This window comes from Streptomyces sp. NPDC014734 (assembly GCF_043083325.1).
Taxonomy (GTDB): domain Bacteria; phylum Actinomycetota; class Actinomycetes; order Streptomycetales; family Streptomycetaceae; genus Streptomyces.
The window spans coordinates 1-55,728 of the sequence record NZ_JBIBYN010000001.1 but is presented as its reverse complement, the minus strand read 5'-3'; the positions used below and the strand labels follow the sequence as shown (position 1 = coordinate 55,728).

Below are 55,728 nucleotides of genomic sequence, written 5' to 3'. Positions count from 1 at the left end.
GGGTTTGTGTGGGAGTTGCGTCAGCCGGTGATGTGGTACTCCATGACATACGCTCCGGCGTCCAGCAGCATCCGGTTCACTTCGACCGGCCTGTCCTGGGCCGTGAGCGCTGTCCGGTAGATCTCGACTACGGGAGTTCCGTCAGCCAGTCGCAACCGCTCGGACTCTTCCTGGCTGGGCATGCGCGACCGCAGCTCCTCGACGAACCGAACCGGTTTGGCTCCGAGCTCGGCCAAACGTGCGTATGTTCCGCCCGGTCCGGTGTCCTCCTGGGCGATGGGTGACTCACGAACGAGGTCGGCTGGCAGGTATGAGACGGCCGCCTGCACCGGCTCGCCCTCAACCCTGAACAAGCGGTCTCGCACGATAACGGGAGTTCCCTCGGCCAAGCCCAGAACGCGAGCGACGTCGACCGGGGCCGGGGCTTCGTACACGCGAAGGTCCGTGACCTGCATGGAGCGCTTGCCGAGGTCGGAACTCCAGATCGACTGTCCCGAACCCCAGCCTTCCTGTGCAAGCCTTCGGTTCGCGACCCGGCGGATCGGCTGAAACTCCCGGACGTACGTGCCGCTTCCCTTGCGGCGCACTGCGAGCCCTTCGCTGACCAGCAGCATCAGGGCCCGACGTGCTGTCTCCTTGGCTACTCCGTACGACTTCACTAGGGCGGGTTCGCCGGGCAGTCGTACGCCGGGAGCCAGATCGCCGGAGCGAATGCGTTTGCGCAGTACGTCGGCGATGTCCCTGGCGCTTTCCGCCATTACTCCTCACTTCCCTAGGGTGGTCATTACAGCTTGGCACACCAACCCCCGCCTGCCTGTCGGAGGGGCGGCGCGGGTGATCCCGAGCGTGCTTCCGTGCCCCGCGGATACGCCTCCTCCGGCGCAGCACTCAGTGGAAGCCTGCCCCTGGTCCAGAACTCGTAGATTCATGGAGGGCAGGCAATGGCATCACAGTCCAAGTGCGGCGCTCGAACCAATGCCGGTACGGCGTGCCGAAATCTTGCAGTAGTAGGCACCTCTCGTTGCGCGAAGCATCAGGGGCCCTGGTCCGCCTATGGGGTCGCGCAGCGCAAGGAGAAAGAAGCCAAGGCGAAGAGGCGCAGCATCCGCAAGAAGCGGTAAGCGCTGTGGAGGAGTGCGTCGATGGCGGCACCCCTACGGGCGCGCGCGGACCCCGCCTGGAAACTCTGACCTGCGGGCAGAGCCATGACGCCGGGCCGTCTGTGGGCCGTCGAAGGGCCGCCAGTGACAACCGGTGACGACCAATGACGACCGGCTCCGCGTAGCCGTCGCCTGGCCTGAGCTGGGCGACGGCCCGGAGGACCACGGCGTGTCTGCGACACTGGATGAACCATGCCTAAGCCCGGAGAACTCACTTTCGTCGCGCCCCGCGGAGCCAAGAAGCCGCCGCGGCACCTCGCCGACCTCACGCCCGCCGAGCGCAAGGAGGCCGTCGCCGCGATCGGCGAGAAGCCGTTCCGTGCGCAGCAGCTCTCGCAGCACTACTTCGCGCGGTACGCGCACGACCCGGCAGAGTGGACCAACATCCCGGCCGCCTCGCGGGACAAGCTCGCCGAGGCGATGTTCCCGGAGCTGATGTCGGTGGTGCGGCACATCAGCTGCGACGACGACACCACCCGCAAGACGCTGTGGAGGCTGCATGACGGGACGCTCGTCGAGTCGGTCCTGATGCGCTACCCGGAGCGGGTGACGATGTGCATCTCGTCCCAGGCGGGATGCGGGATGAACTGCCCGTTCTGCGCCACCGGGCAGGCCGGTCTCGACCGCAATCTGTCGACCGCGGAGATCGTCCACCAGATCGTGGACGGCATGCGGGCGCTGCGCGACGGAGAGGTTCCCGGCGGCCCGGCGCGGCTCTCCAACATCGTGTTCATGGGCATGGGCGAGCCGCTGGCCAACTACAACCGGGTGGTCGGCGCGATCCGTCGGCTGACCGATCCGGAGCCGGACGGGCTGGGGCTCTCGCAGCGCGGCATCACCGTCTCCACCGTGGGTCTGGTGCCCGCGATGCTCCGCTTCGCGGACGAGGGCTTCAAGTGCCGCCTCGCCGTGTCGCTGCACGCGCCGGACGACGAGCTGCGCGACACGCTCGTCCCGGTCAACACGCGCTGGAAGGTGCGCGAGGTGCTCGACGCCGCGTGGGAGTACGCGGAGAAGTCCGGTCGTCGCGTGTCCATCGAGTACGCGCTGATCCGGGACATCAACGACCAGGCATGGCGTGGTGACCTGCTCGGCCGCCTGCTCAAGGGCAAGCGGGTGCACGTCAACCTGATCCCGCTGAACCCGACGCCGGGGTCCAAGTGGACCGCGTCCCGGCCCGAGGACGAGAAGGCGTTCGTCGAGGCGATCGCCGCGCACGGGGTGCCGGTGACCGTACGGGACACCCGGGGCCAGGAGATCGACGGGGCCTGCGGGCAGCTGGCGGCCTCCGAGCGCTGAGACCGGAACGGGGCCGGACGCGGGCCGGACGCGGGCGGGGGAGACCCCGGCCCGACCGGGCGGCCGGCCCTGGCGGACCCCCGTGTAACCTGGGCCGGAAATCAACTTCATATTCCGACAGGGGAGCGCCACAGCGCTGAGAGTGCGGTACCGGGGACAGGCCGGCCGCAGACCCTCTGAACCTCGCCCGGGTCATTCCGGGTAGGAAGTTCGGTCATCAACTCATGCTGTTGCGCCCTGCCCGCCTCCCGCGGGTGGGGCCGCGTCTCTTCCTGGCCAAAATCCAGGAGGAATTCACAATGAACACCACGCGAAGGACCACGCAGCTCGCGGTCACGGCCGTCGCCGCCGCGCTCGGCGTCACGGCACTCGCCGGATGCGGAGGCTCCGACACGTCGTCCTCCGGTTCCGGTGGCACGAAGGGATCGGGAACGAAGAGCTCGGGCTCCAAGACGGTCACGCTCGTCAGCCACGACTCCTTCAACGCCTCCGACGCGGTGCTGAAGGAATTCACCGCGCGGACCGGATACACCGTCAAGGTGCTCAAGAGCGGCGACGCGGGCGTCGCGCTCAACCAGGAGATCCTGACCAAGGGATCGCCGCGCGGCGACGTGTTCTTCGGCGTCGACAACACCCTGCTCTCCCGGGCCCTCGACAGCGGGCTCTTCACGCCGTACGAGGCGAAGGGCCTCGACGCCGTCGCGGCCGACACCCGCCTGGACGCCGAGCACCGCGTCACCCCGGTCGACACCGGCGACATCTGCGTCAACTACGACAAGAAGTACTTCGCCGACAAGAAGCTCGCCCCGCCGCAGACCTTCGACGACCTGGCGAAGCCCGCGTACAGGAACCTTCTGGTCACCGAGAACGCGGCGACCTCCTCGCCCGGTCTCGGCTTCCTCCTGGGCACCGTCGCCGCCTACGGCGAGAAGGGCTACCAGGACTACTGGAAGAAGCTGAAGGACAACGGCGTCAAGGTCGTGGACGGCTGGGAGCAGGCGTACAACGAGGAGTTCTCCGGCTCGGCCGGTGGCAGGAAGGCCAAGGCCGACCGGCCGCTCGTCGTCTCGTACGCCTCCAGCCCGCCCGTCGAGGTGCTGTACGCGAAGCCGCAGCCGACCGAGGCACCGACCGGGGTCGTCACCGGGACCTGCTTCCGGCAGATCGAGTTCGCGGGCCTGCTGGACGGGGCGAGGAACGAGGAGGGCGGCAAGGCCCTGCTGGACTTCCTGATCAGCAAGGAGTTCCAGGAGGACATGCCGCTGAACATGTTCGTGAACCCGGTCGTCAAGGACGTGAAGCTGCCCGAACTCTTCACGAAGTTCGGCGCGACGGTCGAGGGGCCGAAGACGGTCGCCCCCGACCTGATCTCCAAGAACCGTGAGCAGTGGGTCCAGTCGTGGTCCTCGCTCGCGGTGAAGTAGCGAAGTCCCCCGCGCGGGGAACGGACATCCGGGGAACGGGACCCGGGGGCGCGCGGGCCGACGGGGGCGGTGCCGCCGGGCGGGGCCCGGACGGTGCCGGGTCCCGCGCGCGGGCCGGGCGCGCGGGCCGGATGCGCGGCGGGGCCCGGCGGGGGAGCGCGGTGAGGCTCGCCCTGATGACCGTGCCCGTCGCGTTCTTCTCGCTGTTCTTCGCCTATCCCGTCGTCGCGATCGTCGGGCGGGGGCTGAAGACGGACGGTGTCTGGCAGTTCGGCCGGATCGGTGAGGTGCTGGGCCGTCCGGAGATCCGGGACGTCCTGTGGTTCACCACCTGGCAGGCGCTCGCCTCCACCGCGCTGACCCTGCTGATCGCGCTGCCCGGCGCGTACGTCTTCGCGCGCTTCGACTTCCCCGGCAAACAGTTGCTGCGCGCGGTCGTCACCGTGCCGTTCGTCCTGCCGACCGTGGTCGTCGGGACGGCGTTCCTGGCGCTGTTGGGGCGTGGCGGCTTCCTCGACGAACTGTGGGGCGTGCGCCTCGACACCACCGTCTGGGCGATCCTGCTCGCCCATGTCTTCTTCAACTACGCGGTGGTGGTGCGGACCGTCGGCGGACTGTGGTCGCAGCTCGACCCCCGGCAGGAGGAGGCCGCACGGGTGCTGGGCGCCGGACGGTTCGCCGCCTGGCGGCGGGTCACGCTGCCGGCCCTGGCTCCCGCCGTGGCCGCCGCCGCGCTGATGGTCTTCCTCTTCACCTTCACCTCCTTCGGCGTCGTCCAGATCCTCGGCGGTCCGGGTTTCGCCACACTGGAGGTGGAGATCTACCGGCAGACCGCCCAACTGCTCGCCCTTCCGACGGCCGCCGTGCTGACCCTGGTGCAGTTCGCCGCGGTCGGCGCGATCCTCGCGGTGCACGCCCGGACGGTGCGGCGCAGGGAGACCGCGCTGAAGCTGGTCGACCCGGCGCAGACCGCGCGCAGGCCGCGCGGCGCGGGGCAGTGGTCGCTGCTCTGCGCGGTGCTGCTGACCGTGCTGGTACTGATCCTGCTGCCGCTCGGGGTGCTGGTCGAACGCTCGCTGGACACCGCGGGCGGTCATGGCCTCGACTTCTACCGCGCGCTGGGGTCCGTCGACGCGGGGGGCGGCACCTTCCTGGTCGCACCGCTCGAAGCGATCGGGAACTCCGTGCGGTACGCGCTGGTCGCGACCGCGATCGCGCTGGTCGTCGGCGGGCTGGCCGCCGCGGCGCTGGCCCGGCGCGCGGGGCGGTTCGTCCGCGGCTTCGACGCCCTGCTGATGCTGCCGCTCGGAGTGTCCGCGGTCACCGTCGGCTTCGGCTTCCTGATCACTCTGGACAAGCCGCCGCTGGATCTGCGGACCTCCTGGATTCTGGTGCCGCTGGCCCAGGCGCTCGTCGGTGTGCCGTTCGTCGTGCGGACCATGCTGCCGGTGCTGCGCGCCGTGGACGGCCGGCTCAGGGAGGCGGCGGCGGTGCTGGGCGCGTCACCGTTGCGCGTCTGGCGGGAGGTCGATCTGCCACTGGTACGGCGGGCCCTGCTGGTCGCCGCCGGTTTCGCGTTCGCGGTGTCGCTGGGCGAGTTCGGCGCGACGGTGTTCATCGCGCGGCCGGACCGGCCGACGCTGCCGGTCGCCGTCGCCCGGCTGCTGGGCCGGGCCGGGGAGCTCAACTACGGCCAGGCGATGGCCCTCAGCACCATTCTGATGGTGGTCTGCGCCGTCTCGCTGCTGCTGCTCGAACGGATCCGCACGGACCGGTCCGGGGAGTTCTAGAGATGTCCGGGGAGTTCTGGAGATGCTGACACTGGAATCGGCGACGGTCCGCTTCGGCGGGCGCGGCGCGCTCGACGCGGTGGACCTGGAGGTCGCCGAGCACGAGATCGTGTGCGTGCTGGGGCCGAGCGGCAGCGGCAAGTCGACCCTGCTGCGGGTCGTCGCCGGGTTGCAGGTGCCGGACGGCGGCCGGGTGCTGCTGGACGGAGCGGACCAGGCCGGAGTGCCGGTGCACCGGCGCGGTCTGGGCCTGATGTTCCAGGACCACCAGCTGTTCCCGACCCGGGACGTCGGCGCCAATGTCGCCTTCGGGCTGCGGATGCGCGGGATGCCGCGCCGCGACCGGGACCGCAGGGTCGGCGAACTCCTGGACCTGGTGGGTCTGCCCGGTGCCGAACGGCGGGCCGTCGCCGCGCTGTCCGGCGGGGAGCAGCAGCGGGTCGCGCTCGCGCGCGCCCTCGCCCCGAGCCCCAAGCTGCTGATGCTCGACGAACCGCTGGGGCAGCTCGACCGCGGTCTGCGTGAGCGTCTGGTGGTCGAACTGCGCACGCTGTTCGGCCGGTTGGGTACGACGGTGCTGGCCGTCACGCACGACCAGGGCGAGGCGTTCGCGCTGGCCGACCGGGTGGTGGTGATGTGCGACGGGCGGATCGCCCAGATCGGCACGCCGCTGGAGGTCTGGCGGCGGCCGGCCTCCGCCTTCGTCGCCCGTTTCCTGGGCTTCGACAACGTGGTGGAGGCGACGGTGAACGGCGCGACCGCCGACACGGCGTGGGGGAGCGTGCCGGTGCCGGAGGGCTCGCCGCAGGGGGCGTGCGACCTGCTGGTGCGGCCGTCCGGGGTGCGGATCGGTGATCCGGGCCAGGGGCTGCGCTGCGCGGTCGGGGCACGCACCTTCCGGGGCAACCACGTCTCCCTACGGCTGCTGCCGGAGCACGGCCCGTCACTGGAGGCGGAGTGCGCCCTGCGGGACGCCCCCGAGGAGGGAGCGACGGTCGGGGTCGGTTTCGACGCGGCGGAGAGCGTGGTGCTGCCCACCGCCCGGTGACCGGTTCGTGCGGGGCGGTTTCCCGCGCGGGCCGCTCCTGCCCCGTGGCGCGGTGATCCGCTGCGGGAGCGGCCCGCGTTCACCGGACCGGACCAATCGCTTCCGGCGGCCCTCCGCCGCTCTTTCCGCTGCTCGGAACCACTTCGTCCGTGTGGATCCGTCATGGGCGACGGGTCCGGGCGGCACCGTCCCCGCAAGCTGGGGAGGACGGAACGGCGGGCTGGGGGCCGGACGGCGCCGGACGGTGCCGGACGCGCTCCGGGCGACGAGAGGGACGGGAACCATGACGCGGTCGGCACGCGACGGCATCGACATCATCCGCGTCCTCGACGCCCCGCGCGAGCGGGTCTTCGAGGCGTGGACGACCCCCGAGCACTTCGCGGCCTGGTACGGCGGGGACGCCGAGGTGCCGCTCGACCGGGTGTCGATGGATGTCAGACCGGGCGGCACCTGGAGCCTGGTCATGGTCGTGCCGGGCGTCGAGATGCCGTTCCACGGGGTCTATCGCGAGGTGGCCGCCCCCGAGCGGCTGGTGTTCACGATGAAGGACGCCACCGCGCCCGCCGACATCGAGGGCGAGACGATCGCCGTCACCTTCGGCGAGCGCGGCCGGGGAACCACGGAGATGGTGTTCCGGCAGCGTGGGGGCAACCTCACGGCCGAACAGTACGCGGCGGCCGAGGACGGTTGGGAGGCGTTCTTCGACGCACTCGCCGCCCGGCTCGCCACCCTCTGATTCCCGGTCCCGTCCGTCCCCGGATTCCGGGGACGTGCCTGATCGTTCCGGGATCTGCCAGTCCGTTCCGGGATCTGCCCGTCCGTTCCGGGATCTGCCGGTCCGTTCCGGGATGTGCCCGTCCGTTCCCGGGCCTGCCTGCACGTCCCCGGATCCGCCCGCCCGTCCGTCCGGTCCCGGACCTGCCCGTACGTCCGTTCCCGGACCTGTCGCGGTCCGGGAACGGACGTCGGCCGCCGTCAGACGGTGAGCGGCAGTGCCGCCAGCTCGGCGATCAGCCAGGTCAGCGGGGCGAACACCAGCAGCAGCACGGCGGCGCGCAGCACCGTCGCGGAGCGCAGCGCGGACACCGGGGCGCCGAGCCGCAGCAGCGTACGCGCCGTACCGGCCCGGTCCTGCTTCGCCTCCAGTGCCGACGTCAGCAGCGTGGCCGTCGTGCAGCCGAGGACGAGCACCGCGCCGAGCGTGGTGAGCGGGCCGAACGGGCGCGGGCCCGTCCCGTGCAGCGCGTACGCGGCCACCACCGCGGAGAGCACCGCGCACACCATGCCGAGCGGTCCCCCGATCCGGCGCGCCTCGTCCATCAGCACCCGTCCGGCCAGCAGCCGTACGGCCCCGGGGCGTGCCGCCTGCAACAGCCGGCCGCAGTGGTACGCCAGGCCGGGTCCGGCCATGGCCAGGCCGATCGCCGTGAGCGCCCATCCCGCGAGCACCCCGGCGGGAGTGGCGTCGAGCCTGCCGGGGAGCGGGAGCAGGCTGTGGCCGTCGCCGCGGCTCAGATACGCCTCCACGGCGAGACCGAGCGAGGTCAGGGCCACGCCCCACGGCAGGCCGCCCGGAGGACCCGCCGGAACGGGCTGCTCCTGCGGCGGGGTGTCCGCGGCGGAGTCCTCCGGAGCCGGGGCGGTGGGGATCGGGCGGGAACGCAGCGCCAGCGCGCTCGCCGTCGCCGCGGACACCGGGACCAGGGCCAGCAGCACCAGCGCCGCGGCGACCGGCAGCGGGGCGCCCCCGTCGAGCAGCCCGGCCGCCGCGCCGTCGAACGGCAGCCCGGACAGGTCTCCGCGCAGATGCAGGAAGAGCAGCAGCGCGACCGCCGATCCGAGCGTGCAGGAGAGAGCGGTGGAGACGGCGGCGAGGACGGTGAGCCGCACCGGTCCGAGGCCCACGGCGGACAGCCCCGGGCGGGGACGGGTACCGGGGTCCGTGCGGGCCACCGCGACAGCGAACTGCACGGCGGCGGCCAGCGGTACGAAGCACCACAGCAGCCGCAGCACGGCACCGGTGGAACGCGTCGGGTGTCCCGAGGCGTAGGCGAGGGCGCACAGCAGCAGGAAACCGACCCCGGCGGAGGCGGCGGCCACCAGCAGTCTGCGCACCAGGACCAGCGGGCGTGAACCCCGGGCTAGACGGAGAGCGAGCACGCCGCGCGGCCCTCCGCATCGGATACGGCGGGCAGGGCGGCGGTGGCGACGCGGCGCCCGTCCAGCAGCGGAACGGTGCGGTCGGCGAGGGCGGCGACCTCCGCGTCGTGGGTGGCGAGCACCATCGTGATGCGGTGCGACCGGGCCGCGGCGGCGAGGGTGCGCAGCACGTGCGCCCGGTCCGTGCGGTGCAGGGTCGCGGTCGGCTCGTCGGCGAAGATCACCGTCGGTGAGGCGGCGAGCGCGCGGGCCACGGCGATCCGCTGGCGCTCTCCCTGGAGCAGGGTGTGCGGCCGCTGCTTGGCGCAGGTGCCGATGTCGAGGCGTTCCAGCCACTCCAGGCCGGTCCGCCGCGCCTCCCGGTGCGAGGCGCCACGCAGGAGCAGCGGAAGCGCCACGTTCTCCCAGGCGTTCAGCTCCGGGACGAGCTGCGGATCGGGGGCGATCCAGCCGAACCTGTCACGGCGCAGTCGCTCGCGCATCCGGGGACCCATGGTGTGGACGGGGACGCTGTTGAACCACACCTCGCCCTCCTGGGGCACCAGTTGACCGGACAGGCAGTGCAGCAGCGTGGTCTTGCCGCTGCCCCGTGGGCCGGTCACGGCGAGGATCTCGCCGTCGCGGACCCCCATGGAGACTCCGCCGAGCGCGGGTGAGCCGTTGTGGGAGTGCTGTAGGGAACGCGCCCAGATCACGTCGTTGTCCGGCGGGGCCACCATGGCGTACACCTCGGTTCAGATCGTCATTCCCTTCCCCCGTACGGGGGAACGAAGAGCGGGCCGATCGGTCACTCGGCACGGTAGGGATCCGAACCGCGGTGTGGGCACAGCACACGGCCCGGGTGCGCTCCATCCCACTCGAATGGGCGCACCCGGGCCGTGTGCGGACCGTACGGGACGACCGCCTCCCGGACGCCGGTCGAGCGGCGTCCGGGCGGCGGCCGGACGGAAGGGCCGACGATCGGGGGCGGTCCGTGGCCGGTCCCGATCGGGCCGTGGATCAGAGCGCGGTCAGAGCTTGGTCCACGCCTGCGTCAGGACGTTGCGCAGGATGCCCTCGATCTCGTCGAACGTCGACTGGTCGGAGATCAGCGGCGGCGCGAGCTGGACGACCGGGTCGCCGCGGTCGTCGGCCCGGCAGTACAGGCCGTTGTCGTACAGCGCCTTGGAGAGGAAGCCGTACAGGACGCGCTCGGTCTCCTCGTCGGTGAAGGTCTCCTTGGTGGCCTTGTCCTTCACCAGCTCGATGCCGTAGAAGTAGCCGTTGCCGCGGACGTCGCCGACGATCGGCAGGTCGAGGAGCTTCTGCAGCGTGGTGAAGAAGGCGTTCTCGTTGTCCAGGACGTGCTGGTTGAGGCCCTCGCGCTCGAAGATGTCGAGGTTGGCGAGGCCGACCGCCGCGGACACCGGGTGACCGCCGAAGGTGTAGCCGTGCAGGAAGGTGTTGTCACCCTCGTAGAACGGCGCGGCGATCCGGTCCGAGACGATGCATGCCCCTATCGGGGAGTAGCCCGAGGTCATGCCCTTGGCGCAGGTGATCATGTCCGGTACGTAACCGAACTTGTCGCAGGCGAACATCGTGCCGAGGCGGCCGAAGGCGCAGATGACCTCGTCGGAGACGAGCAGCACGTCGTACTTGTCGCAGATCTCGCGCACGCGCTGGAAGTATCCGGGCGGCGGCGGGAAGCAGCCGCCGGCGTTCTGCACCGGCTCCAGGAAGACCGCGGCGACGGTGTCCGGGCCCTCGAAGAGGATCTGCTGCTCGATCTGGTCGGCGGCCCAGCGGCCGAAGGCCACCGGGTCGTCGCCGTGGATCGGGGCGCGGTAGATGTTGGTGTTCGGGACCTTGTGCGCACCGGGGACGAGCGGCTCGAAGGGGGCCTTCAGGGCCGGCAGGCCGGTGATCGACAGGGCCCCCTGCGGGGTGCCGTGGTAGGCGACCGCACGGGAGATGACCTTGTACTTGGTCGGCTTGCCCTGGAGCTTGAAGTACTGCTTGGCGAGCTTCCAGGCGGTCTCCACCGCCTCGCCGCCACCGGTGGTGAAGAAGACCTTGTTGAGGTCGCCCGGCGCGTAGTCCGCGAGGCGGTCGGCGAGTTCGACGGCCTTGGGGTGGGCGTAGGACCAGACCGGGAAGAAGCCCAGCTCCTGGCCCTGCTTGTAGGCCGCCTCGGCGAGCTCGTGACGGCCGTGACCGGCGTTGACCACGAACAGGCCGGACAGGCCGTCGAGGTAGCGCTTGCCCTGGTCGTCGAAGATGTAGGTGCCCTCGCCACGCACGATGGTGGGAACGGGCGCGTTCTCGTAGTCCGACATGCGGGTGAAGTGCATCCACAGGTGGTCGTACGCGGTTCGGCTGAGGTCCTTGCTCACGGCTATCGGGTTCCCCACATATAGGTCTGCTTCTTGAGCTTCAGGTAGACAAAGCTCTCGGTGGAGCGCACACCGGGTATGGCCCGGATGCTTTTGTTGATCGTTTCCAGCAGGTGGTCGTCGTCCTCGCAGACGATCTCCACCATCAGGTCGAAGGAGCCCGCGGTCATCACCACGTACTCGCACTCGTCCATGGCCGACAGCGCCTCGGCGACGGGGTCGAGGTCACCGTCGACGTTGATGCCCACCATCGCCTGCCGCCGGAATCCCACGGTGAGCGGGTCCGTGACGGCGACGATCTGCATCACGCCCTGGTCGAGCAGCTTCTGAACGCGTTGCCGCACGGCCGCCTCGGACAGGCCGACGGCCTTGCCTATCGCGGCGTACGGGCGACGCCCGTCCTCCTGGAGCTGCTCGATGATCGCGAGGGAGACGGCATCGACCGTTGGGGAGGATCCGTTCCCGTTCCTGGAGTCTGCGCTGCGGCTTGCCACGTATCCACTCTGCACCGGGACTCGTCTGTCTGGCAACCCCGAAGCGATGAAATTCGTTGTATGAGAGCCCAGATCTCACTGAATCCGAAGTTCGCGGCGGGTGGGCATGTCGAAAGCGACACCGAAGCGACTAGGCTGGGCGTCTCACCCATTGGACGTGTCGACAGGAGGGGTGGCTGTGACCACCGAGGTGCGCCGTCTGCGCAACTACATCAACGGAGAATTCCGGGACGCCGCCGACGGGCGGACCATCGACGTGGTCAACCCGGTGACGGAGGAGGTCTACGCGACCTCGCCGCTCTCGGGGCAGGCCGACGTCGATGCCGCGATGGACGCCGCCGCGGCCGCCTTCCCCGCCTGGCGCGACACCACCCCCGCCGAGCGCCAGAAGGCCCTGCTGAAGATCGCCGACGCGTTCGAGGAGCGCGCCGAGGACCTCATCGCCGCCGAGTCGGAGAACACCGGCAAGCCGCTCGAACTCACCCGCACCGAAGAGATCCCGCCGATGGTGGACCAGATCCGCTTCTTCGCGGGCGCGGCCCGGCTGCTGGAGGGCCGCTCGGCAGGCGAGTACATGGAGGGCCTCACCTCCATCGTCCGGCGCGAGCCGGTCGGCGTCTGCGCGCAGGTGGCGCCCTGGAACTACCCGATGATGATGGCCGTCTGGAAGTTCGCCCCGGCGCTCGCCGCGGGCAACACCGTCGTCATCAAGCCGTCCGACACCACCCCGGCGTCGACCGTGCTGATCGCCGAGATCATCGGCCAGATCCTGCCCAAGGGCGTCTTCAACGTCATCTGCGGCGACCGCGACACCGGCCGGGCGATGGTCGAGCACCCGACTCCGGCGATGGCCTCCATCACCGGTTCGGTGCGGGCCGGCATGCAGGTCGCCGAGTCCGCGTCCAAGGACGTCAAGCGGGTCCACCTGGAGCTCGGCGGCAAGGCCCCGGTCGTCGTGTTCGAGGACACCGACATCGCCAAGGCCGTCGAGGGCATCTCCGTCGCGGGCTACTTCAACGCCGGACAGGACTGCACGGCCGCGACCCGGGTGCTGGTCCACGAGTCCATCCACGACGAGTTCGTCACCGCGCTCGCCAAGGCCGCCGCCGACACCAAGACCGGTCTGCCGGACGACGAGGACGTGCTGTACGGCCCGCTCAACAACGCCAACCAGCTGAAGCAGGTCAGCGGCTTCATCGAGCGGCTCCCCGCCCACGCCAGGGTCGAGGCGGGCGGCCACCGGGTCGGCGAGAAGGGCTACTTCTACGCCCCGACCGTCGTCTCCGGCCTCAAGCAGGACGACGAGATCATCCAGCAGGAGGTCTTCGGCCCGGTCATCACCGTCCAGAAGTTCACGGACGAGGCCCAGGCCGTGGAGTACGCCAACGGCGTCGAGTACGCCCTTGCCTCCTCGGTGTGGACCAAGGACCACGCCCGCGCCATGCGGATGTCCAAGAACCTCGACTTCGGCTGCGTGTGGATCAACACCCACATCCCGCTCGTCGCCGAGATGCCGCACGGCGGATTCAAGAAGTCCGGCTACGGCAAGGACCTCTCCGCCTACGGCTTCGAGGACTACACCCGCATCAAGCACGTCATGACCTCGCTCGACGGCTGACGCGCGAGTCCCCTTCTCGGTACGGCCCCGGGCGCCCGCCCGGGGCCGTACCCGTGGTCCCGGGCGGGCGCCCGGCTCGACAGGGTGTGCGTACGGGGCGTGTGCCGCTGGACGCTTGGTCCATTGCCCGTGCCGTCGCCGACCGGCATCCTGCGCAGGTGCGAGCAACCCCGAAGAACCCCATGCCCCGCCGGTCCCTGCTGCGCGCCTTCGGGGCCACGGCGACCGGAATCGCGCTGGCCGGCTGCGGAGTGCCCGCCGCCTACGTGCAGCCCGGCGACCGCGCGGGCCGTGACACCTCGGCGCGCGATCACGCCCTGCACTTCGCGAACTGGCCGCTCTACATCGACACCGACGACGAGAACGCGTCGAGGCGGCCCACCCTCGACACCTTCGCCAAGCGCACCGGCATCTCCGTCACGTACACCGAGGAGATCAACGACAACGACGAGTTCTTCGGGAAGATCAGCCCCGCGCTGATGAACCACCAGCAGACCGGCCGGGACCTGATCGTCATCAGCGACTGGATGGCCGCGCGGTTCGTGCGGCTCGGCTGGGTGCAGGAGATGGACCGGACGAAACAGCCCAACGTCGCCAAGTACCTCGACCCGCAACTGCGCTCGCCCGCCTTCGACAAGGACCGGATGCACAGCGTTCCCTGGCAGTCCGGGATCACCGGCATCGCGTACAACCGCAAGCGGCTCGGTCGCGAGATCAAGCACCTGAGCGATCTGTGGGCGGACGACCTGCGCGGCAAGGTGACGCTCCTGTCCGGGCTCGACGAGTCCTTCGCCCTCCTGATGCAGGGCAACGGCGTCGACATCACCCGCTGGGAGCGCGACGACTTCGACCTGATCTGCGACCAGGTCGAGAAACTGGTCCGCAAGAAGCACATCCGCCGCTTCACCGGCAACGACTACATCAAGGACCTCTCCACCGGCGACGTGCTCGCCTGCCAGGCCTACTCGGGCGACGTCATCCAGCTCCAGGCCGACAACCCGGAGATCGAGTTCGTGGTCCCCGAGGAGGGCGCCGAGCTGTGGGCGGAGTCGTTGATGATCCCCAACCTCGCCCACCACAAGCGCAACGCCGAGAAGCTCGTCGACTACTACTACGAGCCGGAGGTCGCCGCCGAACTGGCGGCCTGGGTCAACTACGTCTGCCCCGTCCCGGCCGCCCGCGAGGTGCTGGCCTCATCCAAGGACGAGGAGACCGCCGCCCTCGCCGAGGACCCGCTGATCTTCCCCGACGACGCGATGCGCAAGCGGCTGGCCATCGCCCGTGACATCACGTCGGAGGAGCGCACCGAGTTCGCCAAGCGATGGAACGCCATCGCCGGGCTGTGAGCCCGGCCGGGGAGGTCCCGGGGCCGTTCCGGCCCCGGGCTCCGTACGGCGGGCACCGCGACAGCCCCCGGGTCCCGGGTCAGCTCCTCTCCGATGTTCCGAAGGCGGCGCCCGTCGTCCCCTTCAGCACGGCGTCGGTGTCCAGCCCTTCGGCGTCCCCGGAGTCGTGGAGCCGACGCCGTGGCCGCGGACGCGCGGGGGGTCCCGGACCGGTCAGCGGCGGCGGGCGGCGGGGGAGTCGTCCAGCACGCGGCGCAGGACGTCGATCCGGTTGGTGGTGATCGAGTCCACGCCGGTCCCCACGAGGCGGCGCATGGTGCGCCCGGTGTCGACGGTCCATACGGAGACCAGCACCCCGTCCCGGTGCAGACGCTCCGTCAGGGCCCGGTCCACCAGGCCGAACCGGTAGTTCAGCCAGCGCGGTCGCACCGCGTCGAGCAGGGCGGCGCCCGGCGGCGCGAGCGTCGTCCGGGTCAGCGCGATCTCGGCGGACGGATCGGCGGCGCGCACGCGCAGCATGGCCCCGGCGCCCGCGCAGTAGTACGCCCGCTCACCGGCCCCGCAGGCGCGCACCACGTCGACGGTCCGGCGCACCGAGTCGTCGGTGGAACCGGGAAGATCGACCATGACGCGCTGGTTCCCGGAGGCGAGCAGGGCCTCGTGCAGGGTGGGCACGCCGCCGGCGGTCAACTCGGTGAGCTCGTCGTGGGTCAGCCGGTCGAGCCGCAGGTCGTGGCCCCAGAGCCGGTCCAGCGTGGCGTCGTGGAGCAGGACCGGCACCCCGTCGCGGGTGACCCGCACATCGATCTCGACCGCGTCCGCGCCGTGGGCGAGCGCGGAGCGGATCGAGGCGAGGGTGTTCTCGCGGACACGGTACGGATCGCCGCGATGGGCCACGGCGGTGACGGAGGAGGCCATGGGGCCATTGTGACGACCCGGGTCACCGGCCGGCGCGCTCCAGCCAGTCGTTCGTGTAGGTGTCGATCTCGGCGGCCAGGGCCCGCTTGCCCGCCGGGTCGAGGAACGAGGCCTCGACCGCGTTCTTCGCCAGCGCCGCGAGACCCCGTTCGTCCAGGCCGAGGAGGCGGGCGGCCACCCCGTACTCGTTGTTGAGGTCGGTGCCGAACATCGGCGGGTCGTCGCTGTTGATGGTGACCAGGACCCCCGCCCGCACCATCTCCTTCACCGGGTGCCGCTCGATGTCGGTCACCGCGCGGGTCGCGATGTTCGAGGTCGGGCACACCTCCAGCGGGACGCGGTGCTCGGCGAGGTGCGCCAGCAGCCCCGGATCCCGGACGGAGCTGGTGCCGTGCCCGATGCGCTCGGCGCGCAGGTGGGTCAGCGCGTCCCAGACGGTCTGCGGCCCGGTCGTCTCCCCGGCGTGCGGCACGGAGTGCAGGCCCTCGGCGATCGCCCGGTCGAAGAACGGCTTGAACTGCGGGCGTTCCACCCCGATCTCCGGTCCGCCGAGCCCGAACGAGACGAGTCCCTCGGGCCGCAGGTCCACGGCGAGCCGGGTGGTCTCCTCGGCAGCCTCCTGACCGGCCTCGCCCGGGATGTCGAAGCACCAGCGCAGGACCACCCCGAGTTCCGCCTCGGCGGCCTTGCGGGCATCCTCTATCGCCTCCATGAAGCCCTGCTCCGGGATGCCGCGCCGGGTCGAACTGAACGGGGTGACGGTCAGCTCCGCGTACCGGATGTTCTGCCGGGCCATGTCCCGGGCGACCTCGAAGGTCAGCAGCCGGACGTCCTCCGGGGTGCGGATCAGATCCACGACGGAGAGGTAGACCTCGATGAAGTGGGCGAAATCGGTGAAAGTGAAGTAGTCGGCCAGCGCCTCGGGGTCGGTGGGGACCTTGGAGTCCGGGTGGTGCGCCGCCAGCTCGGCGACGATGCGGGGCGAGGCGGAACCGACGTGGTGGACGTGGAGTTCGGCCTTGGGCAGCCCCGCGACGAAGGGGTGCAGGTCGGTCATCGGACTCTCCTGAGAAGTGGGACGGAGGGGCTGCCGGGCGCGGTCGCCGGGCGGGGACGGGGATCATCGTAGGCCGGGACTCCCGGCACCGGACCGGGCCGTAGCATGACAGGACCACGATGGGGGAGGCCCATGTCTGACAACACACAGCAGCCCGAGGACGGGGCTGCAGCGCACGACCCATGGGCTCCGCCGGGCAGCAGGGTGCCACTGGACAAGCCGGTCGGTGACCCCGGGCCGCCCGCCGTGCACGACCAGCCGACGGTCGCCGCCATGCCGGGGAGCGGGAACGCCCCCGACCCCTTCGCCGCCCCCGGCCCCTTCGCCGGCTCCGCCCCGGCGTCCGGCCCCGCCCCGGCGCCGGGAGCGGGGATCGGTCAGGTGCCGCCGCCGCCGATCGCGCCCAACGGCCCGGGTCAGCAGGTCCCGCCGGCCGCGGGGCAGTACGGCTACCCGGCCGCGCCCGCCCCGCAGTACGGATATCCGGGCTACTCCGGCTACCCCCAGGCGCCCTGGGGCGGCCCTCCGCCGGCCAACGGCATGGGGACGGCGGCCATGGTCCTCGGCATCCTGGCCATCTGTACGTTCTGCCTGTACGGGATCACGAGCATCATCCTGGGCGTCCTCGCCCTGATCTTCGGCATCCTGGGGCGCGGGCGGGTGCAGCGCGGGGAGGCCAACAACAGCGGTCAGGCCCTCTCCGGGGTCATCATGGGGGCCATCGGTATCGCCATCGGCGTGGCGGTCGTCGCCTTCTTCGTCTGGCTGTTCGTCAACCACGCCGAGGAATTCGAGGACGGCACCTACGACCCGTACGCCACCTCTCTGGTCGTCGACGCCACCCGCTGAGGGCCCTTTCGTGGGGGGGGGGGGGGGGGGGGGCGGGGGGGGGGGGGGCGCGGGCGCCCCCCCCCCCCCCCCCCCCCCCGACCAGTCCGTTCAGGGAGCGGACTGTGCACTGCAACCCGGCCCATATACACCAGATTTGAGCCGGTGCCACGCTTACGGAGCTTTGCCACTGGTTCCTCTCGTATGCCCTCTGATCTCGCTCGCCGGACCCGGCCCGTCTGGTAGTTCCGAGCCGTCCCGGCTTTGTCAGCGCTGCTTCCCGCCCTCCCCGGCGTCTCCCCCGGGTCAGACTGCGCTCAGCTCCCACCAGGCTGCTCCGACAGCCTGGCGAGGAGGTGTTACACCTCCTTCGATTCACCGCGCCTCACGGCGCACCGGCACCTCGTGGCGCACCCACCCGTTACGACAAGACTGCGGAGTCCTTCCAGGCAGCTGCCACTCTCGCGTCGCTCCTGATGTGGGCATGATGTTCTGGCGGTGAGCGGCGGGTCATCAGAGATGGAGCTCCGTCTCCCAGTCCTCGAAGGGCGGCTCGACCCGATAGCTCGGGTCGCAGCACACCCGAACCCACTGCGCGACCCGGTACTGCGCCTCTCCGTCGTTCAGCACCATGCCGTCGGCGTCGATCTGCAGCACATTGCTATAGATCGCGAAGACCTGTTCCAACGAGGAGCCGGAGTGAAAAACGGTCGAGCGATAGTCGAACCCATCGAGCAGGTCCAGGTCGAGGGTGCCGTTCGCCAAGTAGAAAGCGAAGAGCCGGAGCGAAGCGCGCACGTCGACAGAAAGATGTTCCACCAAGGCATCGTGCACAGCTAAGAGGCCGTCTTGGCAAGATCTTTTGAAGACACTTCCTACTGATCTTTTCGTAAGTTCGGTGGGTGTGGTGGTCTTGTCGGTGGGAGGCTGTCGGGGTGTCCTAGCGACCTTCGGCCTCTGTGTCTGGTTCTTCCCTTCCTCCTTTGTCGCGGCCGCAGTTGGCGGAGGCGCGTCGTGTTCGGGCTGTCGAGTCATTTGAGGAGGGCGGGTCGAATGTGGAGATCGCGCGGGTGGTGGGGGTGTGTGCGGAGAGCATGCGGCGGTGGAGGCGTGTGTGGGAGGAAGGCGGTGCCCCGGCCTTGCGGCGGCGCTCGGCCACCGGTCGCCCGCCCAAGCTGGACGGCCCGCAGGTGGAGAAGGTGCGGGCGGCGTTGGAGCAGGGCGCCCAGGCCCATGGGTTCGAGGCCGATCTGTGGACCTTGGAGCGAGTCGGTCTGGCCGTCGAGCGGGTGACGGGGGTGTCGCTGTCGCGGGCGACGGTGTGGCGTCTGCTGACCGGCCGGCTGGGGTGGAGTCTGCAGCGGCCGGAGCGTCGGGCGGTGGAGCGGGACGAGTCCGAGATCGCCCGCTGGATCGCCCACGAGTGGCCGCGCATCATCAACCACAACCAGCAGCTGCCGTGGTCCTTCCTCGCCCACACCGGCCTGACCATCCACCCACCAAACCCACCGAACTTACGAAAAGATCAGTAGTGCCGCATCAGGCAACGTTCGCCCTGTCGGCGACCTCTCGTAGGCGGGCGTCGGCTGCGGCCAGTTGATTCGTGATCTCCTCGGCGGTCAAAACGAGTGCGAAGCCTTTGCGCAGGACGGCGAGTTCTGGCTCCTGCCGAGACTCGTCGTCGGTGGCCGTGACATCTGCCCCGAACGCGACCTTGTAGCCGCGCTCGTATGCCTGCCGGGCCGTGGTGCCGCAGCAGTAGTTGGTGAGCGTTCCCGTGACAATGACCGTGTCGCGGCCGAGGTTGCGGAGCATCGTGTCGAGCGGGGTGTCGTGGAACGCGCCGTACGAGGGCTTACGGATCAGGGCCTCGTCTGGGCGGCGGCCCATCTGGTCCCATACCTCGGCTGGGCCCGGCCGACGCCAGTCGGTGTCGGAATGCGGAAGGTAACGCAGGGCCTTCGGCCGGTCCAGTCCGAGATGCGTGTCGTCGAAGATGGTCCAGATCACCGGGACCGAGGCGGATCGGCATCCCTCGACCAGGCGACGCAGTGTTGGCGCCATCCGGGTCGCCGCCGGCACCCAGTAGGGGCTCCAGCCGGGCCGGACGAATTCATCCTGCATGTCGATGACCAGTAGCGCTGTCCGCTCCGGCCGTACATCAAAGGATGCCCGGCCGTGCTCGTAGGCGTCACGCGCCCGAGCGGTCACCCATTCCTCGGTATACGACACCCTTACTCCAATACATCGATTCGAGGTACCTCGTTTCGATGTGCGAGAGTAGCAGCATGCTGGAACTCGCGATCCTGGGATTCCTGGCCGACGGGCCACTGCACGGCTACCAACTGCGCCGCCGTATTGCGCACTTGTCCGGCCGCGCCCGACCGGTCAGCGACGGCAGCCTCTATCCAGCAATCAACCGGCTCGTCAACGCAGGGCTACTGGATCGCAAAGCCGAGCCAGGCGCCTCGGCCGCCCAGCGGCACACCCTGAGCCTGACCTCCGTCGGCCGCACCGAGCTCTTGGGCCGGCTGCGGAATGCCGACGGCCTGGACATCAGCGACAGCACCCGGTACTTCACCATCCTGGCCTTCCTCTCCCAACTCCCCGACACCGCCGACCAGCACGCGGTGCTGCGCCAACGCCTGGAATTCCTGCAACAGCCCGCAAGCTTCTTCCACGACGGGGAGCGCCCACTGCGCGCTGAGGACACCGACGACCCTTACCGTCGTGGCATGCTCACCATCGCCCGCGCCACCAGTCACGCGGAACGGTCCTGGCTACGAGAGGTGCTGGACTGACGACACCCACAGACCCCGCCGTTCTACACCCTGGACGCTCCCACTTCCCGCGAGACTGTGCGGGTGGCAGAACCAGTAAGCGTCCTTGAAATCGATGACGACGAGGGCAGGCGGCTTCTGCGGATCATCCGCCGTGGCACCGGGTCGGTGGTGACCTGGCGGCGGGCACAGATGGTGCTGCTGTCCGCGCAGGGCATGCCGGTGGCGAAGATCGCCGACGTGTCGTTCACCAGCGCGGACCGGGTCCGGGACGTGATCCACAACTTCAACGCCGACGGCTTCGACTCGCTCTATCCGAAGTACAAGGGCGGCAGACCGAAGACCTTTACCTTGCCCGAGCGTCGCGAGACCAAGAAGATCGCCAAGTCCACGCCGGCCGAGCACGGCCTTCCGTTCTCGATCTGGAGCCTGAGCAAGCTGGCGGAGTTCCTGGTCGCAGAGGGGGTGGTCGACGACATCAGCCACGAGGGCCTGCACATCCTGCTTCGCGAGGAAGGCGTCTCCTTTCAACGCATAAAGACCTGGAAGACCTCCCGTGCCCGCGACTACGCAACTAAGAAAGCACGGGGCGAGCATCTCTAAAGCGCCTGACCGGCGTCGACGAGATGGTCATCTCGTTGGCTGCGAAGGGCCTGGCCACCGGCGAGGTTCAGGCCCACCTGCCCGAGGTCTACGGCGCTGAGGTCTCCCGCCAGACCATCTCCACGATCACCGACAAGGTGCTGGAGGGCATGGCCGAGTGGCAGAGCCGCCCGCTCGATGCCGTCTATCCGGTCGTCTTCATCGATGCCATCCACGTGAAGATCCGCGACGGTGCGGTCGCCAACCGGCCCGTCTATGTGGCCCTGGCCGTCACCACCGAGGGCCGACGCGAGATCCTCGGGCTGTGGGCCGGCGACGGCGGCGAGGGCGCCAAGCACTGGATGCACATCCTCACCGAGATCAAGAACCGCGGCGTCGGCGACGTGCTCGACTACGGCAGGTGCGTGGCGTACTCCTCGCACGCGGCGCGGGTCTGGTGGAGGGCGAGCTGGGCGTCGCGTAGATCCTGGGGGAAGCGGTAATCGGGCACACGGCAATGCTGCGTCTGTTCGAATATCGGATGCGAGCGACGTGCCGGGCACTCCGCTCGCGATCCGGCACACGAGCGCCCGACCGGCCCGGCGTAGGACGAGGCGGGCGACGGGCCTCTTCCGGAGATGGGTCTGCCGCGGTGGAGCCGGGCCACGGTGTGGAGCCGCCGTGGCGGCGGAGGTGCGCACCGGGGAGGCAGTCGCGGTGGTCTTGGCCGCCTCGACCGTGTCGTCGGCCGGGCCTGGCGGCGGCCGACGACACGGTCGAGGCGGTGGTGGGCTTCGGGGTAACGGCTGGTGTCCCGTTGTCCTACGGGTGCTGGATCCACCAGAAGCCGAGGCCGACGATGCCGTTGCCGGTGGCGCAGGCGGCGCCGCGGAGGGCGCTGGAGAGCAGGGCGTGGTGCCCACCCCGAAGGAATCTGGCCCCTGCCCCTCGAAGCACGTCGGGACGGCATCCAGAGCGTGCTCGGCTTCATAGCGCCGGCCGCCGCAGCGTGGGGCGCCGGCGCCTCTCGACCCCGATGGCGTCGGCCGGTCGGCCCGGAGAGCTGATTCCGGGGCCCAGGTCCTTCGCGAGGGCCACCGCGAGCGCCCGGAAGATCCGCACCTCCGGGTTGTCGTCACCGGCCCGCACCGCGAGGTAGCTGCTCTCCCACGGTGCGTCGAGGACGGGTACGAAGACGGCACCCGGCCACGCGTAGTACCGCGCGAAGGAACGCAGGCCGGAGCCCGCGGCCCGCCCGGTGACGACGCCGGTCAGTACCTCCTGCGGGGTGACGGCCAGCTCGGAGCTGCGGCGCTGGGCGCGGTCGTCGAAGTACAGGTACTCGGTGAACGAGTGGGGGGTGTGGCCCGGAACACGGAACAGCGGCAGCTCGGTGAGGTCCGCCATGCCAACCCCGGTCGCCCGGGCGTCGGCCAGCGGCGACCGTTCGTGCACGACGACGATCCGCTGCTCGGTGGTGAGGACATCCGCAACGATCCGCTCGTCGTCCGGGCCAGGCCGCACGAAGGCCACGTCCACCCGGTCCTCCACCAGCGCGGACACATGCTCCGTGAAGTCCAGCTGCCGGATCCCCACCCGCACCTCGGGCCGGGCCCGCCGGTAGGCGTTGATGGCCGCGGGTGTCAGTTCCGCCGAACCGTGCCCCATGATTCCCACCCGCAGAGGCCGCCCGCCGTCGGCCTCCCGCGTGACGTCCGACAGGTCGTCGAGCGCGGCATGCGCTGCGTCGAGCAGGGTGCGCGCGTGCCCGGCGAGCCGCACCCCCGCGGCCGTCGGCACGACGGGGGAGACGGACCGGTCGAGGAGCCGCACGCCGAGCTGGCTCTCCAGACGGCGTACGTGCTGGGTGACGGCGGGGGGCGACAGGAAGAGCCGCGCCGCGGCCCGCCCGAAGTGCCCCTCCTCGACAACCGCCAGGAACGACGACAGAAGCCGCAGGTCAAGCACCATGCATCCGAGAGTAGACGAGGGCCCGGCCAGGTGGCGCGGGCCCTTCACGAATCGTGAACGTACGGTGCGGGCCGAACGGTCGGGCACATACGAATGGGGACATGACCTCACCCCCTGTCACCGCCCCTGTCGGCGCACTACCTGCGGCCGGACCCCGGGGCGCCCGCGCCGCATGGATCATGCTGGCCTCCGGCTGGAGCGCCAACCAGTTCTCGGCCCTGCTCGGCGCCTACCGCGGTCACCTCGGCCTCACCGAGTCCACTGTGACCGGGCTGTTCGCGGTGTATGTGGTCGGTCTGATCCCGGCGCTCCTGGTCGCGGGCCCTCTCGCCGACCGCAGGGGACGGCGCCCGGTGGCGCTCACCGCCCTCGCCCTCAACGTCCTGTCCACCCTTCTCCTCATGGCCGGCGCAGTGTGGGGAGGCGTCTGGCCGCTGTTGTCCGGCCGCTTCCTGACCGGTGTCAGCGCGGGCGCGCTGCTGGCCGCGGGCAGTGCCTGGATCAAGGAACTCTCCGGCTCGCCCCGCCGCCCCGGCCTGTTCGTGTCCGCGGGCTTCGCGACGGGCGGCATCGCGGCGGCACTCATCGCGAAGTGGGCGCCCTGGCCGATGGTGACGGCGTACGTTCCACACGTCGTCCTCGGGGTGGCGGCGGGATGGCTCGCACTGGCCGCACCGGAGACCGCCGGACCGGCCCCGGCCCACGGCTCCGAGGCCGCCCACGCACACGCGGTCCACCGCTTCCGGCGTACGGTGCTGCCCGTGGCGCCCTGGGTCTTCACGGCCCCCACCATCGGCTTCGTCACGCTGCCGAGCACCCTTCACACCGGTCTGGTCCTCACGGGCGTCGCCACGGCCGTCGTCCCCGGAACCGGTCTGCTCACCGCACGGCGGGCTCCGTCCACACCCACCTCGGGCCTTCTGGCCGTCGCGGCCGGCACGGCGACCGCCGCCGTCGCGGCGGCGACGGAGAGCGAGCCCCTCACCCTCCTCGCCGCAATCGTTCTCGGCGCGGCCTACGGGCTGATCCTCGCCCACGGCCTCACCCGGACCGCGGCCCTCGCCCCGCCCCACCGGCTCGCCCGCTGGACGGCCCGGTTCTGGACAGCGGCGTACCTCGGCATGTTCACCCCGTACGTCCTCACCCTCCTCGGCCACGTCACGACGGTGCCGGTACTGCTGACCGCCGTCGCACTGCTCGCCCTCGCCCACGCCGGGATCGGCGTGTACCAGGCCCGACGGACGGCGCGACGCCGCACGCCCCCCTCTGTCGACCGGCAGGGTCTTCCTGCCGCCGGGCCTGCCTCCGGCCGCTGTGCCCCGGGCCCAGAGGCGACCGGAGCACAGCTCAGAGCCGGATCTCAGCCGACTCGACCACATCGTCGACGGTCATACCGAACCGGAGCGGTCCGACGCCGACAGCCGGCGAGCAGGACCACTCGTTGAGGAGAGCCCGTCGTCATCACGATTGACAACCGGCTGCCCACCCGGTCCTGACACCTGCGGCCGCTTCGCGTCGAGGCGGCCGCGCCGCAAGCGCGTCATCGGCTGGCCAGGCGATGACGCGCGGCGGACCCGGTGTAGTGCTCAGCCGTAGCGACGATGATGCCGGCTGAGGTGGCTGGAGGGCTTGCTGTCCTGGCTGCGCGCTCCTGTCGTGCCCGGCGCAGGGCTGCGGCGTGGGAGGCGTAGGCCTGGCGGCGGCGCTCGGCGCGGGCCTGCCCGATCGGGGCCAGCGCATCGTCCGGTGCGGGCGGCTCGGGGGAACGCCCGGCGTGAAGTTTCCCCGTGATCTCGGACACGTGATCGTTATGCCGCGAGGGCGTGCTGGTGCCGCTGCCTGGTCTCGGTCGGGGTGAGGTAGCCGAAAGTCCGTTGCTTTCGCAGGCGGCGGCGGTTGCAGAAGGTCTCGATGAAGGAGAAGACCTCGGCTCGGGCGGTGGCCCGGCCGGGCCAGATACGGGTGTCGATCTCCTCCTTGAGCAGGGTCCAGAAGCTCTCCGCGGCAGCGTTGTCGAAGCATGATCCGGTGCGTCCGCGGCTCTGCCGCAGTCCCGACTTCCCTATTCGGTCCCGGAACTGGGCTGACGTGTATTCACTGTCGCGATCGCTGTGGATCACGCAGCCGGGCTCCAGGGCGCCCCGGCCGTGGGCCATGTCAAGAGCGTCGACGACGAGTTCGGGCGCGGTGGTGGTCGGCCATGGCGTGGCCGACGGCCTCGCGGGTGGCCAGGTCCAGCCGGCAGGCGAGGTGGAGCCGGCCTTCGGCGGTGGGCAGGCAGGTGATGTCGCCGACCAGCCCGGTCCCGGGCCGCTCGGCGTGGAAGTCGCGGCCGGTCAGGTCCGGGGCCGGCTCCGCCTTCACGTCCGGCCGGGTCAGCGAACGCCTCTTGCGCCGGGTGACACCGCGGATGTCGCGCTCACGCATCACACGGGCGACGCGCCTGCGGTTCACCCGCCGGCCCGGGCGGCGCAGTTCGGCGTGGATGCGCGGGACACCGTAGGCGTGCCGGGAGGCGATGTGCACCACGGTGATCTCGTGCGCGAGCGCATCGTCGGCGGCCTGCCGGGCATGGCGGGCGGCCTCGCCCTCGCGCCGGGCGCAGCAGGAGGAGCGGGCGGCTTTCAGCACCCGGCACAACAGAACGATCGGGTAATTCGCCTTCTCCGCATGGATCAACCGGTACAGCTCACTCACCGGTCGTTCTCCTTCACGAAGAAGGCGGTCGCTTTTTTCAGGATCTCGATCGTCTGCTGCTGTTCACGGACCTCCTTGCGCAGCCGCTTGAGCTCCTCGCGCTCGGCGCTGGTCAGCTCACCGGACTCGCCCTCGCCCCGGTCCGCCTTCGCCCGGCGGCACCAGCCGCGCAGGGATTCCGGGCTGATCCCGAGCTCCCGGGCGACGGCGGTGACCGTCCTGCCCGAGGAACCGACGAGCGCGATCGCGTCCCGCCTGAACTCCTCGGTGTACCGCTTCGTGTACTTGCTTCCCACCTGGTGCTGCTTCCTCTGGAACCTCAAGATCCCAGTCCCCAGGTGTCCACGATCAAGGGGAAGCTTCAGTTTGTCCTGTGCCATGGAAGTTTGATCTTTGCCGTCGAAGCTTGACCATCAGTAAGTTCGTGCCATCGAAGTTTGATCAGTACGGAGTGCGGGTGGTCAGGGGTGGGGGCAGGACAGCTCGCGGAGGCGTACGCGAATCCGGACCTCGCTGCGTTCGAGCTGAGGTTCCTGGAGGAGGCGGTACGGGTTCGGCGGTCGTTGGGGGCGTGCCGCGATGTGCGCTTCGAGTACGCGGAGCCGGTGCGCCCGTTCCGTTGGCCCAAGGGCGGGGAGAGCTTCGCGGGCTGGTACTTCTGCGCCACGACCGGCGGGCACATCGGCTACGAGTCGTGGCTGGAGCGGGACCGGCTGATCCTGCTGGACGCCGATCCGCAGGTCCGGGGCATCGCCCTCCAGCGCGTCGCGAAGGCCAGCGGCCGCTCGCCGCAGGACCTGGCTCACCCTGACAACCGTCACGAAGCTCTACATCACCCTCGCCCGGGAAGCCCGGCCGGCCGAGTCCGGCGAAACTCAGTAGCTCTTCGAGGTCGGCTCTGCATACGTTCGGCCGCATGGCTGACGACTGCTTCGGGCATCCACGACTCGCCGCGATCTACGATCCGCTCGACCCCGACCGCAGCGATCTCGATGCCTACCTCCGGATGACCGAAGAGTTCGGGGCGCGCCAAGTTCTGGACATCGGCTGCGGCACAGGGGTGTTCGCACTGCTCCTGGCCGACCGCGAGGTCGACGTCGTCGGCATCGATCCCGCCCAGGCATCCGTCGACGTCGCCCGGGCCAAACCGGGCAGTGAGCGAGTGCGCTGGATCTGCGGTGACGCCACTGCCCTCCCGCCACTGCAGGTCGACCTCGCGACGATGACAGCGAACGTCGCCCAGGCCATCGTTGATCCGGGCAGCTGGCAGAAGACGCTTCAGAGAGCCTACGAGGCACTACGGCCCGGCGGGCACCTGGTCTTCGAGACCCGCGATCCGGCCAGACGCGCCTGGGAAGAATGGACCCGCGAGCACTCCTACCGCGTGACGGAGATCCCGGGCGTCGGCTCCGTCGAGAGCTGGGTCCAGCTGATCGAGGTGAGCCAGCCTCTCGTGACCTTCCGCTGGACCTGCGTCTTCGCCGCGGACGGACAGGTGCTGACCTCGGAATCAACGCTGCGCTTCCGGGAGCGCGACGAGGTCGAGACGGACTTGGTCGCCCACGGCTACGTGGTGCAAGACGTCCGTGATGCGCCTGACCGGCCAGGCAAAGAGTTCGTCTTCCTCGCACGACGCCCCTGACACAGTGATCCACGCCAGTCAGACTTCGATGGCACACGCTCAAAGTTCGATGTCACAGGACCATGAGCAGCTGCTCATGGAAGGCCGGTTGGAACCGCATGTCACCTGGACGGTGCTGAGCGAGGAAGAGCACGAAGACCTACTGCACCGGCTGATCCTTCCGGCGGCGGCCAAGAAGGCCGTACGGCAGGATCAGCCGGTTGTGGTCGGTGGCCCGCCCGGAGCGGGGAAGACGGCGGTCGCCGACCTGGCCCAGGCGGCCCTCGACCACTGCGGCGGCGCCGTACGGATCGGCCGCGCGACCTCTGCCAGGCGGCCCACCGCCAGCACCCCGCGCTCTTGGAGGCGCACACGCGTACCACTGGCGCCGGAGTTCGCCCCGGCACGAGCCGTTGGCAGGCCAGCCTGGCGGCGCTGGCCGCCCGTCGTCCCGATCGGTGTCGTACTCGGCCTGTGCGCTCAGCACAGTGGCGGGCGCAGTGAGGTGGTCGTGCGTCTTGCCCTCACAGAAGGGGGAGGTTGAGCCAGCGACGGGTCCTCCGGATTCCGGCCCGTGCTGGCGATAGCCCGTACACATGACCGTCTGTCAGGGGCGTTGGGGAGAAACGGCCGGTCATCCGCAGTGGCGAAAACCGGAGACGGTGGCGTCGTGAGGACAGTGCGCGGGACGGCTGGAACGCCGCCCGGGGAGTATGGGGTACGAGGCGCCAGGGCTGGTGTCATGGGCCGCCTGCGGAGGTTCGCTGTCGGAGCCGTGACTGCCTGGGGCGTGGGCGGGGAGCCCGGCACCGAGTGACCGATTCCCGTACGCCTCTGCCCCCTGGCCCCGCGGCTCGCCGACTGTGCCCGTGAGGCTCCTCGGTATCTGATCCGTCTCCTCGCCAATCCGCGGCGCGACCTGCTCCGGATTACGCGTGGACCTGATCGCGAATGTGGGAGGAAAGATGAGGCGGACAGCGGTGGTGGGCTCTGGTGTGGCGGGACTGACCGCCGCGTACATCCTGGGCCGGACCTGTCGCGTCATCCTGTACGAGGCCGATGACCGGCTGGGCGGGCACGCGCACACCCATGAGCTGACCTCGTCGTACGACGGGAGGGTGCACCGCGTGGACTCCGGGTTCATCGTGCACAACCGCCGTACCTATCCGTATCTGCTGCGTCTCTTGGACGAGCTCTGTGTCGCCACGCAGGAGTCGGAGATGAGCATGTCGGTGCGGTGCGAGGAGTGCGGCCTGGAGTACGCCGGCGCCCGGGGCCCCACCGGACTGCTCGCCCGGCCCCGCAGCGTCCTGCGCGCGTCATACCTGCGGCTGCTCGCTGAGGTGCCCGCGTTCCACCGAGCGGCCCGCAAGCTGCTCGCCTGCGAGGGGCGACAGGACCTCACCCTGGGCGAGTTCCTGGACCGGGAGGGCTTCTCGGCCTACTTCCGCTCCCACTTCATGACGCCGGTGGTGTCGGCCGTGTGGTCCTGCGACGCCGTCACCGCGCAGCGCTACCCGGCCGCCTACCTGTTCCGCTTCCTGGAGCACCACGGGATGCTGTCGGTCGGCGGATCACCGGTGTGGCGGACCGTCACCGGCGGTTCCCGTGAGTACGTCGACCGGGTCGCCAAGCAGGTGGGCGAGATCCGCACCGGCACGCCCGTCCGGGCCGTGCGCCGCCACGCGGACGGTGCCGAGGTGACCGCCGAGGACGGGACCACGGAGTCGTACGACTCCGTGGTGATCGCGGTCCATCCGGACCAGGCGCTGCGGCTGCTCGCCGATCCGACCGACCGGGAGCGGGAGGTGCTCGGCGCGTTCCGCTACTCGCGCAACACCACCCTCCTGCACACCGACACCAGGCTGCTGCCCCGCGCCCGCGGCGCCCGGGCCTCCTGGAACTACCTCATGCCGTCCTGTACGGCGGGCGCCGACAGGGTGCGGGTCAGCTACGACATGAACCGGCTGCAACGCCTTGACGCCGCCGAGACGTTCGTCGTCACCCTGGGCGGTGAGGACCGGATCGACCCCGGCCGGGTGCTGGCCCGCATGGTCTACGAACACCCCGTCTACACGCCGGAGTCGGTGGCCGCTCAGCGGCGGCTGCCCGAGCTGGCCGGCGCCGTCTGCGTGTTCGCCGGCGCCTATCACGGCTGGGGTTTCCACGAGGACGGCTGCCGCTCCGGCGTCGAGGCCGCCGCCGCCCTGGGGGCGCGCTGGTGAACGCCGCCCTGTACGCCTGCACGATCCGCCATGTGCGCACCACCCCTCGGCGGTACGTGCTGCGCCACCGCACGTACATGTGGCTCATCGATCCCGACCGCCCGCCCCGACTGCCCCTTCCGCTGAGGCCGTTGGCCCGGTTCGACCGCCGCGACCACTTCACCGGTGACCAGCCGTCCCTCCGCGCGGGCCTCGACGCCTTCCTCGCCGCGCACGGTCTCGACCTGGAGGGCGGTCCGGTGGTGATGCTCACCCACGCCCGGGTGTTCGGGTACGTGTTCAACCCGATCACCCTCTACTGGTGCCACGGCCCCGACGGCGAGCCGCGCTGCGTGGTCGCCGAGGTCCACAACACCTACGGCGGCCGCCACAGCTACCTCCTGCACCCGGACCGGACCGGGGCGGCTTGCGCCGACAAGGAGTTCTACGTCTCGCCGTTCTTCCCCGTCGACGGCCGCTACCGCATGCGACTGCCGAGACCGGGACCCCGGCTCGACCTGACCCTGCACCTGGACCGCACCGACGGCCGCGCCCTGACGGCCACCGTCCACGGCACCCGCCGCGCGGCGACCGTCCCGAACCTGCTGCGGCTGGCCCTGCGCCACCCGTGGTCCACCCTCGCCGTGCCGGCCGCGATCCGCTTCCACGGCATCCGCCTCTACCTGCGTGGCCTGCCTGTCCAGCCCCGAACCGACGACCACCGCGCCCCGGAGAACGTGACATGAGAACTGCCGAGCCCCGAAGCGCCGCCGCGCCCGCCGGGACCCCCGCTGACGTGCCGGTCGACGTGCCCGCCCAGGTCCCTGCCGGCGTGCCGGCCGACGCGCACGCCGACGCACGGACCCATGCCGCCCGTTGGCCTGCCGTGGCCGCCGTACCCGCCTCCTCATGGCCGCGTACCGCAGTGACCGGCGCACTGGTCCGCCGGGCCCTGAGCGGACTGCCGCTGCGGGCCCGGTTCGCCGGCCGTGACGACATCGGCGCGGGCGGCCCGCTCCTGGAGGTGTACGACCCGGCGGCCTTCCATGCCCGGATCGGCACCGCCGGTCTGGTCGGCTTCGGCGAGTCCTACATGGCCGGCGAGTGGGACGCCCCCGACCTGGTCGCCGCCCTCACCGTGCTCGCCGGACACGCGGCCGACCTGATCCCGGCCCCGCTGCAACGCCTGCGCGGACGGTGGGCCCTGCGGCACCCGCACGAGGAGCGCAACACCCCCGACGGCTCCCGCACCAACATCAGCCGCCACTACGACCTCTCCAACGACCTGTTCGCCCTCTTCCTCGACGACACCCTCAGCTACTCCTCGGCCGTCTTCCGCGGTTTCCCGGCGAGTTGGGATCTCATGGAGGCCGCCCAGCACCGCAAGATCGACCGGCTGCTCGACCTCGCCGACGTCGGCGAGGGCACCCGGCTGCTGGAGATCGGCACCGGCTGGGGCGAGCTGGCCCTGCGCGCCGCCGCCCGCGGCGCCCGCGTCACCTCGCTCACCCTCTCCGCCGAGCAGCGGGCCCTGGCCCTGGAACGCGTGCGCGCGGCGGGAGCCGAGGACCGCGTCACGATCGAGCTGTGCGACTACCGGGAGGCGGGCGGGGAGTACGACGCCGTCGTCAGCGTGGAGATGATCGAGGCGGTCGGCGCGGAGTTCTGGCCGGCCTACTTCCGCACCCTCGACGAACGGCTCGCCCCGGGCGGCCGGGTGGCACTCCAGGCGATCACCATGCCCCACGAGCGCATGCTCGCCTCCCGTGACACCTTCACCTGGATCCACAAGTACGTCTTCCCCGGCGGCCTCATCCCCTCCACCGAGGCGATCGAGGACACCGCCCGCGACCACACCCGCCTCCGCCTGACCCGCCGCGACGCCTTCGGCGCCCACTACGCCGAGACCCTGCGCCTGTGGCGGGAGCGGTTCACCGCACGCGCCGAGGACGTCGCCGCCCTCGGTTTCGACGAGACCTTCCGCCGCCTGTGGACCTTCTACCTGGCCTACTCCGAGGCCGGGTTCCACTCCGGCTACCTCGATGTCCAGCAGTACCTGTTCACCAAGGAGAACAAGGAGAATCCCGCCCGATGAACACCCTCGCCCGGCCCGGTGCCGCCCACCTGCTCACCGCCCTCGCCGAGGACGCGCTCGGCGGCCCTCTGCCGCTGCGCCTGCGCGCCTGGGACGGCAGCGAGACCGGCCCGGGCGACGCACCCGTCGTGGTGGTGCGCTCCCGGCGCGCGCTGCGCCGACTGCTGTGGCAGCCCGGCGAGTTGGGCCTTGCACAGGCGTACGTCACCGGCGAACTCGATGTCGAGGGCGACCTCGCCGAGGGGCTGCGGACGATGTGGGCGGCCCAGCGGGAACGGGGGCTGCGCCCGCCCCGGCCTACGTCCGCCGACCGGGCCCGCGCGCTCGTCACCGCCGTACGCCTCGGTGTCGTGGGCCCCCCACCGCCCGCACCCACCTGCCAGGCCCGGCTGCGCGGCGGCCTGCACAGCCGGGCCCGCGACCGGGCCGCAATCAGCCATCACTACGACCTGTCCAACGACTTCTACGGTCTCCTCCTCGACGAGACCATGGCCTATTCCTGCGGCTACTGGGCCGGCGACGAGCCCGGCTTCACCGTCGTCGACGCCCAGCGGGCCAAACTGGAGCTGATCTGCCGCAAGCTGGCCCTGGAGCCCGGTGCCCGGCTGCTGGACATCGGCTGCGGCTGGGGTTCACTCGCTCTGCACGCGGCCGAACGGCACGGCGCCCAGGTCACCGCCGTCACCCTGGCCCGGGAGCAGGCGGCGTACGTGCGCGGCCAGGTGCGCGAACGCGGGCTCACCGAGCGGGTGGAGGTGGTCTGCCAGGACTACCGGGACATCCAGGGCGGCGGATACGACGCCGTCTCCACCATCGAGATGGGCGAGCACGTCGGCGATGCCGAGTACCCGGCGTTCGCCACCGCCCTGCACCGGCTCGTCCGGCCGTCCGGGCGGGTGCTGGTGCAGCAGATGTCACGGGGTCCGGGCGCCCCGGGCGGCGGGGCTTTCATCGAGGCGTACATCGCCCCCGACATGCACATGCGGCCCCTCGGCGAGACCGTGGTCCTGCTGGAGGAGGCCGGTCTGGAGGTCCGGCACACGGAGTCGCTGCGCGAGCACTACGTCCGTACGGTCGCCGCCTGGCACCGCTCCCTGGAGGAGCGCTGGGAGGCGTTCACCGCGCTGGCCGGTGAGGAGACCGCCCGGGTCTGGCGGCTCTATCTGGTGGGTGCGGCACTGGCCTTCGAGGAGGCCCGGATGGGCGTCGACCAGATCCTCGCCGTGCGGCCGGGCCCCGGCGGCGCGGCCGGTATGCCGGCCACGTCAAACGCTTGGTACGAGGGCCTGTGAACACCTTCCCGTGGAGCGCGTTCGGGCTCAGCCTCATCTGGGCGGGCACCATGGCCTTGGCGGTCATGCTCGTCACCTTCGCCGTCGCGGTCCGCAAGGGCGTGCACCGGATCGTCGACGTGGCCTGGGGAATCGGCTTCACCGCCGTGGCTCTCACGGCCTTCGCCGTCTCCACCGGGCACGGTGATCCCGTACGGCGGCTGCTGGCGACGGTGCTGACGGCGGCCTGGGGGCTGCGCCTGGCGGTGCACATCGCCCGCAGGGGCCGGGGCCACGGCGAGGATCCGCGCTATGAGGCGATGCTCGCGAAGGCGCCGGGCAGCCGTAACGCGTATGCCCTGCGCATGGTCTATCTCCTGCAGGGCGCGCTGGTGTGGCTGGTGTCCCTGCCCGTGCAGGCGGCGCAGTACGTGCCCGGTCGGCCGTCGTTCCTGGCCTGGGCCGGAGTCGCCCTGTGGGCGGTCGGGGCCGGTTTCGAGGCGGTCGGCGACGCCCAGCTGGCCCGGTTCAAGGCCGATCCCGCCCACCGCGGCCGCATCATGGACCGGGGGCTGTGGGCATGGACCCGGCACCCCAACTACTTCGGCGACTTCTGTGTCTGGTGGGGTCTGTTCCTGCTCGTCTGCGACTGCCCGGCGGCGGCCGCCGTGTCCGCCGTGTCGCCGCTGGTGATGAGCCTCCTGCTGATCCGGGGCAGCGGAAAGCGGCTGCTGGAACGGCACATGGCCGACCGGCCCGGCTACGCCGAGTACCGGGCCCGCACCAGCGGTTTCTTCCCTCGGCCGCCGAAGCGGGGCACAGGCCGGGGGCGACGGTGACGGTCCGATCGAGAAAGGAGGCATGAGCGCGACCCACGGGGATGAGAAGTTCCCGATCGTGCCGCGGGACGACACCGAGTCCCTTCCGCAACCCGCAGTCCTGCTGCCCCGGCGGTGTCCGCCACTGCCCCAGGCCGCCGTACTCGTCCTGCACTGCGGGCAGGAGACGAGCGACAGTCCCACCAGCCCCCGGCAGCTCGCCGCCCTGCGGATGGACCCGGTCCTGCGGGCCGTGACCGGCGCGCTGCCCCACGAGGACGTCCTGCTCGCCCGGGTGCGTTACCGTCTGCGCGGCTCCCGGGCCGCGATACCGGCGTCCTTCACAGCGACGACGTCGGCGATCGAGGTACGGCCCCGGTCGGGCGCGGGCTGGTCGGCGCCGGCCGGGCCGCCGGACACGGCCGTGGTGCGGGGCGGCCCGCCGGTCTGCGGGGTGGACAGGGCCTCGGCGGCGGGTGCGGTCTGCGTGGTCATCGCGGGTTCCTCTCGTCTTCGTCCTCGATGGGCTCTCACTTCGTCAGACCCGGCCCGGGCGCGTCTGTGACGCGGGGCCGGAAACACATTCGGCGGGGTGCCACACCTGCGGCACCCCGCCGAAGACCCTGCGTCAGCCGGTGGGCATCAGGACGCTGTCGATGATGTAGACGGTGGCGTTGGCAGTGTGGACGTTTCCGCAGACCACCTTGGCGGAGTCGTTGACGGTGTAGGACTCGCCGGAACCGGAGGTGGTGAACTTCGACTTCTCCAGGGTGTCGAAGGAGCCCTGCTCCAGGTCCTTCGGCGCGAGCTTCCGGCCGACGACGTGGTAGGTGAGGATCTTCGTCAGCTGGGCCTTGTCGCCCAGGACCTTGTCCAGGGTGGCCTTGGGGATCTTCGCGAAGGCGTCGTTGGTCGGTGCGAACACGGTGATGTTCTGCGCGTTGTTGAGGGTATCGACCAGACCGGCCTTCTTCACCGCGGCGACCAGCGTGGACAGGGCCGGGTTGTTGGAGGCGGCCGTGGCGACCGGGTCCTGGGCCATGCCGTCGAAGGAACCGGCACCGCTCTTGGGCACCGCCGAACAGGCCGTACCGAAGGGCTGGTCCGCCGAGGTGGTGCTGCCGGAGCCGGCCATGCTGTCGTCCGGGGCGGAGGCCGACGCCGACGACTTCGACGAGGAGTCCGAGTCGGTGGAGTCGGAGCCGTTGTCGGAGCAGGCGCTCAGGGCGAGTGGCAGGACGGCCGCGGCGGCCAGGGTCACGGCGGTACGGCGGATACGGGTGTTCATAGTGTTTCTCCTGTTGGTTGGCGCAGCCTGAGCTGCCTTGACATGAGGAAGGGGAAGGTGGCTTGGGGGGTCAGTCGACGGTCACGACCACGGAGTGCCGTCCGCTGGCGCCGTCGGGGATGGTGCGGGTGCGTTTCTCGGTCTGCACCGCGCCGGTGCGGTCGGTGGCCCGGACGGTGAGGGTGTGGCCGCCCTTGGTGGCCCGCCAGGGCAAGGTCCACTGGCGCCAGGTGTCGGCCGTGTCCTCGGCGGCGAGCCGGGCTTCCTGCCAGGGGCCGTCGTCCACACGGACCTCGACCCTGTCGATGCCGCGGTGCTGGGCCCAGGCGACGCCTGCGACCATCACCGTGCCCGCCCTGGGCCGTGCGAAGGGCTTGGGCGTGTCGATGCGGGACTCCGTCTTGATGGGCGCCCTGCGGGCCCAGCCGCGCTTGACCCAGTAGGGGTCGTAGGCGGCGAACGTGGTGAGCTCGATGTCCTTGATCCACTTGCAGGCGGACACGAAGCCGTAGAGGCCGGGCACCACCATGCGGACCGGGAAGCCGTGGTCGAAGGGCAGGGGTTCGCCGTTCATGCCGAGGGCGAGGAGGGCGTCGCGGCCGTCCATCACGTCCTCGACCGGGCTGCCGATCGTCATGCCGTCCACGGAACGGGCGACCAGCTGGTCGGCCGGGCCGCCCTTGGAAGGAGGCCGCACTCCGCACTCGGCCAGCAGATCCGCCAGTCGTACGCCGATCCAGCGGGCATTGCCGGCGTAGGGGCCGCCGACCTCGTTGGAGACACAGGTCAGCGTGATGTCGCGCTCGACCAGGTCACGGCGCAGAAGATCGTCGTAGGAGAGGGTGACGGGACGAGTGACGCCCGTGCCGTGGATCCGCAGCTTCCAGGTCCTCGCGTTCACCTTGGGCACGACGAGGGCGGTGTCGACGCGGTAGAAGTCCGCGTTGGGCGTGACGAACGGGCCGAGGCCGGGGATCCGCAGTCCCGCGCCCTTCGGCACGGCCGGGGCTGGAGACGCGGGAGCGGGAAGCACCACGTTCCGCCGGGAGGCGACCGCGTCCCGGCCGCCGACACCCGCCAGGGGCCGGCCCAGCAGACCGGCTCCCGCCGAGGCCACGGCTGCCGTGCTCGCGGCGATCACGAAGCCGCGGCGGTCCCAATCGCCGCCAGACGGGGCCGTCGAGGGAGCGTGAGGTTCCGTGCGGGGTTCGAGGCGGCCCGTGAGTACGTACAGGAGTACCGCTCCGGCGGCGGCCCCGGCCACCGAGGGCAGCGCGTCCGTGACGCCGGCCGAGTCGGGCCTTCCGGTCGCCGCGAGCGCGCCCACGGCCCCGAACAGCAGCACAGCGACAGCCGCTGTGCGGCGGAACCACAGTCCGACAATTCCCGAGGACACCGCGAACAGCGCAAGGACCGCGAGGATTCCCAGCTGGAGAACCAGTTTGTCGTCGCTGCCGAAATTCCGGATCGCCCAGTCCTTGACCGCGGCGGGCGTGCGGTCGATCGCGGCGCCGCCGACGGCGACGACGGGACCGGCCTGCGGGCGGACCGCACCTGCCACGGCCTCGGCGACCGCGAGCGCTGCACACCCGGCCAGCGCACCGCTGAGCGCGCCCAGCAGCAGTCGCACCGGACCGGGTCGGCGGCGGGGATTCTTCTCGTTCTCGGTCACGTGGGGAATCCGGTCCCGAAATGCCGCCGGATTGGTCGCACCCACGATCGGATGAATTTTCATTTCCCGCCAACCCGCGCCCGGTTCGGCTACGGATGATTCATAAAACGTCTTTTCATTTCTCCGGTCGTCGAATGTGACGCCGTCCGTCCGCATCCGCCGGGCCCTCGCGGCCCGAAGTCGCGCGTAACGGGGACCGCACCGCAGTGTCCAACCTTCGGAGGACCCGTCTTCGGAAGGCCGGACGAGAGGAGCCGCCCAGTGGCGGGGCCCGCACACCGAGCGCACCACCCGGCAGCGCACCACCGGACACCTGGCCCGGCACGGACGACGCCCTGCTGGCGGTCCGTGCCGCAGAGGGTGACGAGGACGCGTTCGTCGTGCTCGTGCACCGGCACGCGCCGTCGCTGACCCAGCTCGCCACCCGTCTGCTCGGCACCCGGACCGAGGCGAAGGACGCGCGGTCCAGGACGCCTTCCTCAGCGCCTGGCGGCGGCTGCCCGAGTTCCAGGGACGCTCCTCCTTCGGCACCTGGACATACCGGATCGTCACCAACCGCTGCCTGAACGTGCTGCGTTCCCGCAGGCCCACGGCCCCGCTGGAGACGGCCGGGGACGTGCCCGCGGTCGAGCACAGCACGTCCCCGGCCCGGATCACCGAAGGCCGGGACGCGGTGCGCGAACTGCGCGAGGCCCTCGACCTGCTCTCGGCCGAACAGCGCACCTGCTGGGTACTGCGCGAACTGGACGGGCAATCCTACGAGTTCATCGCGGAAGCGGTCGGCATCAGTCAGGAGGCCGTCCGCGCCCGTGTCTTCCGCGCACGCCGTTGTCTGACACAAGCACTGGGGGCCTGGCGATGACCGACCGAACCGACCCCACCGCCGGGGCAGGGACCCGCTGCCGGGCGGTGCCGTGCCCGTCCTGTCCGGGCGCGCTGCTGCGCCGGCCCCCGGGCAGCCGGTCGGCGCCGGAGCCGACCGGGTCTGCTCCCTGTGCCTGCGAAGGGTGCGGATGGCGGCGACCGGGGTCGGGCTGTGGACCGCCCTGGTGCGATTGATGGCGACCGCGTCTGTGCCCCCGTGTGACCGGCTTCAGAGGAGTCCCGTGACCGTCACGGTCACCCGGGGCGGGGACTCGGCGGGGGCCAGGACACCCAGGCGGCGCCCCACGGCGTCGCGGACAGCGCGAGCCACGCCCACGGTCCGCGCCTGCCGGAGCGCCACGTTACTTTGCCGAATAGACCCGTACGCCGTAGCGGGCCGTGGTCAGCCGGGAAAGGTCATCAGGGCGAGCGGCGTGGTGGTGGGCTGCTTCGAGCCGCCGTCGGGTTCGACGGTGATGCCCATGCCCGACGCTCGGTCGACGCCGCCTTGCATCAGGACGGCCTGGTCACTGCGGTCGGGGTCCATCAGTCCGGCGGACCGCATGTTCCCACCGTCGTTGAACCAGAGTTGGTAGACCTTGCCGCCGGACGGACGGGTCATTCCCGAGACGGCGAACACGGCCCTGTCCCGGCTGTGGGAGACGACGACCGTGCCGGTGGCGCCTCCGGCCAGCCCGGCGGACCGCGTCCGGGCGTCCGGCGCCGCGAGTACGGCGGCGATCTCGTCGGTACTCCGGGACGCCTGGCGTGCCTCGGCGCGGGCGTCCGCAGCCTGCTGGTGCTGCCACACGGTCGTCACGCCGAGCGCCGCGGCCGCGGCGAGGCAGGCGGCGAGCGCCCACCGGGACAGCAGCCGGCCCTTCAGCCCGGCTCGCACCGGCAGAACCCGGACAGGCATGCCGGGCGTCTCCTGGCGGACCGTGGTAATCCGGCGCAGCACCTGCTCGCGCAGTGCCGGGGAGGCGGGCGCCGCGACGGCCAGTCCCAGCCGGGTCGCGGTCGCGCTCAGCTCGGCCGTTTCCTGCGCGCAGGATTCGCAGCCCACGAGGTGCCGTTCGAACGAGGCGTTCTCCTCGTCGGACAGGGCGTGCAGGGCGTACGCACCTGTCAGCCGGTGCAGGTCAATGGTCATCACGCGGTCACCCCCAGGCAGTCGCGCAGCCGGATCAGTCCGTCGCGCAGTCGGGTCTTCACGGTCCCCAGCGGGAGCCCCAGCGCCTCGGCGACCTCGCGGTAGGTCAGGCCCCGGTAATAGGCGAGAGTGACGGACTGGTGCTGGAGTTCGGTCAACGTGCGCAGGCAGCGCCGCACCTGCTCCCGCTCCAGGCGTGCCTCGACATGCTCGGCCACCTCGTCGTACTCCGGCACCTTGTCGAGCAGCGCGGCCTTGTGGTCCCGGGCCCTCGCGGCGTCCACCGAACGCACCCGGTCCACCGCCCGGCGGTGCGCCAGCGTGAGAATCCAGTTGACCGCGGTCCCGCGATCGGGCCGGTAGCGGGGAGCTGTCCGCCACACCTCCACCAGAACCTCCTGCGCCACCTCCTCCGACTGCGCGTGATCCCGCAGCACGGCACGCACGACGCCCAGCACCGGGCCCGCCACGATGTCGTACACGTGAGCGAACGCGTCCTCGTCCCCCAGAGCCACCCGCCCCACGAGTTCCTGCAGATCGGGCCCCGCGGAGGGGTTTCTGACAAGATGTACTACTTCTTTCACCGAGGGCCTCCACCGTCGGGACATGTCTGGCGTAATCCGTTCCTGCAGGCCACGTGGATTGGTTGTGCTCGTGACGAATTCGACGCTGCTACCTCACGTGAACGAAGCCACTCGTCACGACCACCGGTCTGCCCGGGCTCATGATCGGCTGCGGCTTCTGGTGGAACTACGCCGACCTGGTGTCCCGCCGCACGCCCCGCGATGCCGACCGCTCCCTGGCGACCTGGATCTTCGCCCACCTTCCGCTGGCCATGGCCATGGCGGCCGTCGGCGCCGGCATGGCCGGGATCGTGGAGCACGCCACCGACCACCGGAAACCCGCCGCCGTGAGCTGGCTGATGAGCGGATCCGTGGCCGCGATGCTGCTCACCACGGTCGTACTCCTGCCCACCCTGATCGACTACGACCACTACCCGTCCGCCTTCAAACCGGTACAAGCCGTACTGGCGGCGGCTTCTGCGGCGGCGCTCCTCGCCGGTTCGTCCCGCCCCGCCCCTGTCCTGGCTCTCGTGCTGGTGCTCCTCCTCTTCGCGGCGTGGGTCTTCGTGTTTGTTCGATGGCTGAGCCAAGGCCCTCTGATCAACGAGAGGCCGACCGGGTGACACCGAGCGGTCGGCCGAGCCTCGTCCCTTGGGGGGGGTCGCGGGCGGCGGAGGTCCTTGCCGGCAGGAACACCGGTGGGACTGTCCCTTCGCGGTGGCGAGGCCGTTGATGTCAGGGTTGTGCAGGACGGTGAGAGCGTCGCTGCCCGGCCGGGCCACGGCGAGCATGGCACGGCCGACGGTGTCCGTGGTGGTGATGTGCCGGGGGAAGAGCCGCTTGAGCAGGGAGTGGAGAGCTGCGGTGGCGCGATACATCCTTCGGTAGCCAGGGCGCCGGGCACTCCGCAGGGCGGGGAGTAGCGGTCCGGCATGTCACGCGACGCAGTGCGAGCGGCGTTGGCCGGATACCACGGTTCCAGCACCGGCGACGCGGCGCCACCAGGGCCACCAGGGCCACCTCAGAAGGTGACATGCAGAACGGGAGTCCTGCCTCCTCGTGAGCCAGGACTCCGCGGGAGGAATGCCTCGGCAGCACCGGTGACAGAGTCCGCGCTCAAGTGACAGATATCGCGCTCTGGCACAGAGCGCTCGACCGGCCCAGCGCGCAGGGGCGGGCCGGGGTGTCCCCGGTGTGGTTCAGCGACCGGCTGCGGCCTCTGGTTCGGGGTGGTGCCCTGGGCGCGCGTGAGGTCGCCTGGCGGTGGTGGGCTGGTCGTCGTGGAGGGGCTGGCGAGGTTCTCCGGAGGGCATTGGGAGGCAGGCCCCGAAGTGCCAGCAGCAGAGTTCCTCCGCTGGATTCTCAGCGGACGTGTGGTGTCGCACCGTCGCCAGGCGCCGGTACGAAGTCCGCTGCCTGACTGGCGTGTGCTCCGGACAGCCTCTCAGTACGCGGAGCGGGAGAAGGCGCGCCTGGAGGCGGAGCAGCGTCGCGCGCGTGACGAGAAACGGTCCTGGGAGAAACGGCAGGCTCTCCAAGCCCTTGCCGAGGACCGTCAGCACCAGGAGGACCGGGAGCGGGCAGCCCGCGGCGACCGTGCTGCCGCCGTCCGTTCCCTGGTTGCGAGACAGAGCGCCCTGCAGCTCCCGGTCGCCCGGTACGTCCACCGGACAACCGGGGCCTACCCGTTCGTGGAGGACCACGGCTCACACGAGTTCGCCATGGGTTTGCCGGTGTACATCGGGCAAGCCCCGTACGGCGTCATCTGCCCGGTGGCCAGCCGAATCTCGCCCGTCGGAGACCGCTTCGCCGAACTCGTCGTGTTCGTGGCTTCCCCGGGCGAGCGGCGACGCATCGCCGCGCAGCCCCTGCCCGGCCAACGCATCGAGGTCCTGGATGACGGTCAGACGCAGGCGCCGCCCCCTTGTCGGCCGCCCGCCGGAACAGGACCGTCTTCCCTTGCCTGGCGGTACTGCACAGTGACGCCGCGGCCTGACCGCCCGGCGGCTATGGCCCCGTTGGGGCACTGCGCGGTCCCTGCCCGGCACGGCGGGGCAAAGGAGACCGGCAGAGGTTCCCGCCTACCGTGCGCCAGGGTGTCCGTACCCGCCCGGTCACCGGCCGGCGGGGTCGCAGCCGCACCCGCGGTGGACATGGTTGCAGCTCGTTACCTGCGCAGCGGCAGGGGCTGTCGGGCGGCTCGGGGAACGCGTGGTGAGACAGCTTCCGCAGTACCGCAGTCTGCCGCTTCATCACTGGCGTGATGCCCGGGTCCACCCGGGACGGCTGGGTGGCCCGGAGGTGTGCCTCGATCGCGAGGCGGTGACTGTCCTGCGGTGTCCGGCGCTCCACCGGCGCGGCGGGTGCGGCCCGCTCCGACTCTTGTGGCCCGAAGTGTCCCTTGTGAGAAGGCCGACCGCCTACTTAGTGTGCCGTGGGACTCAACGAAAGGCTTTGATGCGGATGTTCAGGATCAGCAGAAAGACCATCGCGAGCGCGGCCGCCGCCCTCACCTTCACTGCCACTGGTGTGCTCGCCAGCGCCGGCCCCGCCGCAGCAGACGGAGTGTATGACACCTGCTTAGCGGGTAGGGCCTGCATCTGGTTTGCGCAGGGCGTCTACACGGGCAAGGTGTGGGTCTTCGAGGGCTGCGGTTACCACACCCTCAACGACAAGTTCAAGTGGGCCGAGGCCCACGGCAACCCCTTCAAGATCTTCTACAACAACGGCTCCACAGACACGGTGAACCGGTGGCAGGCCCGGAGCCTGGACGGAGTCAACGTAGCCAACCACGTAGAGATCTACTGCTGAATCCCCGCGCGTATGCACCTAGATCCGTGTACGCGATGTACTGACCCGTGAGGTTGTGGACGCGGCTGGCGGGTGGTTGGCCCTTGAGCGCGGTGTGTCCGCAGTGGTGATTGTAGGTGTGCAGCCAGGTCGGGTAGGCGTCGCGTCGCTCCTGCTCGCTGCGGTAGGGGCGGGCGTAGGCCCATTCGTCCAGGAGGGTGCGGTTGAAGCGCTCGACCTTCCCGTTGGTCTGCGGGCGGTAGGGCCGAGTCCGCTTGTGTGAAATCCCCTGACTGGCAAGGGTGCTGTGCCACAGGCGGCTCTTGTAGCAGGAGCCGTTGTCCGTCAGGACGCGTTCGACGGTGATCCCGGCCTGGGTGAAGAAGGCGTGGGCGCGTTGCCAGAAGGCGACGGCGGTCTCCTTTCTTCTCGTCGGTGAGGATCTCGCTGTAGGCGAGTCGGGAGTGGTCGTCCACGGCGTTGTGGAGGCAGCTGTAGCCGACGCCGGAACGGGTCCTGCGGCCTGCCTGGCGTCCCAGGGTCCTGTGCCCGCCGCCGTCGGGGATGTTGCCGAGCTTCTTGATGTCGACGTGCACCAGCTCTCCCGGCCGGTCACGCTCGTAGCGGCGGATCACCCGGCCGGTGGCCCGGTCCAGGTGTGTGAGCCGGGCGAGGCGGTAGCGGGTCAGGACGCGGTGGACGGTGGCCGGGTTCAGGCCCAGGAGACAGGCGATGCGGGCCGGTCCCCAGCGGCGCAGGACGCGGACCTTGATGATCCGGCGTTCGGTGCGGGTCGGGGTGCGACGTGGGCTCGTGTGCGGGCGGCTGGAGCGGTCGGCCATGCCGGCCTCGCCGAGTTCGCGGTAGCGGTCGGCCCACCGCCTGGCCGTGGTCGGGGAGACCTGGAAGCGTTCGGCGGCCCTGCGCAGGGGCCAGCCGTCCACGACCACGCAACCGGCCAGGCGCAGCCGTCCGGTCTCGGTCAAAGGTGCATTACGGTGGGGCACGAGGGCCTTTCGGTCGGTGTAGACGTCGCAATCCACACCGAACCCGGAAGGCCCTCACCCGTTCAAGATTCCACACCCGAGACCTGCATCACCCGTCCACAACCTCCCAGGACAGAACATCTAGCGCAGGGCGATGAGCCCCGCGTCCGTCGGCCTGAAGCCGCACGCGTCGAAGTAGAAGGGACGCAGATGCTCCTCAAAGTCGACATGCAGCCATTCGCAGTCCGCCGCTCGGGCGCCTCGCGCCGCGGTCGTCACGAGTTCGGTTCCGACACCGGTCTTGCGCATGTTCTGGGCGACCATCGTGTCGAGAACGAAGGCATGGACGCCACCATCCCAGGCGACGTTGACGAACCCTACGAGCCTGCCGTCTTCTCGGGCACAGACCCAGCCGAGGCTGTGACGGTGCACTTGTGTCTGCCAATCGATGGGCACCTGGGCGTGACCGAACGCCTCCGCATGGAGCGCGTTGACGGCAGCGTTGTCGAAGTCGCCGCGCCACTCATATGTGATCGTCATGGGCGGCATCGTAGGCCGTGAGGCGTCGGATCCAGCCTTGTCCGTCCGGGGCTTATGTCCCTTTCAGGCAGAGGCATTCCGAGAGTTCCAATACCCGACTCCACCATTAGCGCTCTGCCCGGCCGAGACCATCGAGGCCCACCGCACCTTCATCGCCCGCCGCCGGGCCAGCCGACCCAGCGAAGAATATCGGACGCCGACCGAGGAGGAATGGGACTCTTTCCTCGCACACTTCGAGAAGCGCAAGGTCTCCATCGGCACCTGCGCTCGCGCCTTTTCACCCCCTTGCGTTCATGAACACGCTTGCGTTCGTTGCTCGCTTCTCCGGCCGGACCCGGCCCAACGCGGCCGGATGGAGGAGATCCGCGACAACCTCGTCGCCCGCATCGCCGAGGCCGAGCGCGAAGGCTGGCTCGGAGAATTCGAAGCACCCTCGCCAACCCCGCCAACCCCGCCGCCACCGTGTACGCGGTGGCGTTCAGTCCGGACGGGCGCACCCTGGCCACAGCGGCGACGACAACGCCGTGCGGCTGTGGGACGTGGACACCGGCAGGGTTCGAACCACCCTCACCGACCACACCGGCTCCGTGACCTCGATGGCGTTCAGTCCGGACGGCCCACACCCTAGCCACCGGCAGCATGGACCACACAGCGCGGCTGTGGGACGGCTCGTATGCTGACCCGGCAACGAAGATCAAGAGGCTCTGCCAAGTCATCCGTCGCGATCTCACGGACAAGGAACGATCGACATACTTGTCAGGACAGCCCGCCACCCCTGTATGCCCCACGTGATCCGAACGGCCCATCAACAACGGCCATCAGCGAGCACAAGCCTCACTGGTTCCTACTGGGCACCCATTGGGCCTTCGGGCGGGGTGCCGGGCGGCGGGACTCTGGGGCCGCCGCCCGGCTTGGATTACTGCACGGGCTGCTGATGCGTCAAAACGATCCCGGATCGGGGATCTCCTCACCCTCGCCATGGGGTGGCTCGAACCGGGCGACGAAGTCCTCCAAGACGCTCTCCGTCACGGTCAAAGCGTTGGCGTCCTGGCGGAGATTCCGCGCAGCAGGGCGCCGCAGCAGCTCCTCGCGATCGACGGGGAAGTACAGCATCTGCGGCCGGCCGTCAGCGTCCTCAACGAGCTTCTTCGGCGCCCACATCCTCGACACTGAGGCATGGACCGGACCCTGCTGCACAGAGCCTCCACCCCGACCACCAAAAGAACAGGAGACGCCCTGCAGTACCCCGGGCGCGGAAGGCCGATGAACGCACTCCAGCTCCAGGGCCGGGGCAACGTCAGCCGAGCGGGGCGCGGGGAGCACGACCGGCGTCACCGGCGAGACCGAGACGTCGTCCTCTCAGAGCCGGAGCGGGTGTTCGCTCTGGCGCATGCGGTGGTGGCCCGCTGGTGGGATCAGGCCCTTGGCCGGGAACAGGAGACGAGCTGGCCGCGGCGGCTGCATCAGGTCGCGGGCGGTGATGCCGGTTCGGAATTTGAGTGGTGGCGGGTCGTGGGGCGAGATGCGGTCGTCTTCCCGGAGGTGGTGGCGGTGGCCGAGGCGCTGCTGGATCCGGGCATGGTCGAGCTGGTGTGGGTGGACAGTGGTGCGGGGCGGCCGCGGGCGCTGCCCGTCGACGGGATGTGCGGCCGGCCCCGTCTCGCTGTTCAGACAGGTCCGGTACGGCCGGTCCCGCGTGGTCTCGGAAGCAGTCGGCAACGGTGTTTCATGTGGCCGGGGGTGGCGGCGCCAGAGGCGGCGGGGGCAGGGGCACCCGGACCACCGCGACGTCACCGGTCGACGGATCGCCGTGGTTGTAGAGGACCGCGGTGCCGTCGGGGGTGAATACTGGGTGCGGGTGCCGGGGGTGCCGGTCGGCTTCCGTGCGTGCCAGGGGTGTGCGGGCGCCGGTGGCGACGTCGACGAGCACGACGTCGGACACCTGTCCCGCGTTCTGCCAGCCGCGGCCCGGTGCGTCGAGCGGACCGGAGGTGTCGACGACGGCCAGCCGTCCGTCGCGGCTGATGTCGCAGTGCCAGTCCCGTTCGCCCTCGCTGACGAGCCGGGCCGGCCTGCCGTCGGGGTGGACCATGTACAGGCCGCGCGGTCCTGCCTCGCTCTCGCCGTACGCGCACACCACGGCGCCCACATCGTGGAACATCCAGCGTTCGTGGCCCACGGCGAGTGTTCCGGCTGGTGCTCCGGCGCGCGCTCCGGGGTGCGTTTCGGAGCGCGTTCCCCCATCCGTCGTCTGGCCGAAGACGCAACGCCCCTCCGGGTCCCGTGTGCGGTGCCGAGCCCAGATCCGGTCGGCGATCTGCTGGGAGGGACCCTCGTGGGCGAAGGCCAGCCACGATTCGTCGTACGGGCTGTACGCCGGGTGGTTGGCGAACCATGGTTTGGTGAACAGTTCGCCGACCCTTCCGGTGGACACGGAGATTTCCAGGCAGGTCACCGGTGTGTCCCGGCCCTCGGGGTGTTCCATCACCACCACCCGGTCTCCCGCACCCGTGAGGGAGCACAGGTCCTGCAGGGTGTGCCCGGGAGCGGCCGTGTACAGCCGCTCGGGGACACCGGAGTCCAGATCGAGAATGTGGAGCGCACTGTTCCAGACCCAGGCCACCCGCTCGGCGGACAGGGCCACGTCGGGCCAGAGCAACTGCTCCGGTCCCGAGGCGCTGGGCGGCAGTTCGCACAGGGCGCGTGCGGCACGGTCCTCGCCGCGCCAGCGGACACTGGTGAGCCCGATGGCACCGGTGACCGGGGAGTGCCGGGTCAGCACCACCCGTTCACCGGCGGCGTGGAACCCGTTGGTATGGGGGTAGGGCAGATGGGCACCGCTGAGGAGGAGAGTCATGGCACGAGCCTCGCGGACCGGAACTGTGCGGGGTTCTTGGGAGCCGCGCCGACTCCGGCCCCCCACTGGAGATAGCCGTCCCGGGCGTCGGGGCCGGTGCCCGCGTCGGCGTCGTTGACGAGGAAAGACAGCCCGATCGTCCCGGTGGGCGGCCGGTCGAATCCGAGCGAGGACCAGGGCACCGCGAGCCGGTACGTGGTGGTCCGGGCAGCCTCGTCGCGCACGGCGGAGACGTCCGCGCCCGGTGTGGGCCCGGCCTGCTGCCCCGGTGGGGCGCTCCAGGTGTACGCGACGGGGCCGCTCGGCAGCAGCGCCGCGCCGACCTCGACCCGGGTGCCGCCGAGCGTGCCGGGGAAATCCGAGTAGAGGTCGTACTGGATGGAGTCGACCTGCCAGGCCGTCGAAGGGTCGGTGCGGGCGGCGTTGTGCACGTCGTCCCTGATGACCGCGTCCAGGATCAGGTCCTCGTCCGTGTAGGTGTAGCGGATCGTCCCGGAGAGATCGTCGGGGCCGGTCCTGGTACCGCCCCGCAGACCCACCCAGTCCCCGAGGGAGTTCAGGTCCGTCGGGGCGAGGGTGGTTTCGCCCGCGCGTTCCACGGGGCTGAAGCTGAGCGAGCCCGAATCCGTGGCACCGCCGGTGGTGACGGAGTAGGCGTAGGACACGAACTGCTGCACGTCGGAAGGGAGTTCAACCGTCCTCTCGGACGATTGCCCGGCGGGAACCGGAGCCGGATCCGTGATCGTGCCCATCCAGGGCCCGACTCGCCAACCCACCGGCGCGGGTGTCAGAGCCCGGTCCGGGTCGTTGTTGGTGATCTTCACGGTGAGGCCTCCGCCGCTCCTGCGGATGTCGGGTCGTCCGGTCACGGTGTACGGCTCGACCACCTTCGTCGTGGTGCGCAGCCGGGCCAGCCGGCCGAAGGAGGCGTTGACTTCGCGTATGCCGGCGGTCGCGGTGGCGGGCACCGTCAGCGTGAGCGAGGTCTTGGCGCCGGGCCGGGTTCCCAGCGTGCCGTGCACGCCGTCGATGGTGACCGGCAGCCGGCGGGGCAGCGCGCCCGCCCCGGTGCGGTCCGCGGTGACGGTGACCTTCAGGGCGGCGCCGGTCACCGACTGCTCCGTCGTGCTCAGCGAGAGCGGTGAGTTCGTGACTGTCACGCCGGTGACCGGCCCTTCGAGGAAGACGGGGCTGCCGTCGAGGCCGAGCGTGATGTGCCCGGCCGTCGGGACGAGCGTGCTCCGCTTGCCGAACTGGTCGGTCAGGGTCAGGGGCCTGTCGGTGGCGACGGAGACCGTCTTCGGCGAAGTGGCCCACAGGGAACGGGTGGTGGTGCCGTACGGGTAGATGTGGACGGCCGGGTCGCCCGCGCTCTCCCGCTCCCCGAGCGGTTTGCCGGCGGTCTGGCGGATGAGGACGGCGTTGGAGACGGCGGCGGGTTTGGGGGCCAGTCCCTGGACACCGGCCCCGGCGCGGCGGAACAGCCCGAAGCGGTGTTCGCGTTCGCCGGAGTCGGTGCCGTCGTCGAGGAGGTCGTACCAGAAGTACTTGTCGGCACCGGCCGCGCGCGCCAGCGTCTGGGCGCGGATCAGGTAGTCGGCCTGCTGGGGCTCGCTCCAACCGCCGGTGTGCGTGGGCCAGCCGTTCTCGGTGACCCAGACCGGCATCTTCTTGCGCGCCTCGACCTTCTTCACCAGCTGCGCGAACTCTCCGAGCGCCTTGATGTCCTCCGGCGGCGTGCCGGGCGCGTCCGCCGCGTTGGCGTAGTAGTTGACGCTGAAGGTGTCGAGGTGATCGAGGCCGCCGCGGGCGATGAAGTCGTCATGCCAGGCGAGCTGGGTGCCGGCCGAGGTGGGGCCCACGATGTTGGCGTCCGGCATTGCCTGCTTCACCGCCTTGACCATGTCGATGTAGCACTGCGCGGTGATGCCGCAGGCCCCGTCGTTGAACCCGGTCCCGTTGAACTCGTTGTAGACGGAGAAGTCCTTGGTGTACGGGGCATAGGCGGCGGCCGTCGCCGCACCGAACCTGGCGAAGGCCGCCAGCCCCTCGGGCGAGCTGGGGGTTTTGCCCCCGTCGTAGAGGGGATTGCGGTAGCCGAGGATCGGCATGGTCCTGATGCCGCGCCCCGCCGCGCTCTTCAGCCCCGCGTCGAGGGCGTGGGAACCGAAGTCGTAGACACCCTTCTGCTTCTCCACCGCCCAGTTGGCGTCGGATCTGACCTGGCTCCAGCCCACGGTGGCGGCGGAGTCGAGCAGGGTGTCCTCCCACCCCGGCTGCCAGCCGTAGTGCATGGCCACGGCGTAGTACGGGTCCTTGGCGGACGGCGGTGGGGTGACGACACCGAACGAGGTCGTCCGCGTCACCGGGGCACCGGAGTCGGCGGTGGCGGTGAGTGTGTAGTAGCCGGGGCCGAGATCCCTGATGTCGAGGGCGGCGCTGCCGTTGGTGACCTGCGCCGTGCCGGACTTCAGCGGCACCCCGTTCGGGTCGCCGATGGTCCAGCCGACCCGGTCGGCCGCGGAGGCGAAGGTGATCGGCCCCTGATCCGCGCCCTGGGCGAAGAGCAGACGGCGTGAGGTGATGTCGAGCAGCGGGGCATCGGTGAACTCGACGGATATCCGGCTGAAGCAGACCGGCGGCATGTTCTCGGCCGTCGCCTGCACATCGAGCCGGAAGTCGGCGCCGTTGGCACGGTTGGCGAACCTGATGTCGCCGAGCTCGAACTGTTGGCTGCGCCAGGTGCCGGTGCCCTTGAGCGCCGGGCCGGACACGCCGGTGAAGGCGTTGGACTGCGAGTCGTACTGGAGATTCATGCCGACCGCGGCCGCGTCGAAGTAGTCGACCGTGACCACGGCCCGCTTCGCCCCGGCGGGGACGGCACCGGCCGCCACATCGACGTACAGGTACCGGTTGTACGGATCGCCCGACATCGTCCAGCAGCTTCGCCCCGCCTGTTCGCGCACCGCGTGGGCGGGGTCCTTGTCGCGGTCTCCGGGCCAGGCCCGTTCGATGCCGTCGTACACGGGCTTCGCGCCGAGCACCGCCGTGGCACGGGCGGCCTGGGCGGGCCGGGCATGCGCCTGCGTGGCTGCGGGGGCCTGTATCAGTGTTGCGGCCAGGGCGGAGACGGCGAGCGTCGTGAGCGTGCGACGCAGCCGGGTGAGCGGTCTTCTCGGTGGTGCTTTGGACATCATGAGGCCCTTCTCGCGGAGTTGCGGGGTGCCGAGCCGTTCTGTGTGGGGGGGGGCGTCAGTTCCGTGTGGGGTGCCGGCTCCGTACACGGGTGTCGGTTCCGTGGGGATGTGTCACCGCTGCGCCCGGTCGATGAGCGGGCCGACCCTCCGGTCCGCCTTCTCCAGCTCGGCGGCCGGATCGGCGTTCTCCCGGGTCAGTACGGCCTGCACGGCGCTGTCCAGAGCGGCGTACAACTCCTGTGCGGCGACGGGTGGTTCGACGACGTACGTGGTGGTGTCGAGGCTGTTCACGTACGGGGCGAAGTTCTTCAGCGGCACGTTGGAGTGCTTGCGCTCGGCCTCGGCGGCCGGGCCGGAGACCTTCGCGTCGTAGAAGGGAAGACCGGGGACTCCGGCGGGATTCCTGTCGGCGGCGATCTGCTCGGTGCGCTGGGCGGCCAGCGCGGGGTCGTACTTGGTCCTGAGGTAGAAGAAGTCGATCCACTTTGCCGCGGCGCGACGCTGCGCCGCGTCCGCCTTCGGCGACACGACGGCGACGCCGCCGCCGAGGAGGGTGGCCTTCTCGCCGCCGGAGGGAAGCGGGGCCTGTCCGTAGGCGCCGGGCCTGCCGTGGAACTTGGCCGCATAGGCACCGTAGGTGCTGGGAGAACCCAGCAGCATGGCGACCTTCCCACTGGCGAAGTCACGGGTCAGGTCGTCGGTGCCACGCAGGTGCTGCTTGCCCATCGACCCGTCGGCCCACCGCATGGCCTTGAGCAGGTCGAGGGCCTTGCCGGTCCGGCCGTCCCGGAAGGCCGTGGCCTGTTTGCCGTCCGCCTTCTTCTCCATCCGGCCGCCGTAGGAGTACGTCATTGTGGTCAGCATCCAGCCGCCGGTGTTGTCTACGGTATGCATGCCGAATCCGGGCACACCGGTCCGGTCCGTGATCGTCCTGGCCGCGGTGCGCAAGTCGTCCCAGGTGGCGGGCGGCTTGTCGGGGTCGAGACCCGCCTTGCGAAACAGTTCGCGGTTGTAGACCAGGCCGACGGAGTACACCTCGGTGGGAATCCCGTACACCTTGCCGTCGGCACCCGTGACCGGGGCGAGCAGCCGCTTGTCGAACTCCGTGCCGTGCGGCAGTTCCGCGATCTCCTTGCTGAGGTCGGCGATCTGGTGCCGTTCGATCATGTTCGGCGGGTAGGTCAGCGGTACCCGGAAGACGGTCTCCATCTGACCGGAGGCGAGACGCGCGGGAAAGGTCTTGGCGTCCCACAGCGCGTCGGTCGGCTTGATCCTGATGTCCGGGTTGGCCTTCTCGAATGCCTTGACCTGCGCGAGGAAGTCCTTCCGGCCTGCCGGAAGTGTGGTCGGCGGCATGCCCGCGACGGTGATCTCCGTTGTGCCGTCCGCGCTCCCTCCCCCTTCGCCACTCCCACAGGCGGCGAGGGAGACAACCATGAGCAGAGCCGCCCCGACGGCGGAGAAGTCCCGCCGTCGGTTCCTGATCCGACTGCCTGCTGATCTGCGCGTGGGTTCGGTCATCATGGCTCCCCTGAAGGTGGATCGGGCTGAGCAGAAGCTAGCAATAACGCGTTAACGCGTACAGATGCTGGCGCCAACTCACCATGTCTGAAATGAAAGTTCGTGCAGTTAACGCATCAGGAGTGCTGTCGTTCGTCGTCGCCCACCACTTGGACCGCAGGCGCGTGAGCCCCTTCTGCACAGGACGGGCTCCGAGCTATCCTTAGCGCGTTAACGTGTCAGGGAATGAGTCGGTGAACGATGGGGGCAGCATGATCGAGGCCGAGCGCGAAGGCACCGGCCAGAACCCGCTCTACCGGATGGTGAAGCGGGATCTCGTCGCGGACATCGACCGGGGCGCCTACGAGCCCGATCAGCCCTTCATCAGCCAGCGCGAGGTCTGCGAGAGATTCGGTGTCAGCTCCACGACCGCCGTGCGGGCCCTCAACGAACTCGTCACCGAGGGCTACCTGGTTCGGCAACGGGGACGCGGAACGTTCGTGGCGGAGCGGCGATCGCCGCCGACCGGCAACGGGACCGGGGCGCGTGAGCGCTCGGTCGCCTGTGTGATGCACGGCCACGGCGCGCACCAGTCGGACGTCCTCGACGGCATCGAGTCGGTGTGCGGCGAGGAGGGGCTGCGGATGTTCCTGTCGAACTCCAAGGGCTCGAAGCGGGCGGAGGAGCACTCCCTGCGTCAGGCGCTGGAGTCGGGCGCCGGGGGTGTTGTGCTCTACCCCGTCGACGGCGGCTCGGACTCACCGGCGCTGGCCGAGCTCGCACGGTGCGGGGTGCCCGTCGTCATGATCGACCGCTACCACCCCGAATCCCCGAGCGATGCCGTCGTCTTCGACAACTACGCGGTGGGATTCGGGCTCACCGAGCACCTCATCGAGCGCGGTCACCGCCGGATCGCCACGCTCTGGGACGAGACCGACGTCACCAGCGTGACGGAGCGGCTCACCGGACACGTCCAGGCGCTTCGGACGCATGGCATTCCGGTCTCCCCCGAACTCACCGCCCTCACGACCTATCACAAGCTGCCCGACGACCGTCGGCTCGCGATGCTCTCGGCCTTCCTCGACCGCCCGGAGCCACCCACCGTGCTGCTCTGCGCCAACGGCCACACCCTGGCGCACGCGGCCCGGGACCTCTCCGTCCTCGGTCTTGAGGTCCCCGGCCAGATCGAACTCGCCGGCATGGACGACGCCGGCCCCTTCGACCTGCTTCCGCTGACGCTCACTGCCGCCCGCCTTCCCTCCCGGGAGATGGGCCGCCGGGCGATGGAGATGCTCGCGCAGCGCATCCGGAACCCGGACGGTCCGCACGAGGTCCGGCACATCCTGCTGCCCGTCGAGATCCGGACGCGTGACTCCGCGCAGGCGTATCTGCGGGTGGTCGGGGCCGGATCCGCCCACCGCGCGCAAGCGCGTTAGGCCGGGACCGCTGCCGTCCGCCGTCCGCCTTGCGGCTCCTCTGCCTCGTGGCCCCTCCGTATGGCGTCCTTCTCCGGAACTCACCCTGCGGGTCAACGGACGCAGCACGGCCCGGTCGTCGGTGTCGTGCGGGTACAGGGTGCGCAGGTCGGCGGTCATCATCCGGCGGCTGGCCGGGCGGGTGTAGTCGTCGATGGCTGTCTGCACGATCTGTTCGTCCAGGCCGGGTTGGCGGGGTCGGCCGCGCAGGACGCAGGCGAGGTGGCGGCGGGCTTCGGCGAGCAGGTGGTGGTGCTTGAATCCACCGCGCATGACATGGACCACGGCGGCGGTGCTGACGGCGGCCAGTGCCATGTCGACCGCTGGCCTGATCCGGGCCCGGACGACTGCGGCCGCCGCGCGTGCCCGCTGTGCGAGCTCGTGGATGGTGCAGGCGCCGAACGCCCGGATCGCTGAGTCCCGCCACTGTGGGCGCAGTTCGGCCGGTGACAGCGGTTCCTTGCGTGTGGGCGGGCGGGTCCGGTCGGCGGCCTGACAGCCCAGCATGCAGGTGTCCCGCTCCCCCGGCGGGTGCCCGCGCCTGTCCTCGTACTCAGCTGTGAGGACGGACAGCGCGTCCTCGATCTGCTGGCGGCGGGTCGACTGCCAGCCGATGAGCCGCTGGTCGATTCCCCCGATCTCCACGACGGGCCGTCGGCCCGGGGTCACCTCGCGCGGCTCCCACGCCCACCCGAGCCGGGCAGACACCTTCTCCATGAAGTGGAGGGTGTAAAGAGCGTCGGCGGCGACTATGCGGGTCATCAGCGAGTCCGCCGACAGGTTGCCCCACTTCCCGTCGTGGGGCCGCCGGGCGCGGATCGACACGATCGCATGAACGTGCAGAAGGGGCCGCGATTCCGTGGCTCTGGACTCGTAGTGCCGGAAGACCGCGACGATCGACCCGTCCTTGACCCGGGCGCGGCGCTTGCCGCCGGCTTTCCAGCGGATCTCCGCGACCGCACCCTCCGCCCACGTCAGCTTCTTGTCCCGGGCGATGTCATTGCACAGCTCCAGCACCCGACGGTGCCGGCCGTCCATCAGAGCCCATGCGAGGTGTGCCGTCGGCGGGGCCGGAACACCAGATCGAAGGCCAGCCAGGGCGTCCGCTTCTTCGCCTTCTCGGTCTTGGCCGACTGGTTGTGCTCGATGGGCCTGCCCGGCACGGTCGCCCGCCGGGCCTGCGCCGGGCTCGTGCAACTGGAGGAGGCGCGGGTTCCCTTGCAGCGACGTGAGCGGTCATCAGCGCATTTCAGCAGGTGGGCCACCCTTGTTCGGGCTGTCACCCATAGGGTTGAGATTCTCGGGGTAACTCGCAGATTCTGCGAGCAAGGCTCCTCATCTGCGTGTTCTGCGCAGCCTCTTCGGCGCCCTGAAACAGCAGCGCGTCGTCTTCCGCGACCCCACCCGCGGCATCCACCTGCCCGCCAACCCACCGCTGCCCCGCCCCCTGCCGGGCGACCGGCTCGCCGGCCTCCTCGACCGCGCTCACACGCCTCTTGCCCGCCTCCTTGTCGCCCTCACCGCCATCCACGCCGTCCTGCCCTCCCAGGCCGCCGCCATCGCCTTGTGTGACCTCGATCTGGCCAACGGCCGCCTCCGGCTGCCGAGCCGCACCCTCTACCTCGACTTCCCCACCACCGAGCTCCTGTGCACCTGGCTTGCCCACCGCCAGAACACCTGGCCCGCCTGTGCCAACCCCCACCTTCTAGTCAGTGCCCGGACCGCCCTCGACCCCGCCGGTCCACCCGTCAGCAAGACACTTCTTCGGTACGCCATCGGCCGCACTGGGCTGACCACCCGTGCCCTATGGCAAGACCGGGATCCTCGCCGAAGCCCGCCACAGCGCGGACCCCGTCCGCCCCATCCGCCTCTTCGCCCCGGCCGACTCCACCGCCATGCGCTACGTCCAAGCCGCCCACCCCGAGAAGACCGGCCGCCTACACCCGTGACAGCCGGTGATCCCACAGAACCAGGTCAGGCCGGGTAGAGGACGATCGTGATATTCCCAGGCGAAAGTCCACGTAATTCCCCCGCGTTGGGAGCGATGACGACTACTTGATCCCGGGGAGTCCGACTTCCGACGTCGCGTGTCAGTGGCCCGTGCCAAGATGCGCGGACGACATCCACCAGCCACTCGCTCACCAATCACGACGCCACGCAGCGTGCCCACCTTCTGGGATTGGTTGGTGCTGTCGAACCATGGGACAACCTGGAGAGCTCTCACCTGGAGACCGCCACGCAGTGGATCGCAGCGGAGCCCCGGTCTACCGGGTAGCCAAGCCGGACGTTCCTGCGATGCACCTGGTGAGCTATTTCCTCGTCCGCGACGACACGCGCGGTCAGCTGCTGCCCGTCGCGCACCGCAAGGCAGGCCTGTGGCTGCCCGCCGGCGTTCATTAGGCAAGTCGACTGCCGGTTTCAGGGGTGTCGTGTCACTCCGGAGTTCCTGAGAGAGTTCCGGATTCTTTACGTTGAGGGCCAGAACGCGTGTTGAGTCGGTCGGGCGTCCGGGCCGGGTCTACGGCGCCTCATGGACCCGAGTCAGCAGGGCCATCAGCTGGTTCTGCTCGTCCCGGGTGAGCGGCGCCAGCAGCTCGGCGTTGGCGGCCTCCGCCAAGGCACCGCAGCGGGCGAGGACGGCCGTGCCCTCCGGAGTGACGGTGACAGCGTTCTTGCGCCGGTCGGCGGGGTCCGGGGTGCGCAGGACAAGACCTGTCTGCTGGAGGTGGTTGAGGATGCCGACCATGTCCTTGGGGTCAACGGCGAGTCGACGGCCCAGGTCGGCCTGAGTCACGGGGCCGTACTCGGCGGTCGCGGCCAGCACCGCGTGGTGCATGAGTTTCAGTCCCTCCGCAGCGATCGCGTCGGCGACCAGGCTCCGGCCGCGTGCCGCGACGCGGCCGACGAGCCAGCTCGGCATGGACTGGATGCGCTGGAGGGCTGAGGTCATGCGTTCAGCCTATCCAAAATTCGTTGGACATCCCCATGACTTCTTCCTTATCGTTGGGTCACCCAATGAAAACGGATCGGGGAGGTCCTGTGCTGCGCGTTCGCCATGAAGTTGACGGTGGACCTGAGGTGCTGTTCGTCGAGCGGGTCGACGTACCGGAGGCAGGAGCCGGAGAAGTACTGATCCGGGTCGAGGCGATCGGGGTCACGCTGCCCACCGTGCGCAAGGTCCGGGAGGGCAGCGAGCCGATCTCGTTCGGTGGCGAGGTCGCCGGGGAGATCGTCGCCCTGGGCGCGGGAGTCACCGCCTTCGCCGTCGGAGAGCGCGTGACCGGACTGTG

At 70.4% G+C, this 55,728-nt stretch carries 51 protein-coding genes, 5 pseudogenes and 1 riboswitch; of the genes and pseudogenes, 28 read left to right on the top strand and 28 right to left on the bottom strand.

The features are described 5' to 3' along the window. Positions 1 to 20: 20 nt before the first annotated feature. The gene (locus tag ACF1CT_RS00280) at positions 21 to 758 is read right to left on the bottom strand and encodes a GntR family transcriptional regulator (RefSeq protein WP_391781496.1); all 738 of its coding nucleotides are present in this window, start codon (positions 756 to 758) and stop codon (positions 21 to 23) included. Positions 759 to 1,352: 594 nt separating this feature from the next. Here ACF1CT_RS00280 and rlmN point away from each other — a divergent pair. The 5 genes from rlmN to ACF1CT_RS00255 all read left to right on the top strand — a co-directional run bounded on the left by rlmN (position 1,353) and on the right by ACF1CT_RS00255 (position 7,457). After that, the gene (gene rlmN / locus ACF1CT_RS00275; protein ID WP_391781495.1) at positions 1,353 to 2,459 is read left to right on the top strand and encodes a 23S rRNA (adenine(2503)-C(2))-methyltransferase RlmN; all 1,107 of its coding nucleotides are present in this window, start codon (positions 1,353 to 1,355) and stop codon (positions 2,457 to 2,459) included. Positions 2,460 to 2,568: 109 nt separating this feature from the next. After that, positions 2,569 to 2,685: riboswitch (TPP riboswitch) on the top strand. A 73-nt stretch (positions 2,686 to 2,758) separates the two neighbouring features. Next, the gene (locus ACF1CT_RS00270; protein WP_391781494.1) at positions 2,759 to 3,883 is read left to right on the top strand and encodes a thiamine ABC transporter substrate binding subunit; all 1,125 of its coding nucleotides are present in this window, start codon (positions 2,759 to 2,761) and stop codon (positions 3,881 to 3,883) included. A 176-nt stretch (positions 3,884 to 4,059) separates the two neighbouring features. After that, positions 4,060 to 5,673 (top strand): ABC transporter permease, encoded by a 1,614-nt coding sequence (locus ACF1CT_RS00265; RefSeq protein ID WP_391781493.1) that lies wholly within the window; start codon positions 4,060 to 4,062, stop codon positions 5,671 to 5,673. 22 nt (positions 5,674 to 5,695) lie between these two features. Continuing rightward, on the top strand, positions 5,696 to 6,721 hold the full coding sequence (locus tag ACF1CT_RS00260) for an ABC transporter ATP-binding protein (RefSeq protein WP_391781492.1): 1,026 nt from the start codon (positions 5,696 to 5,698) through the stop codon (positions 6,719 to 6,721). Between the two features lie 283 nt (positions 6,722 to 7,004). Further along, the gene (locus ACF1CT_RS00255) at positions 7,005 to 7,457 is read left to right on the top strand and encodes an SRPBCC domain-containing protein (protein ID WP_391781491.1); all 453 of its coding nucleotides are present in this window, start codon (positions 7,005 to 7,007) and stop codon (positions 7,455 to 7,457) included. Positions 7,458 to 7,696: 239 nt separating this feature from the next. On the opposite strand, the gene ACF1CT_RS00250 is transcribed toward ACF1CT_RS00255, so the two are convergent. The 4 genes from ACF1CT_RS00250 to ACF1CT_RS00235 form a co-directional block, all read right to left on the bottom strand. Then, positions 7,697 to 8,881 carry a hypothetical protein gene (locus ACF1CT_RS00250; RefSeq protein ID WP_391781490.1) on the bottom strand — a complete coding sequence of 395 codons (1,185 nt, stop codon included), beginning with the start codon at positions 8,879 to 8,881 and terminating at the stop codon, positions 7,697 to 7,699. Continuing rightward, positions 8,863 to 9,600, bottom strand: coding sequence for an ABC transporter ATP-binding protein (locus tag ACF1CT_RS00245; RefSeq protein ID WP_391781489.1), 738 nt, complete (start codon positions 9,598 to 9,600; stop codon positions 8,863 to 8,865). Before ACF1CT_RS00245 ends, ACF1CT_RS00250 begins: the two co-directional genes overlap by 19 nt. A 291-nt stretch (positions 9,601 to 9,891) precedes the next feature. Beyond that, a complete protein-coding gene (locus tag ACF1CT_RS00240) occupies positions 9,892 to 11,271 on the bottom strand; it encodes an aspartate aminotransferase family protein (RefSeq protein WP_391781488.1) in 1,380 nt (459 codons plus the stop codon). Beyond that, positions 11,256 to 11,747, bottom strand: coding sequence for an Lrp/AsnC family transcriptional regulator (locus ACF1CT_RS00235; RefSeq protein ID WP_391781487.1), 492 nt, complete (start codon positions 11,745 to 11,747; stop codon positions 11,256 to 11,258). The genes ACF1CT_RS00240 and ACF1CT_RS00235 overlap by 16 nt, the downstream gene beginning before the upstream one ends. 178 nt (positions 11,748 to 11,925) lie before the next feature. Between ACF1CT_RS00235 and ACF1CT_RS00230 the strand changes: the two genes are divergently transcribed. After that, positions 11,926 to 13,365, top strand: coding sequence for a gamma-aminobutyraldehyde dehydrogenase (locus ACF1CT_RS00230; protein WP_391781486.1), 1,440 nt, complete (start codon positions 11,926 to 11,928; stop codon positions 13,363 to 13,365). 182 nt (positions 13,366 to 13,547) lie between these two features. Further along, positions 13,548 to 14,711, top strand: a complete 1,164-nt coding sequence (locus tag ACF1CT_RS00225) for a PotD/PotF family extracellular solute-binding protein (protein ID WP_391782140.1) — start codon at positions 13,548 to 13,550, stop codon at positions 14,709 to 14,711. Positions 14,712 to 14,924: 213 nt separating this feature from the next. Here the strand turns inward: ACF1CT_RS00225 and ACF1CT_RS00220 are convergent, their stop codons facing one another. Together ACF1CT_RS00220 and ACF1CT_RS00215 are read right to left on the bottom strand one after the other, a co-directional pair. Beyond that, positions 14,925 to 15,629, bottom strand: a complete 705-nt coding sequence (locus tag ACF1CT_RS00220; RefSeq protein ID WP_391781485.1) for a glycerophosphodiester phosphodiesterase — start codon at positions 15,627 to 15,629, stop codon at positions 14,925 to 14,927. 22 nt (positions 15,630 to 15,651) lie between these two features. After that, complete coding sequence (locus ACF1CT_RS00215) at positions 15,652 to 16,686, bottom strand: adenosine deaminase (RefSeq protein WP_391781484.1); 1,035 nt, start codon at positions 16,684 to 16,686, stop codon at positions 15,652 to 15,654. Positions 16,687 to 16,818: 132 nt separating this feature from the next. Here ACF1CT_RS00215 and ACF1CT_RS00210 point away from each other — a divergent pair, with 132 nt between their 5' ends. After that, on the top strand, positions 16,819 to 17,535 hold the full coding sequence (locus ACF1CT_RS00210) for a DUF4190 domain-containing protein (RefSeq protein ID WP_391781483.1): 717 nt from the start codon (positions 16,819 to 16,821) through the stop codon (positions 17,533 to 17,535). A gap of 492 nt (positions 17,536 to 18,027) precedes the next feature. Here ACF1CT_RS00210 and ACF1CT_RS00205 read toward each other — a convergent pair whose 3' ends face one another. Then, positions 18,028 to 18,333, bottom strand: coding sequence for a hypothetical protein (locus ACF1CT_RS00205; protein WP_030556942.1), 306 nt, complete (start codon positions 18,331 to 18,333; stop codon positions 18,028 to 18,030). Positions 18,334 to 18,473: 140 nt separating this feature from the next. Here ACF1CT_RS00205 and ACF1CT_RS00200 point away from each other — a divergent pair, with 140 nt between their 5' ends. Further along, on the top strand, positions 18,474 to 19,046 hold the full coding sequence (locus ACF1CT_RS00200; protein ID WP_391781482.1) for a winged helix-turn-helix domain-containing protein: 573 nt from the start codon (positions 18,474 to 18,476) through the stop codon (positions 19,044 to 19,046). A 7-nt stretch (positions 19,047 to 19,053) separates the two neighbouring features. Here ACF1CT_RS00200 and ACF1CT_RS00195 read toward each other — a convergent pair whose 3' ends face one another. Next, positions 19,054 to 19,725: a cysteine hydrolase family protein gene (locus tag ACF1CT_RS00195; protein WP_391781481.1), complete on the bottom strand. Its 672-nt coding sequence runs from the start codon at positions 19,723 to 19,725 to the stop codon at positions 19,054 to 19,056. 59 nt (positions 19,726 to 19,784) lie between these two features. Between ACF1CT_RS00195 and ACF1CT_RS00190 the strand changes: the two genes are divergently transcribed. The 3 genes and pseudogenes from ACF1CT_RS00190 to ACF1CT_RS00180 all read left to right on the top strand — a co-directional run. Continuing rightward, positions 19,785 to 20,315, top strand: coding sequence for a PadR family transcriptional regulator (locus tag ACF1CT_RS00190; protein ID WP_391781480.1), 531 nt, complete (start codon positions 19,785 to 19,787; stop codon positions 20,313 to 20,315). Positions 20,316 to 20,378: 63 nt separating this feature from the next. Further along, a pseudogene (locus tag ACF1CT_RS00185) lies at positions 20,379 to 20,894 on the top strand (transposase); the annotation flags it as partial. Between the two features lie 2 nt (positions 20,895 to 20,896). Then, positions 20,897 to 21,280 (top strand): annotated as a pseudogene (locus ACF1CT_RS00180) (transposase); the annotation flags it as partial. 418 nt (positions 21,281 to 21,698) lie between these two features. Here the strand turns inward: ACF1CT_RS00180 and ACF1CT_RS00175 are convergent. Then, on the bottom strand, positions 21,699 to 21,833 hold the full coding sequence (locus ACF1CT_RS00175) for a hypothetical protein (RefSeq protein ID WP_391781479.1): 135 nt from the start codon (positions 21,831 to 21,833) through the stop codon (positions 21,699 to 21,701). A gap of 30 nt (positions 21,834 to 21,863) precedes the next feature. Continuing rightward, on the bottom strand, positions 21,864 to 22,847 hold the full coding sequence (locus tag ACF1CT_RS00170) for a LysR family transcriptional regulator (RefSeq protein ID WP_391781478.1): 984 nt from the start codon (positions 22,845 to 22,847) through the stop codon (positions 21,864 to 21,866). A gap of 101 nt (positions 22,848 to 22,948) precedes the next feature. Here ACF1CT_RS00170 and ACF1CT_RS00165 point away from each other — a divergent pair, with 101 nt between their 5' ends. Further along, positions 22,949 to 24,292, top strand: coding sequence for an MFS transporter (locus ACF1CT_RS00165; RefSeq protein WP_391781477.1), 1,344 nt, complete (start codon positions 22,949 to 22,951; stop codon positions 24,290 to 24,292). A gap of 363 nt (positions 24,293 to 24,655) precedes the next feature. On the opposite strand, the gene ACF1CT_RS00160 is transcribed toward ACF1CT_RS00165, so the two are convergent. The 3 genes from ACF1CT_RS00160 to ACF1CT_RS00150 are packed head-to-tail and all read right to left on the bottom strand — an operon-like array spanning position 24,656 to position 25,840. Beyond that, a complete protein-coding gene (locus ACF1CT_RS00160) occupies positions 24,656 to 25,003 on the bottom strand; it encodes a hypothetical protein (protein ID WP_391781476.1) in 348 nt (115 codons plus the stop codon). A 1-nt stretch (position 25,004) separates the two neighbouring features. Further along, on the bottom strand, positions 25,005 to 25,544 hold the full coding sequence (locus ACF1CT_RS00155; protein ID WP_391781475.1) for an IS3 family transposase: 540 nt from the start codon (positions 25,542 to 25,544) through the stop codon (positions 25,005 to 25,007). Beyond that, positions 25,541 to 25,840, bottom strand: coding sequence for a transposase (locus tag ACF1CT_RS00150; RefSeq protein ID WP_391781474.1), 300 nt, complete (start codon positions 25,838 to 25,840; stop codon positions 25,541 to 25,543). Before ACF1CT_RS00150 ends, ACF1CT_RS00155 begins: the two co-directional genes overlap by 4 nt. A gap of 620 nt (positions 25,841 to 26,460) precedes the next feature. Here ACF1CT_RS00150 and ACF1CT_RS00145 point away from each other — a divergent pair. From ACF1CT_RS00145 to ACF1CT_RS00110, 8 genes are all read left to right on the top strand, one after another. After that, positions 26,461 to 27,186: a class I SAM-dependent methyltransferase gene (locus ACF1CT_RS00145; protein WP_391781473.1), complete on the top strand. Its 726-nt coding sequence runs from the start codon at positions 26,461 to 26,463 to the stop codon at positions 27,184 to 27,186. 49 nt (positions 27,187 to 27,235) lie between these two features. After that, positions 27,236 to 27,709, top strand: coding sequence for a zeta toxin family protein (locus ACF1CT_RS00140; RefSeq protein ID WP_391781472.1), 474 nt, complete (start codon positions 27,236 to 27,238; stop codon positions 27,707 to 27,709). A gap of 421 nt (positions 27,710 to 28,130) precedes the next feature. Then, positions 28,131 to 29,390: an NAD(P)/FAD-dependent oxidoreductase gene (locus ACF1CT_RS00135; RefSeq protein WP_391781471.1), complete on the top strand. Its 1,260-nt coding sequence runs from the start codon at positions 28,131 to 28,133 to the stop codon at positions 29,388 to 29,390. Next, the gene (locus ACF1CT_RS00130; RefSeq protein ID WP_391781470.1) at positions 29,387 to 30,115 is read left to right on the top strand and encodes a DUF1365 domain-containing protein; all 729 of its coding nucleotides are present in this window, start codon (positions 29,387 to 29,389) and stop codon (positions 30,113 to 30,115) included. Before ACF1CT_RS00135 ends, ACF1CT_RS00130 begins: the two co-directional genes overlap by 4 nt. Next, positions 30,112 to 31,464 (top strand): class I SAM-dependent methyltransferase, encoded by a 1,353-nt coding sequence (locus ACF1CT_RS00125; RefSeq protein WP_391781469.1) that lies wholly within the window; start codon positions 30,112 to 30,114, stop codon positions 31,462 to 31,464. The genes ACF1CT_RS00130 and ACF1CT_RS00125 overlap by 4 nt, the downstream gene beginning before the upstream one ends. Beyond that, entirely contained in the window at positions 31,461 to 32,756 is a 1,296-nt protein-coding gene (locus tag ACF1CT_RS00120; protein ID WP_391781468.1) for a class I SAM-dependent methyltransferase, read from the top strand. The genes ACF1CT_RS00125 and ACF1CT_RS00120 overlap by 4 nt, the downstream gene beginning before the upstream one ends. Continuing rightward, a complete protein-coding gene (locus ACF1CT_RS00115; protein ID WP_391781467.1) occupies positions 32,753 to 33,574 on the top strand; it encodes a DUF1295 domain-containing protein in 822 nt (273 codons plus the stop codon). The genes ACF1CT_RS00120 and ACF1CT_RS00115 overlap by 4 nt, the downstream gene beginning before the upstream one ends. A 22-nt stretch (positions 33,575 to 33,596) precedes the next feature. Next, on the top strand, positions 33,597 to 34,118 hold the full coding sequence (locus ACF1CT_RS00110; RefSeq protein ID WP_391781466.1) for a hypothetical protein: 522 nt from the start codon (positions 33,597 to 33,599) through the stop codon (positions 34,116 to 34,118). 63 nt (positions 34,119 to 34,181) lie between these two features. Here the strand turns inward: ACF1CT_RS00110 and ACF1CT_RS00105 are convergent, their stop codons facing one another. Together ACF1CT_RS00105 and ACF1CT_RS00100 are read right to left on the bottom strand one after the other, a co-directional pair. After that, a complete protein-coding gene (locus tag ACF1CT_RS00105; RefSeq protein WP_391781465.1) occupies positions 34,182 to 34,841 on the bottom strand; it encodes a fasciclin domain-containing protein in 660 nt (219 codons plus the stop codon). 70 nt (positions 34,842 to 34,911) lie between these two features. Continuing rightward, entirely contained in the window at positions 34,912 to 36,513 is a 1,602-nt protein-coding gene (locus tag ACF1CT_RS00100) for a sulfite oxidase (protein ID WP_391781464.1), read from the bottom strand. A 335-nt stretch (positions 36,514 to 36,848) separates the two neighbouring features. Between ACF1CT_RS00100 and ACF1CT_RS00095 the strand changes: the two are divergent. Continuing rightward, positions 36,849 to 37,375: pseudogene (locus tag ACF1CT_RS00095) on the top strand (RNA polymerase sigma factor). A 405-nt stretch (positions 37,376 to 37,780) separates the two neighbouring features. Here the strand turns inward: ACF1CT_RS00095 and ACF1CT_RS00090 are convergent. Both ACF1CT_RS00090 and ACF1CT_RS00085 read right to left on the bottom strand, forming a co-directional pair. After that, the gene (locus ACF1CT_RS00090; protein ID WP_391781463.1) at positions 37,781 to 38,533 is read right to left on the bottom strand and encodes an anti-sigma factor domain-containing protein; all 753 of its coding nucleotides are present in this window, start codon (positions 38,531 to 38,533) and stop codon (positions 37,781 to 37,783) included. Continuing rightward, positions 38,530 to 39,114 carry a sigma-70 family RNA polymerase sigma factor gene (locus ACF1CT_RS00085; protein ID WP_391781462.1) on the bottom strand — a complete coding sequence of 195 codons (585 nt, stop codon included), beginning with the start codon at positions 39,112 to 39,114 and terminating at the stop codon, positions 38,530 to 38,532. Before ACF1CT_RS00085 ends, ACF1CT_RS00090 begins: the two co-directional genes overlap by 4 nt. A 140-nt stretch (positions 39,115 to 39,254) precedes the next feature. Between ACF1CT_RS00085 and ACF1CT_RS00080 the strand changes: the two genes are divergently transcribed. Together ACF1CT_RS00080 and ACF1CT_RS00075 are read left to right on the top strand one after the other, a co-directional pair. Further along, positions 39,255 to 39,716 (top strand): low temperature requirement protein A, encoded by a 462-nt coding sequence (locus tag ACF1CT_RS00080; RefSeq protein WP_391781461.1) that lies wholly within the window; start codon positions 39,255 to 39,257, stop codon positions 39,714 to 39,716. 1,840 nt (positions 39,717 to 41,556) lie between these two features. Next, positions 41,557 to 41,904 (top strand): hypothetical protein, encoded by a 348-nt coding sequence (locus ACF1CT_RS00075; protein ID WP_391781460.1) that lies wholly within the window; start codon positions 41,557 to 41,559, stop codon positions 41,902 to 41,904. 34 nt (positions 41,905 to 41,938) lie between these two features. Here ACF1CT_RS00075 and ACF1CT_RS00070 read toward each other — a convergent pair. From ACF1CT_RS00070 to ACF1CT_RS00040, 7 genes and pseudogenes are all read right to left on the bottom strand, one after another. Next, positions 41,939 to 42,890: pseudogene (locus ACF1CT_RS00070) on the bottom strand (IS481 family transposase); the annotation flags it as partial. Positions 42,891 to 43,010: 120 nt separating this feature from the next. Continuing rightward, a complete protein-coding gene (locus ACF1CT_RS00065) occupies positions 43,011 to 43,409 on the bottom strand; it encodes a GNAT family N-acetyltransferase (RefSeq protein WP_391781459.1) in 399 nt (132 codons plus the stop codon). Positions 43,410 to 44,348: 939 nt separating this feature from the next. Further along, entirely contained in the window at positions 44,349 to 44,570 is a 222-nt protein-coding gene (locus ACF1CT_RS00060; RefSeq protein WP_391781458.1) for a hypothetical protein, read from the bottom strand. Between the two features lie 198 nt (positions 44,571 to 44,768). Further along, a complete protein-coding gene (locus ACF1CT_RS00055) occupies positions 44,769 to 45,128 on the bottom strand; it encodes a hypothetical protein (protein WP_391781457.1) in 360 nt (119 codons plus the stop codon). A gap of 7 nt (positions 45,129 to 45,135) precedes the next feature. Continuing rightward, positions 45,136 to 46,266, bottom strand: a complete 1,131-nt coding sequence (locus ACF1CT_RS00050; protein WP_391781456.1) for a hypothetical protein — start codon at positions 46,264 to 46,266, stop codon at positions 45,136 to 45,138. Beyond that, the gene (locus ACF1CT_RS00045; protein ID WP_391781455.1) at positions 46,263 to 49,463 is read right to left on the bottom strand and encodes a hypothetical protein; all 3,201 of its coding nucleotides are present in this window, start codon (positions 49,461 to 49,463) and stop codon (positions 46,263 to 46,265) included. The genes ACF1CT_RS00050 and ACF1CT_RS00045 overlap by 4 nt, the downstream gene beginning before the upstream one ends. A gap of 111 nt (positions 49,464 to 49,574) precedes the next feature. Next, the gene (locus tag ACF1CT_RS00040) at positions 49,575 to 50,819 is read right to left on the bottom strand and encodes an extracellular solute-binding protein (RefSeq protein WP_391781454.1); all 1,245 of its coding nucleotides are present in this window, start codon (positions 50,817 to 50,819) and stop codon (positions 49,575 to 49,577) included. Between the two features lie 398 nt (positions 50,820 to 51,217). Between ACF1CT_RS00040 and ACF1CT_RS00035 the strand changes: the two genes are divergently transcribed. Next, positions 51,218 to 52,399 (top strand): LacI family DNA-binding transcriptional regulator, encoded by a 1,182-nt coding sequence (locus ACF1CT_RS00035; protein ID WP_391781453.1) that lies wholly within the window; start codon positions 51,218 to 51,220, stop codon positions 52,397 to 52,399. Between the two features lie 126 nt (positions 52,400 to 52,525). Next, positions 52,526 to 52,855, top strand: coding sequence for a hypothetical protein (locus ACF1CT_RS00030; RefSeq protein WP_391781452.1), 330 nt, complete (start codon positions 52,526 to 52,528; stop codon positions 52,853 to 52,855). 54 nt (positions 52,856 to 52,909) lie between these two features. On the opposite strand, the pseudogene mobF reads toward ACF1CT_RS00030, so the two are convergent. Continuing rightward, positions 52,910 to 53,635, bottom strand: a pseudogene (gene mobF, locus ACF1CT_RS00025) (MobF family relaxase); the annotation flags it as partial. Positions 53,636 to 53,717: 82 nt separating this feature from the next. Then, complete coding sequence (locus tag ACF1CT_RS00020) at positions 53,718 to 54,104, bottom strand: hypothetical protein (protein WP_391781451.1); 387 nt, start codon at positions 54,102 to 54,104, stop codon at positions 53,718 to 53,720. Between the two features lie 133 nt (positions 54,105 to 54,237). On the opposite strand from ACF1CT_RS00020, the gene ACF1CT_RS00015 reads away from it, so the two are divergent. Further along, entirely contained in the window at positions 54,238 to 54,387 is a 150-nt protein-coding gene (locus tag ACF1CT_RS00015; RefSeq protein WP_391781450.1) for a hypothetical protein, read from the top strand. 569 nt (positions 54,388 to 54,956) lie between these two features. Here ACF1CT_RS00015 and ACF1CT_RS00010 read toward each other — a convergent pair. Then, positions 54,957 to 55,388, bottom strand: coding sequence for a MarR family winged helix-turn-helix transcriptional regulator (locus tag ACF1CT_RS00010; RefSeq protein ID WP_391781449.1), 432 nt, complete (start codon positions 55,386 to 55,388; stop codon positions 54,957 to 54,959). Between the two features lie 65 nt (positions 55,389 to 55,453). Between ACF1CT_RS00010 and ACF1CT_RS00005 the strand changes: the two genes are divergently transcribed. Continuing rightward, a partial coding sequence (locus ACF1CT_RS00005; RefSeq protein WP_391781448.1) for an alcohol dehydrogenase catalytic domain-containing protein occupies positions 55,454 to 55,728 on the top strand: 275 nt, incomplete at its 3' end.

Excerpts from the sequence above, each read along its gene's own strand:
- ACF1CT_RS00280 (WP_391781496.1), bottom strand. The coding sequence starts at position 758 with ATGGCGGAAAGCGCCAGGGACATCGCCGACGTACTGCGCAAACGCATT.
- rlmN (WP_391781495.1), top strand. The coding sequence starts at position 1,353 with ATGCCTAAGCCCGGAGAACTCACTTTCGTCGCGCCCCGCGGAGCCAAG.
- ACF1CT_RS00270 (WP_391781494.1), top strand. The coding sequence starts at position 2,759 with ATGAACACCACGCGAAGGACCACGCAGCTCGCGGTCACGGCCGTCGCC.
- ACF1CT_RS00265 (WP_391781493.1), top strand. The coding sequence starts at position 4,060 with ATGACCGTGCCCGTCGCGTTCTTCTCGCTGTTCTTCGCCTATCCCGTC.
- ACF1CT_RS00260 (WP_391781492.1), top strand. The coding sequence starts at position 5,696 with ATGCTGACACTGGAATCGGCGACGGTCCGCTTCGGCGGGCGCGGCGCG.
- ACF1CT_RS00255 (WP_391781491.1), top strand. The coding sequence starts at position 7,005 with ATGACGCGGTCGGCACGCGACGGCATCGACATCATCCGCGTCCTCGAC.
- ACF1CT_RS00245 (WP_391781489.1), bottom strand. The coding sequence starts at position 9,600 with ATGGTGGCCCCGCCGGACAACGACGTGATCTGGGCGCGTTCCCTACAG.
- ACF1CT_RS00225 (WP_391782140.1), top strand. The coding sequence starts at position 13,548 with ATGCCCCGCCGGTCCCTGCTGCGCGCCTTCGGGGCCACGGCGACCGGA.
- ACF1CT_RS00220 (WP_391781485.1), bottom strand. The coding sequence starts at position 15,629 with ATGGCCTCCTCCGTCACCGCCGTGGCCCATCGCGGCGATCCGTACCGT.
- ACF1CT_RS00215 (WP_391781484.1), bottom strand. The coding sequence starts at position 16,686 with ATGACCGACCTGCACCCCTTCGTCGCGGGGCTGCCCAAGGCCGAACTC.
- ACF1CT_RS00210 (WP_391781483.1), top strand. The coding sequence starts at position 16,819 with ATGTCTGACAACACACAGCAGCCCGAGGACGGGGCTGCAGCGCACGAC.
- ACF1CT_RS00190 (WP_391781480.1), top strand. The coding sequence starts at position 19,785 with ATGTGCGAGAGTAGCAGCATGCTGGAACTCGCGATCCTGGGATTCCTG.
- ACF1CT_RS00170 (WP_391781478.1), bottom strand. The coding sequence starts at position 22,847 with ATGGTGCTTGACCTGCGGCTTCTGTCGTCGTTCCTGGCGGTTGTCGAG.
- ACF1CT_RS00165 (WP_391781477.1), top strand. The coding sequence starts at position 22,949 with ATGACCTCACCCCCTGTCACCGCCCCTGTCGGCGCACTACCTGCGGCC.
- ACF1CT_RS00160 (WP_391781476.1), bottom strand. The coding sequence starts at position 25,003 with ATGGCCCACGGCCGGGGCGCCCTGGAGCCCGGCTGCGTGATCCACAGC.
- ACF1CT_RS00145 (WP_391781473.1), top strand. The coding sequence starts at position 26,461 with ATGGCTGACGACTGCTTCGGGCATCCACGACTCGCCGCGATCTACGAT.
- ACF1CT_RS00140 (WP_391781472.1), top strand. The coding sequence starts at position 27,236 with ATGTCACAGGACCATGAGCAGCTGCTCATGGAAGGCCGGTTGGAACCG.
- ACF1CT_RS00135 (WP_391781471.1), top strand. The coding sequence starts at position 28,131 with ATGAGGCGGACAGCGGTGGTGGGCTCTGGTGTGGCGGGACTGACCGCC.
- ACF1CT_RS00125 (WP_391781469.1), top strand. The coding sequence starts at position 30,112 with ATGAGAACTGCCGAGCCCCGAAGCGCCGCCGCGCCCGCCGGGACCCCC.
- ACF1CT_RS00120 (WP_391781468.1), top strand. The coding sequence starts at position 31,461 with ATGAACACCCTCGCCCGGCCCGGTGCCGCCCACCTGCTCACCGCCCTC.
- ACF1CT_RS00110 (WP_391781466.1), top strand. The coding sequence starts at position 33,597 with ATGAGCGCGACCCACGGGGATGAGAAGTTCCCGATCGTGCCGCGGGAC.
- ACF1CT_RS00105 (WP_391781465.1), bottom strand. The coding sequence starts at position 34,841 with ATGAACACCCGTATCCGCCGTACCGCCGTGACCCTGGCCGCCGCGGCC.
- ACF1CT_RS00080 (WP_391781461.1), top strand. The coding sequence starts at position 39,255 with ATGATCGGCTGCGGCTTCTGGTGGAACTACGCCGACCTGGTGTCCCGC.
- ACF1CT_RS00075 (WP_391781460.1), top strand. The coding sequence starts at position 41,557 with ATGTTCAGGATCAGCAGAAAGACCATCGCGAGCGCGGCCGCCGCCCTC.
- ACF1CT_RS00065 (WP_391781459.1), bottom strand. The coding sequence starts at position 43,409 with ATGACGATCACATATGAGTGGCGCGGCGACTTCGACAACGCTGCCGTC.
- ACF1CT_RS00060 (WP_391781458.1), bottom strand. The coding sequence starts at position 44,570 with ATGTGGGCGCCGAAGAAGCTCGTTGAGGACGCTGACGGCCGGCCGCAG.
- ACF1CT_RS00050 (WP_391781456.1), bottom strand. The coding sequence starts at position 46,266 with ATGACTCTCCTCCTCAGCGGTGCCCATCTGCCCTACCCCCATACCAAC.
- ACF1CT_RS00045 (WP_391781455.1), bottom strand. The coding sequence starts at position 49,463 with ATGATGTCCAAAGCACCACCGAGAAGACCGCTCACCCGGCTGCGTCGC.
- ACF1CT_RS00040 (WP_391781454.1), bottom strand. The coding sequence starts at position 50,819 with ATGCCGCCGACCACACTTCCGGCAGGCCGGAAGGACTTCCTCGCGCAG.
- ACF1CT_RS00010 (WP_391781449.1), bottom strand. The coding sequence starts at position 55,388 with ATGACCTCAGCCCTCCAGCGCATCCAGTCCATGCCGAGCTGGCTCGTC.